Raw genomic sequence first — 57,671 nt, 5'->3', positions numbered from 1 at the left:
TTACTACCTGCTCGCTGGTTTTGCCAAAGCGGCGTTGACGTTTTGCAAACTCTGCGATCATCAAAGCCAGCTCTTCTGCTGTAAAATTCGGCCACAATGTGGGAGTGAAAAACAGCTCAGCATAAGCGGATTGCCATAATAAGAAATTAGAAATACGATACTCGCCGCCCGTACGCACTAGCATATCTACTGCTGGCGTGTCGGCTAATTGTACGTAGTTACCTAACAGCTCTTCGCTGACATCTTCAGCTTTTAATTCGCCATCTTGTACTTGCTGAGCCAGCTGTTTTGCTGCATTTGCAATATCCCATTGTCCACCGTAGCTAATCGCAATCACCAGCGTCATCGCATCAAACTCTGCCGTCTTTTCTTCTGCGTCAGCCATTAGCGTTTGTAGTGACTCACTAAGCTGGCTGCGATCACCAATGAAACGCAAGCGAATACGATACTTATTCATTCGCGGCATTTGCTCATGAATCGTCGATGTGAGTAGCTTCATCAACAATGCTACCTCACTAGGCGGTCTCTGCCAATTTTCGCTAGAAAACGCAAAAACGGTCAGCACTTTAATGCCTGTATTGACACAATAATCAACAAGGGGATCTAGTGCATTTTTACCCGCTACATGACCTTGGCCTTGGCCTAAATTATTGGCCTTACCGTAGCGATTGTTACCATCCATAATAATGGCAATGTGACGAGGAAGAATAGCGGACGCCAAAACGGCTGAAGTGGACATAGGCGAACTTGCTTATTGTTAAGGTAAAATAATAATAACGTGTGCAACGGCGAATAAAAAGTGCCATTTATATAATTCACTAACTTATCATAATTATATTGTGAATTTTTAATGCTCAGAATGCGATGAACAAAGTCTAATCAATCGCGTTTTTGGCATGTTCTAGATATGGCTGCATATAGTTGATTCAGTTTAAAAGAGAGACCAGCAACCGAGTTCAGATGTATATGCGATACTTCAATCGAGGTTAACGCTGCGACTCTTTTATAGAGGATTAACTATATCAGTCTACACAATAATAAACAGCCAATAGCTACAAAGTATTGGCTGCTCAATTACAGATAATCTACCGAACTGATTCTTGCTATAAATACCAAATATATCAGTATTAAACTTCCATCAAATCGCTTTCTTTCTTGCTCAAGCGAGCATCAATCGTTTCGATATATTTGTCAGTGATTTTCTGAATGTCATCACTAGCGCGGCGCTCATCGTCTTCTGAGATTTCCTTTTCTTTTGCCAAGTCTTTGATGTCATTCATCATGTCACGGCGAATATTACGGATAGAAACGCGGCTGCTCTCAGCTTCCCCACGTGCAAGCTTTTGCATATCGCGACGAGTATCTTCTGTCAATGCTGGCATCGGCACACGAATCACATCAGCAGACATTGGGTTTAGACCCAAATCTGCTTCACGAATGGCCTTATCTACTGCTTGCACCATCGTACGGTCAAACGGTTGAACCAGCAAGGTACGTGAGTCTTCGACGTTGACGCTTGCCACTTGGTTCAATGGGGTATCAGAACCGTAGTAGCTGACCATCACACCTGACAACATACCTGGATGCGCACGGCCAGTACGAACTTTACTGAAAGTGCTTTCAAGCGCTTCCAACGTTTTTTGCATGCGTGCTTCGCCGTCTTGCTTAATCTCTTTAATCATTGTGTATCCTTATTTATCGTTACCGACAAATTTTTTATTTGCTATTGGGATATTAATTATTTATTGCTAATCGTTAGCTATTTACTGACGTTAGTTTCCAGTATCGCATCAATTAATGAAAAACTCGTGTGCCTTCATTTTCACCCATAATGACATTTAACAATGCATTAGGCTTAGTCATGTCAAACACTTGCAGCGGTACGTTATGCTCACGGCACAATGCGATAGCCGTTAAATCCATGACGCCTAGCTTTTGCTCTAGTACCTCATCAAAAGTCAGACCATCATATTTGACTGCATCGTCATGTAGACTTGGGTCTTTGTCATAAACGCCGTCAACCTTAGTCGCTTTTAAAATCAAACCAGCTTCGATTTCGATACCGCGCAAACAAGCAGCGGTGTCAGTGGTAAAGAATGGGTTACCAGTACCTGCAACAAAGATACAAACTTCGCCGTTTTTGAGATAACGAATCGCATTACGACTACTATAGCTTTCGGTAACTTCACCAATCGGTAACGCTGACATCAAACGAGTTTTGATATTGCGACGCTCAAGCGCATCACGCATTGCCAGTCCGTTCATAACGGTCGCTAGCATGCCCATCTGATCACCAGTAACACGGCCAACCAGACCTTCTTTTTGTAATTGCGCACCGCGATATAAGTTACCACCGCCGACCACGATACCAACTTGGACACCAAGTCCACGCAAGTGAGCGATAGACAAGCTCATTTTATCAAGCACTTCGGTATCAATACCCATGTCTTTACTGCCAGCTAAGGCTTCACCGGAGAGTTTCAGCAAGATACGAGCGTAACGCGGGTTTTTGTCAGACATGAGGTCACCTTGTTATTATGAAATTATAAAGAAAATTATCGGTAAAATACAAATCGAGTTTGCCCACAACGCTACACTTACAGCTAAGCGTATTAAAAAGGCTAAATTGCGCTAATTGTAGCAAAAACTGCCCCTCATTGGGCAATTTTCACTCGCATATCTTATTGGATATCTAGCTTTGATAACTGGCGAATAGATCGTATTCGCTAGCATCGTCGATAGTCACGGTTAAGAACTGCCCTACTTTAACTTGAGCGTTGATGTCATCAACATAGACATGACCATCAATTTCAGGTGCATCAGCATAGCTACGGCAAATAGCAATATTTTCATCGCTATCAATTTCATCGACCAATACCGTTAAAGTCTTGCCGACTTTTTCTTGTAGCTTTTGCGCTGAAATATCTTGCTGTAGCGCCATTAAACGCTCATAGCGAGATTGTTTAACGTCTTCAGGCACATGATCAGGCAAATCATTAGCCACTGCGCCTTCTACTTCTGAATAAGTAAATGCACCCACGCGATCGAGGCGTGCTTCAACTAGCCAATCAAGCAAGCACTGAAAATCTTCTTCAGTCTCACCAGGGAAACCAACCACAAAGGTCGAGCGAATCACGATATCAGGACAAATCTCACGCCATGCTTTGATACGAGCCAAGGTGTTTTCGCTATGCGCAGGACGTTTCATCGCTTTTAGGATGCGATGGCTGGCATGCTGGAACGGAATGTCCAGATAAGGAAGCAGTTTCTTCTCACCCATCAACTCAACGACTTTGTCTACATGTGGATACGGATAGACATAATGCAAGCGAACCCAAATGCCCAAATCGTTCAATGCTTGGCATAAGTCATAAAACTTAGACTTGAGCGGCATGCCATTCCAAAAGCTGATCTTGTACTTTAGGTCAAGACCATATGCCGAGGTATCTTGCGAGATGATAAGCAATTCTTTCACGCCAGCTTTTTTGAGCGCCAGTGCTTCATTCATCACATTATCAATCGGACGTGAGTCCAAATCGCCGCGTAAGCTTGGGATAATGCAGAACGTACAGCGGTGGTTGCAGCCTTCTGAGATTTTTAGATATGCATAATGGCTTGGGGTCAGTTTGATACCCGCTTCATTAATCAAATCTATTTTTGGATCATAGTTGGCGTCCTGACTGCGATTTGGCTTAGGCACATGCTGCGCCACTGCCGTAATCACTTCGTCATAGGCATGCGCGCCCGTCACTGCTAGTACAGCTGGATGCATCTCACGGATTTTGTCCGCTTCTTTGCCCAAGCAACCAGTAACAATCACTTTACCGTTTTTGCTAATTGCCTCGCCGATCGCATCGAGCGACTCTTGTACCGCTGACTCAATAAAGCCGCAAGTGTTTACCACGACCAAGTCAGCACCGTCGTAATCACTGGCTACTTGATAGCCGTCACGGCTTAGCTCAGTGATAATACGCTCACTATCTACCAATGCTTTTGGACAACCTAGTGACACAAAACCAATCTTTGGCGCCGCACTAACTGGCATCGCAGCAGTCGCATTGGCAGTTGTTACATCGCTGCTTTGGGCTACACTACGGTTTTGGTTGTGATTGGCTTTATGATGGTAAGGCTGTTTAGTATCTGTTTGACTGGCATCTGCCTGACTCTGCTCTTGTACTATGGTAGGCGCGGCAGGATTGAAGATAGTGGCAGTGTCTTTTACGGCAGATAGAGGAGCTGTTGCTGTCGTATTCACTGACTCGGTAGAAGTTTTGGACATGGCTGACCTTGCTAGAGATAAATTGGCTGAGCGCATTGTACGTTTTTTTTGCAAAAATCACCAGTTTTGCCGCTCTATAGTCTTGATTTGTGGTTAAATATTATCTCAAGCATCTGACTTTTTTGGGCCCTACTGATGAACGCTGATTTTATAACCGCCAAAACAACCCCTGACCTCGCATTTATATCTCAGCATTTATTCACCGCTATTTTATGGGTCAACGATGAGCTATCAATCACACGGTTGAATGCTCAAGCCGAGCAGCTACTCGCCATTAGTAGCGGCAGACTAATCAATCAATCCATCTTGACACTGCTCGCACCCGATGAGTTGAAGACTAAAGATACTGCATTTATCGATAATGATAGTAGTGATATAAATGAAAATGAGCCTTCGAGCGAGCCAGCATACTCGTTGACCGAGCGCTTTGTGCAAGCGCAAAACTATCAACAACCTTTTATCGATCATGACCACATCATAAAAACACCGCTAAATGGTAATTTATCATTGTCAGTCGACTATAGCGTCACGCCAGTCATCTATGAACAGCAGCCTTATTTTATTATCGAGATGTGGGGTAAAGATCGTCAAAGTCGTATCTCTGAGGAGCAGCGCCAACAACAGCAGTATACAGTGGCCCGTCATATGCTACGCTCGGTGGCGCACGAAATAAAAAACCCTCTTGCTGGTATTCGCGGGGCAGCCCAGCTGTTGCAACGGCAATTCATTAAATTCAGCGACGCATCTACTACTAGCACCTCTAGCGCTGATAATGCTTTGACAACTACCAACGCTGACACGCAGCATGATTTGCAAAAAATGAATCAAAAGCTGCGTAACTATACGGACATTATTATTTCAGAGACTGATCGATTGACCCATCTTATTGGGCAGCTTCTGGGTTCCAATCAACTGCCAAACTGGCAAACGCTCAATATCCATGAGCCTCTGGAGCATGTCTTAACCTTAGTGACCAATCAGTATCCACAGGTAGTGTTACAGCGTGATTATGATTTATCATTGCCAGAGTTATGCGCTGATAAGGATCAGCTGATTCAAGTGTTTTTAAACCTCATTAATAATGCTTGTGAGTCGATGACTGAGTTCGAACAAACGCTACAACAGAATAAAATCTCAGAGTCTCAAGAATCACCACAAGCTACCATGCAAACTGAGAGTAATTCTGACTATCAACCGACATTGCATATTCAAACGCGGGTTGCCTTTCAGCATACGATCGTCGGGCAGCAGCACAAGCAAGTGATGCAAATTACCATTACCGATAATGGCTCAGGTATTGATCCAGCATTGATCGGTCAGATATTTTTCCCAATGGTCACTAGCCGTGCAGCCGGTACAGGTCTTGGATTATCCATCGTTCAAGATATTATCAGTCATCATCATGGTATGATTGATGTGAGCTCGACAAAAGAGCAAGAAGATAAGCAAACCCGATTTACGCTATATCTACCATTTACTCAACCCATCACTGAGACATAACCCAAATTATGAATTTATGAATTAAAGGCTGCTAAATTTCATAACGCTAACTCCCAATCCCCAACTTACCATCAATAATTGCTGATTAGGCCCAATACATGACTGAATATAGCGACGACCTCCAACCTAAAAGCGATGATCAATCACCACAATCACAAATAGTAACTGTGAATAATGCACCCAGCGACCACCCTGCCACATTGTGGTTAATCGATGACGATGCAGCCCTACGTATGGTGTTGGCCGACACGTTTGAAGATGCTGGATTGACCGTTATCAGTTTTACTCAAGCACAAGCAGCATGGACTCGCCTTAATGATGTGTTAAAGCAGCAAGAGTCAGCTGAGCAATTACCAGACGTCATATTGACCGATATTCGTATGCCAATGATGGATGGATTGTCTTTTAGCGACTGGGTCCATCAGCATTTCCCTAAAATGCCAATCGTAATTATGACGGCACACTCAGACCTGACCTCTGCTATCAATAGCTATCAGACTGGTGCTTTTGAATACCTGCCCAAGCCTTTTGACTTAGATGACGCGGTTGCAACGATTTATAAAGCCATCAATTATCAGCCCAATTTAGAGACAACGACTGTTTCCCTTTCAGATGAACCTAATACCAATATAACGTCTGATACTTTCACTGAAGACCTTATAAAACCTAAAGCAGCCTCTGTTAGTAAGACAACTAAAGAAAATAAGAACAAAGGTGCCGGCGTAACCAAAGATAATGGGAACCCTAGCGGCATCATTGGACAGTCACCAGCCATGCAAACGGTGTTTCGTGCTATTGGCAGACTGGCTCAATCCCCCATTTCCGTCTTAATCACTGGTGAGTCTGGAACAGGTAAAGAGTTGGTGGCCAGTGCTCTACATCAGCACTCCCCGCGTAAACAGCAACCATTTATTGCGCTTAATATGGCAGCCATACCGCATGACTTGATCGAGTCTGAGCTATTCGGTCACGAAAAAGGCGCGTTCACTGGTGCAACAACGATGCGCCAAGGCCGTTTTGAGCAGGCAGACGGCGGTACCCTATTCTTAGATGAAATCGGCGACATGCCTTTTAGCACTCAGACACGGCTGTTACGCGTATTGGCCAATGGTGAGTTTTATCGTGTTGGTGGTCAGCAGCCGATAAAGGTCGATGTACGTATCATTGCAGCTACTCACCAAAACTTAGAAGAGCTGGTAAAACAAAGTCGATTCCGCGAAGATTTGTTTTATCGCCTCAATGTCATTCGTTTACCCCTACCACCACTACGTACACGCCCTGAAGACATTCCTGCATTAGCCCTCTACTTTATGCAGTCTGCCGCAGAGCAAATGAGTACCACCCCGAAGCATCTACATCCTGCCGCATTACAAATTATGCAGACGTTCGACTGGCGTGGTAACGTACGTCAATTAGAAAACGTCTGCTTGTGGCTCACGGTTATGGCTACTGGTGATACGGTGATGGCGACAGATTTGCCACCAGAGCTACTTGAAAACATCTCACCTAATACGGTGCTTTATGAAGAGCATGGCTCATCGAAGGAAGACGCTCAAGAGAACTTGGTACAAAATGGCGATGTATTAAATAGTAGTGCGTTAAACAATCAGCAAAATGATCGCAGTAGCCCGTTGCCTAAAAACCAAAGTTGGCAGCAAGCCTTGGCTGATTGGGCTGAGCAGTCGCTAAGCACGGGGGAAACTGATATTTTGCAAACAGCAACCCCTGAGTTTGAGCGCGTGTTATTAACAGCAGCACTCAATCATAGCGGCGGCAAAAAGATAGAGGCAGCGAGCTTACTTGGTTGGGGACGCAATACTCTGACGCGCAAATTGCAGCAGTTGGATATCTCTGCCCCGAGAGTACCAACTAAAGAATAAAAAACGATAATAAATTATTATTAATATCAACTACTTAAAATTAATATCAAAAATAATTAAAAATAATTGCAAATAGGGGTTGCCAAACAATTAAAACTCTATATAATAGCCAACCACTGAGACGCACTACCGAATCAGTTAACTGTCTAGATAGCGTTTGAGTTTAATCGCTTTTGATGATAGAGTAACGAAAATGGGGCTGTGGCGGAATTGGTAGACGCACCAGATTTAGGTTCTGGCGCCGCAAGGTGTGAGAGTTCGAGTCTCTCCAGCCCCACCATTTTCGGATAGTACATCTTAGACCAAATATCAAAACCTGCTTTTTAGCAGGTTTTTTTGTGTCTGGAATTTGGTATTAAAACTATAAAGTATCTTGTTAAAAGTATTAATCTACTTTTCTAACCTTTATAAATCCTTTAACACTTCATCCATACGCTAATAGCGACACTCCACCCTCTGAATCAATGCTTTCATGCACCTACCATAGCCAGAACTAATTAATAGAAATGTTTTCCTCACTATTATTGAATAATGCACTACGTTGATTTTTACGAAGAGCTTCACGTTGAATTATATTTTTTGCATCGACTTTTTCTAAAGGTAATCTTGTTTCGCGAGAAAGATCGCCATCGGCTATTAAAGATAAATAACGAGAACAACAAACTCTTAAAAAAGAGGTAAAATTGCTAATATCATGATCAGCATCGAGAGATTCAAGGTATAGCTTAGTGATCAGTTGATTAACCGTCATTTGATCGCGAAATGACAACTCTTCTAATATATCCCAAAAAAACACTTCTAAACGAATTGAAGTGACAACGCCCTGAATTCGAAGCGATTTGGTTTTAGAGCTCCACAAGCTATCGTCAGCACTCATAAAAAGTTGGCACATATATATATCCTCTCTCGATACTGGGGTCTATTGAACGTTCAACAGACCCGAATTAATGCTTATAGCAAGGCAACAAACTGCTTTAGCATCGCTGGGTGGGCAGGCCATGCAGGTGCCGTTACCAGTTGCCCATCTGTAATAGCGCCATCCATAGGTAACGTGACATACTCAGCGCCAGCCATTTCTATTTCTGGCTGACACGCAGGATAAGCAGATACTTTTTTACCCTTTAATACGCCCGCAGCTGTCAGCATTTGTGGCCCATGGCAAACCGAGGCAATCGGTTTATCAGTATTTGCGAAATGCTGAATCATTGCAATGACCTTAGCATTCAAACGCAAGTATTCTGGCGCACGTCCACCTGGTAAATACAAAGCATCGTAATCTGCGACATTGATATCAGCAAAAGACGCATTAAGGACAAAGTTATGACCGCGTTTTTCGGTATAAGTTTGGTCACCTTCAAAGTCGTGTATTGAGGTAGCGATGCTATCACCTGCCACTTTATCTGGACAGACCGCATCAACCTCATGCCCCATCGCTAGTAGCGCTTGGAACGGCACCATGTTTTCATAGTCTTCAACAAAATCACCAGTTATAATCAGTACTTTAGCCATGATATTCTCACTGTATTGTAATAAAACATTGTAATGAAATACGGGAACCCAAATTAGTTTATAGCGACTTCGCTTAAAATGAGCCTGAATATCCATTCAAACATAAAAAACAATGACTAGGTAATATATGAATACTACAAACAATCACTTTTTAAAATAAAATAATAAATTCAGCTATTTTCTAATAACTTTAAATCTATCAATATCTTATCCATCTCCTGATACCGTCTCTCTACACGCTTCGCCAATGCTTTGTCGACCATATATTGATAGTGACTATATTCTGCTGGTAACATTGGAATGGGTTGTTGGCAATGCTGAATCGCCCACGCTTTCGATTTCTCATTGCTATTGGCGCTTACCTGAAACGGGCGTTTGCCTGTTAGTATCTCAACTATCATTACGCCAAACGCGTAGATATCACTCTGTATAGTTGCACTCTGTCCTTGCCAGCGCTCAGGTGCGAGATACGCTGGTGTACCGGCAGGATTTGGTTGGCTATTAGCCATCGTCATACATTGTGATAAAGCAAAATCAGTGAGTAACAATCTAGGAGTCAGACTATTACTCATGGTATCTGCGGGCCATTCATCGTCAGAACCTTCAATCAAAATATTACTGGGCTTAATATCATTATGTAGCCAACCAGCCTGATGCAAATTAGCTATCAAGTATGCGGATTGAGTGATGAAATGATGCTTTTGTGACGCTATTAGTGACAGGTGTTTTGAAGCGGTCAGCTGACTCGCCAAGCTACCATTAGAGTAATAAGGCATAACAACAATTATTAGCTTTTGAGGCTGCTCTAGTATTTGAACGTTTACACAATGATGAGCCAATAGTGGCGGTGCAATAGCATTATCTTTGATTTTCGATGAAGCATTTACAGCAGCTAAAATATCCGCTTCATGAGTTAAATCAGAAGCGATAGGATAAGCGCCATCACTCAACTGCCATTTAATCATCACGCTACCAAATTGTGGATGCTGGGCGCGCGTTAGACCTTGGAAGTAAGTATTGTCGATATGTTGCGTTTTGGCATCTTGCGTTTGTTCTGTGCTTTGCTGAGCAATACGTTGATGCACTATCTCACTAAAATCTTGTGCGTCCAGTTCTTGGTTAATAATAGGCAATAGCTGCATCGCCTGCGCTTGCAAGGCTTGCGTAATAGGCGGATTACTGGCACTATTTTCCATGGTATTGTTTCTCATAATATAGTGAGATTATTGCCTTCCCATTCGTATCATTTCCAAAGATAATAATAGCGCGAATAATGATTACAAGTACTATGATTACTAGGTACTAAGATTGTAGGCACTGAAATTTCAGCAGCGTTAACTGTATTTTTGGGTATGGTATTAAAGACAACCTTAATTGCTAGAGCCACTATGTCCCAACCAAATATCCCAACCATGCCATCTGACCAACCTACTTATACCCTACCTGCACCGTTGTTAGACTTACTCAGTCAATACTTACAAGAGCGAGTCACACCAACTATTGAAATTGATCCGAGCCAGCTTGCTTATCGCTGGGTTGGTGGACGCACTGGTCACCTGCAGCCTTTGTCGGTCAACCTGTTTTTGAGCTTAGATGACTTGCATGGTATCGATACGCAAAAGTTGAAACTGGTACAAAACACCCGTCAGTTTATTAAAGGTTACCCTGCCAACCATGTATTGATGTCAGGGACACGCGGTGCCGGTAAGTCATCATTGATTCGCGCTTTGCTACAAGCCCATTATAGTGAAGGCTTGCGTATTATTGAGGTTGCGCGCGATGATCTGCAAGTATTGGATAAGATTCGTGCTGCTATTAATGCCCTACCAGCAGATTGTCATTGCCGCTATATCGTATACTGTGATGACCTCGCTTTTAATGGTCAAGACGAAAGCTATCGTGCGCTAAAGAGCGTACTCGATGGCTCGCTAGACTCTGAGCAAGACAAACTACTGGTCTACGCCACCAGTAATCGTCGTCGCTTGCTACCGCAGATGATGAAAGACAATGTCGATATCTATAATGGGCAGACGGATGAAGTCAATCCCTATGAGGCCATTGATGAGACCGTGTCATTATCAGATCGGTTCGGTTTGTCCCTCACCTTCCATCCTATGGATCAGCAGACTTATCTGCATATTGTTCAGCACTATCTGAGTTTAGAGCAGCAAAAAATCTCAGCTGATGTGGATAGTGATGCTAAGGGGATTTTGGAAAGTCAATCTATGCCTGATAAGATCAGAAAGGATGCGCTACGCTGGGCCTCAGAACGTGGTGGTCGCTCAGGACGAGTTGCTTATCAATTTAGCCGTTTTTGGAGTGGTAAAACACAATTGGCTATCGAAGACAGTAAGTACTAGGTCATATTTAACGCTAAATCATATCTAAGCTTAACGATGTCTAATCACTGCGTGCAGAGCCTATATACTGCACGCGACTCTCTTCTTGACTGTTCTCTTGATTGCTTACCGATTCAACTGCACCATCAACCATATATTGGTCAAAATCTGCCGCCAGCCATAGATTACCTTTGTAGACGCTCTCAGCATCTAAACGAATATATGCCATATTTGGCGTTTCGCTATCTGGATTATCAAAGTTCTGATAGCGAGCGCTAAAGTGGGTCAAAATGATGTTTTTCAGGTTCATCTTTTGCGCGAATGTGCCCACCACATGCGCACTGCTATGCATTGGGTCATAGTCAGGGTTTCTGGCTTGAATAGCCATCATGACCTCATGCGTATAAGTGGCTTCATGCACCAATAAATCCGCATTGATAACGGCTTTGCTTAACAAATTTGGCGCATCATTGTCTCCTGCCACCACCACTCGCGTCCGCTGTATCTCATTGTCAACATAATCTACTGAGCGCAATTGTCTATTACCCTCAGTCGTGACATCTTCGCCTTGCTGTAACTTGCCCCACAATGCGCTTGCTGGAATACCATCTGCCACAAGCTTATCTGTATTAAGGATGCGGCGGCTAATAGTCTGGGTAATACCAAAGGCATGAGAAGCAACCCGATGCGATAGCCGCGTGATATCAATATCAAGCTGATGTTGGTCGCTTAAGCTAATACTGACCTTGTTCGTATCACCTTGCTCAGCCAACACCTCTTCAATCGCTATAAAATCGAGAGCAAAAGGTAAATACAATTCCGTGGTTAAGGTAATGGCTTCGAGCAGTGTCGCGATTGCTTTTGGGGCAATCAAAGTTAATGGTTCACGGCGCCCTGACATAGCAGCACTTGCTAATAGTCCTGGCAGACCGTAGCAATGGTCACCATGCACATGAGTGATGCAAATAGCAGCCAATTGATGCAATGAGAGCTTGGTATGTAGCAACTGCTGCTGCGTGCCTTCACCACAATCAATCAGCACCCATGGGCGCGATTTTTTACTCTGATTACTCTGTTGACGACTTCCTTGCTGTACGCCAGAGGTATGCGGATTTAAACACTCTATGGCCAATGCGGTCACATTACGCTGTTTGGTCGGTACACCTGCGGAGGTACCCAAAAAGGTTAGCTTTAGCATAGTGATGCCTTTTATTTATCAGGAGTACTGGCTCAGAAGTACGAGAGCATCTCTTCATCGTAAATCAATGACAGAAATAAGATAAACGAAGAATATGCCCTAGCTACGACAGTTGGCATATCATGGTTTTTTGACCTTCAACCATTTGTCCACCATTGCCAGTACACTCATTTACCATATTTGATTCGTAAGATTTCCAGCCACCATAAAAGCTCGCTGCACACAGAATTACCACTAGAATTTTCTGTGACCACGATTTGATAGAGACTTGCTGGCTATTAATCTGCTGTCTATTATTTTCTTGCATACTGATATTTTGCTTATTGAGTGATGTTTGAGTTGCTGACTGATTATCGTCTTTATCTAGGCTATCTTGTTTCAGATGGTCTTTATTCGAGGTATTTAGATCTGTCATAACATTATCCTAAAAAAGGCTTTGTTTATTCATAAACAAAGCCTTTGGTCTACATGGCTACTTAAGCGTTGAGAGATGATTATACCAGTATCCTCTAGAAATTCAGACGGCCGCCCTTTTTTTCTGCTCGCTTAAAGGCATCTCGCTCTTCGCAGCGTTTGAGCCAGTTCAAAAGATTGGTATATTTACTCTGATCTAAACCTGCACCAGCATTGGCACCTAAGACCGCAAGATGCATTTGAATATCAGCGGCGCTAAATTCACTACCTGCAAACCAATGGTTTTCATGTAGATGACGCTCCATCATATCTAGCATCTTCTCCAAACCGCTACTGATCATGTTCTTTTCAATCTGACCTTGGATTTTTTTGCTGATAGGTTTGATTAGCATTGGCGATTGAGACACTACTTTGGTGAATACCAAACGCATGACCAACAGTGGCATCAATGAAGCCTCTGCAAAGTGTAGCCAAAACGTGTAGGCTTCCCACGCTGCTTCGTTATTATCGTCAGGTTTGAACTGCTTTTCTTTATCATAGTGCTTAATCAAATACTCAATGATAAACCCTGACTCAATCAGCACACGATCGTCTGCTTCTAGTATCGGTGCATTACCAATCGGATGCACTTGCTTTAAGCTATCAGGGGCACGGTATGCCTTATTGCGCTCATAGCAAGTCAGTTTATAATCAACGCCGAGCTCTTCCAACAGCCAGATAATACGAAACGAGCGCGAGTTTGCTAAATGATGAAGATGTAACATAAACCGTCCTAGTTATATATTGTAGTAAATCAGCCATAATATCTCAGATATAGCGCCATATGTTCACTCAATCGCGGCACTACTGCTCTCGATAATAGCGTAATTTGTACTTCTTTAATACTGTGAGTTGGCAGACATACTAGAAAACTATGCCTACCGAATCGATACTATCTAAGACGGTGTACTCTTCAACATCAATCTAAATGCAATGCTTCAATCTTGCGCGTCATTTTATCTATTTTTTGCTGATACTTCTTGATCTGACGGAATCGATGCGCGATTAGCACGCCTTTGATACGGCGGTTTTTCAGACGACGGCGCGGTGGAAAACTGCCCACTTGTGGCTCATTGTAGCCATGTAAGCGGTCTTCACGTTTACGTGCCATATAGCCCAATGCGCTATCAGCAATCATAATCAGCAGTGCAATGAAAATCATGCTGTACATCAGCATGGAGCCACCATCATGTAGGCTGCGGTCTAAAATTGCGATTGAGAAGATAAACAAGAATATTGGCTCAAGGTAGCACAGAGTGCCAAATAGTGAGACAGGCAACTTCTGACTGGCCACCATCGTTAGTGACATCGCAGCGGTACTGATAATGCCTAATAACGGCAACAGATACCAAAGCTTGTGGTTGGTAATTGCTACTTCAAAACCACCATTCATATACAGCGCGACCAATACCACTGGCAACAACAATACAAGGTCTGAAATCAAACCAGTAATAGGCGGCACGGCCAACTTACGGCGTAGTAGATAATAAGGAGGATAACCCAAGCAAACAAACAAAGTCGCCCAAGAAATAGCACCATACTCAAAAATATCGTAAGCGATACCCAGACCTGCACATACAATGGCAGCCCACTGAAGTAAGCTCATGTCTTCGTTATAAAAGAACCTGCCGACAACGATCATAATCATCGGATATAGGAAGTAACCCAACGTGACCTCAAGCCCCAAACCATTGACTGGCGCCCACATAAATATCCAGATTTGCGCGCCCAAAATCGGTGTGGGTAATATGAATAAAAACCACTCTTTTGCGTTCTTTAGTGTTTTTAGATAATCAAAAATGTGCTGCCATTGCTTTAGTACGCTGACCAGCAGCACGAGACTAAAAAACATTGTCAGCACGCGCCACGAAGCGACTTGCGTACCTGATAATGGTTGCAGCAGTAGACCAAATAAGAACAGTAATGAGTATAAAAAATTTGCAGCGACAGCGGTGATTGTACCCTGCGAGGTTTGGTTAGTAGTCAGCATCACAACAGCCTTTAAAGATTGGGGCACATCCATGGCAATTTTTAAAAAAAACAAAAGCCTCAGACGAGAACGTCTGAGGCTTTTGCATATAAGGTCGTCGCGCAATCTAAGTTGAACGCTTTTGATGTATTAGGCTTACATCATGGTCGGCATTATGTCAAAGTCAGAATGAATAAGCAATGCCACTGCTCATCTAGTGTCTAAACTTTTAAATTGAGTAAATTTAATGCAGGTAAGTGCTTATTTTGCATCAAGTTGTTCGATTTTTTGCTGTATCTTATCCATCTTCTTTTGGTAACGACGAATCTTACGAAAACGATGGGCTTTTAGCACGCCATCGATACGCTGATTGATAAAATGACGACGCGGTGGAAAGCCGCCAATCTGAAGCTCTCTATAACCATGCAAGCGGTCATTACGCTGACGAACAAGGTAGCCTTTTACGCTATCAGCCATCATGACCAGTAGCGCAAGCGTAATCATGCCGTACATAAAGAGTGAACCACCTTCTTCAAGGCTTTGACTCAGAATAGTAATAGACAACACAAATAACAGCATTGGCTCGATATAACTTAACGCCCCAAACAGTGAAACAGGCAACTTGCTACTGGCAATCATCGTCAGCGACATCGCAAGCGCACTAAAAGCACCAAGCAGCGGCAGTAGATACCAGAACTTCATGTCTTGCACCGCAACATCAAAACCGCCCGTCATATATAGCACGACGAGCACGACTGGTGTCAACAGCGTCAAATCAAACAGTAACCCTGTAATGGGCGGTACAGAAAGGGTGCGCCGTAGCAGATAATACGGTGGATAACCCAAGCATACAAACAGTGTCACCCAAGATACTGATCCATACTGAACAATATCGTAGCCGATACCGAGTGCTGCAAATATCGCGGCAGCCCATTGCAAGATACTCATATATTCATGGTAAAAGAATCGACCAAGCACAATCATCACTAGCGGCAATAAAAAATAGCCCAATGTGACATCGAGACCAAACCCATTGACCGGTGCCCACATAAACAACCAAATCTGTCCACCTAGGATTGGCGCAGGCAGTATAAATATAAGCCATTCCTTGACTGTCTTTAGCGTCTTTATATAATCAAAAACACGTTGCCACTGCTTAGTCAAACTGACCAATATCACCAAACTGAGCAACATCATGAGCACACGCCATGATGCTACCTGCGTCCCTGTTAAGGGCAGCATAAACAGTCCAAACAAAAACATCATCGAGAATAAAAAGCTCGATGATACCGAAGCAACCGTTCCCTGAAAAGTTTGATTGGTCGTAAGCATAACAACAGCCTTAAAAAATAGAACCTTATTTACAGTATTGAAAAAATGAGAATGAAAAAACAAAAGCCTCCGACGATAACGTCAGAGGCTTTTTTCTAGAAAAATGCTAAGAGACTAGACTCAAAAGCTAATTACCAAGACTATTACTCGTCATCGTCTTATGCATAGTGAGTCTATTATAGATTGTCACTTGGTTTATGATCGTTTGCAATATCAATCGCATCATCGACGTCAGTAGTTGCAGTATTGTCAGTTGTCGCATCAATATCTATCTGCTCCTGACCTTCTACGTCAAACGTACCGTCTTCTCTCATGGCATCGATAAGTTCATCATCGCTCTCTTCATGCTCAACACGTGCCATGGCAACCAGTTTTTCATCTTTTGACAGACGAATCAATGTTACGCCTTGTGTATTACGACCAGAGCTAGCGACATGCTCAACTGGGGTACGAACCAACGTACCTTTATCAGAGATTAAAATGATATCGTCGGTAGAGTCAACCTTGGTCGCTCGTACTAGTGCGCCATTACGCTCGCTGGTCTTGATAGCGATCACACCGCCACCGCCACGATTTTGTGTATTGAACTCATCGATAAAGGTACGTTTACCAAAGCCATTTTCACAAGCAATCAAGATTTCACGTACATCATCTTCGATAACGACTAATGATTTGATAAATTCGTCAGTAGCCAGACGCATACCGCGGACGCCTTTAGCCGTACGGCCCATCGCACGCGCATCATTCTCATCAAAACGAATGGCTTTACCACTTGAAGCGAACAACATTACTTCTTGGCTACCATTAGTGATACGAGCGCTGACCAATTTGTCACCGTCTTCTAACCCAACCGCAATCAAACCGTTCGAGCGAATATTGGCAAACTGCTTCAGCTCTACCCGCTTCACTGTACCGTTGGCCGTGGCAAAGAATACAAAAGGCGGCTCTGCTTGGTTGCTATCTTCTACCGAATCGTCATCATTGCTTACTTCTGATACTTCACTTACTACTGATGTATCTTCTACGATTTTTGGAATTGGTAGTATGGTCGTAACGGTTTCGTCGCTATTTAGACCAATTAGATTAACCAATGGACGACCGCGAGCACCGCGACTGGCAATCGGCACTTCAAAACCACGTAAGCTAAAGACACGTCCACTATCAGTGAAACACAGTACCGTAGAATGCGTTGATGTCACGACTAAATGATCGATTACATCATCTTCTTTCATGGCCGTGGCAGACTTACCTTTACCGCCGCGTTTTTGTGCGACATAGTCATCAATCGGCTGAGTTTTGGCGTAGCCAGTACGCGATACCGTCATGACGACCGTTTGCTCAGGGATAAGGTCTTCGCGACTAAAGTCCATGCGTGAATCGATGATATCGGTACGGCGCTCATCACCAAAGTTATCACGAATCTCGATCATCTCATTAGAGATAATAGCCATCAGCTTATCAAAATCGCCAAGGATAGACTCTAAGTGTGCGATTTCACGCAGTAAGTCTTGGTATTCTTCGGTCAATTTATCTTGCTCAAGGCCAGTCAAACGATGCAGTTGCATGTCTAAAATCGCATTGACCTGTTCAAGTGACAAGCGATAGCGCTCTTCGCCTTCGATCAGACCAAACGGCGCTTTAGGATCTTCGCCATCGATAAACTCAGGACGTACCGATTGACTACCAGCAGCTGTGAGCATCGCAACGACACTACCTGAACCCCACGTGTTATTTAATAAGCTTTCACGTGCTAGACCACGGTTTGCAGAAGCTTTAATCGTCGCAATAATTTCGTCGATATTGGCTAGTGCGACCGTTAGACCTTCTAGCAAATGACCACGAACGCGGGCTTTGTTCAATTCATAAATCGTACGACGTGTCACCACTTCTTGACGATGACGGACAAATGCAGCGATAAGCTGACGCAAGGTCAATAGTTTTGGCTGACCATTATCCAGCGCCACCATATTGATACTAAAGCTAGACTCTAGCGGCGTTTGTAGAAATAGGTTATTAACGATAACTTCAGCAGTTTCTCCGCGACGCAAGTCAATGGCGATACGCATACCATCTTTATCAGACTCATCACGAATTTCGCTAATACCTTCGATTTTTTTATCACGAACAAGCTCTGCGATACGCTCGATCAGCTTGGCTTTGTTGGCCTGATAAGGTACTTCGGTAAATACAATACGCTCGCGATCACGGTTGACCCCAGAGTTACTCATCGGCTCGATGTGATAACGACCACGGATATGTAGACGACCTTTACCCGTGCGATAAGCATCTAAGATACCCGCACGACCATAGATAATGCCGCCTGTAGGGAAATCAGGACCTGAGATATGCGACATCAGCTCTTCGGCAGAGACTTGAGGATTTTCGGCATATGCCAAACACGCATTAATCACTTCGGTCAGGTTATGCGGTGCCATGTTGGTTGCCATACCTACCGCGATACCAGTGGCACCATTAACCAATAGGTTAGGAATACGCGCTGGCATCACACTTGGCATGCGCTCAGAGCCGTCGTAGTTGTCTTCCCAATCGACCGTATCTTTGTCCAAATCAGCGAGCATCTGGTGGGTCAGTTTGGTCATACGTACTTCGGTATAACGCATCGCTGCCGGAGGATCATCATCGATCGAGCCAAAGTTACCTTGACCATCAACCATTGGATAGCGCAAGCTAAAATCCTGCGCCATACGGACGATGGCATCATAGACGGCAATATCGCCATGTGGATGGTACTTACCGATAACATCACCGACCACACGTGCTGATTTTTTGTACGGTTTGTTATAATCGTTTGATAGCACGTGCATGGCATACATCACGCGGCGGTGTACAGGTTTGAACCCATCACGCACATCAGGCAGCGCACGCGAGACGATCACGCTCATCGCATAATCCAAATACGACTGCTTTAGTTCATCTACGATGCCAATAGGACTGACCGATTCGCTCATATACACTCCTTCACTCACATTTTTTTCTAACGTTGACACATCGCTTATGGCACCCGTAGATCATATAAAAATACTGCCACATAAATGGGCAGTCATGACCAAAATAGACACCATAAAAAAACACTGCTACACGTGCAAAACAATAGGAAAATAGCGATAGTTTTAATGTTTAATAAAAGAAGCTATTTTAGCACAAATTTGCTGATTTAGGGGGTTCTGAGTACCATTAAAATCAAGCTAGGCGGTTCATTCGCAGTGATATTTTGAATTATTGACACACACTAAAATAATTCTAATGACAGGTTTTTTTTGATTGGCTGATTTTGCCATTTTTACAGACGAACTTACCATCTGCTGAGCAATGAGACAGCCCGCCCATTTTACCTGAACAAGGCGTATTTCGAGCTTGTGCTTGGCTCATAGATGTAAAAGTAAATACTAGGGCGAGTAGCGCTGTGCTGATTGGTTTCATTGTTTATTCTCCGTATCTGATGGATATTAAATAGAAAAATACTATACTTATTAGCTATAGCTCGACAAGATTTATTTTGACTAACTGAGTGGATACTTATATTTCTATCTACAGTTCAACATGACATTTAATTTAACGCTAAAATCTTGAGCATAGGGCTCATACGTGGTTTGCATATAAGCTCTATTGGCAAACAACTAGGATGCTTAGAATATTTAGCCAATATAACAACACCTACAACTGTCTCTGACATAAACTAATTGTTTTTATGAGCACACTGTCTTCATAAGCAGACTGTATTTCAACATCATAATGTTTTCAAAATCATATTATTTTAATCAGCACATTATGATTTAAACCACTTTGATGCAGCTATTTTTTGAGTGATACTGGACAAAAAATTTCTAAACGCTACACTACCTCATCTTTTATAGCACTTACATAACGACCTAACAGGCTACTTTTATTATGGATATCATTCTTGCAATTGTTTGGATTTTAGCAATGGTGCTATACAGTTTTTCGAGCGATTATGTTGCTAGCTTTCCTAACCATAACAATCGCGCTGTCCCTTATGTCCGTTGGGGAGCACTTTTAGCCGCGATGGCTTTATCAGCATACTTGTCAAAAGCCTATCAAGAAAATCTACAAGGCAATGGTATGTGGGTGTTTGTTATTGTGGTATTTGTCGTTATTGTATTAGCGAAGGTCGTTTTTAAATGGGTAATTAACAGACGCCTGAAACGCTAGTTAATACTGAATAGTTTTATTAATTTGACCCTCTTACTTATTGAACTAAATACCTTATGCCAATTAGACATCAAGATAGCCAGCCTGACTCAAACCTTTCTATACCAGCAGAAAACGATCGAGCAGATCGTAGTTTCGATGCCATTGCCGATCATTTCGAAAAGAAAGTCTATGGTGGTTTAAAAGGCGAGATTCGATTGGCTGTGCTACGCCGTGATATTTTCGAATATAGCGCACAAATGAGTGAGGCGCTTGGGCGACCTTTACGCATCTTGGATGTGGGTGCAGGGCTTGCGCAAATTGCGATAGAACTTGCTGCTCAAGGTCATAACGTAGTCATAAATGACATCTCAGCAAATATGCTTGAGAAGGCAAAAGCGAGCGCAGAGAAAATCGATAAAAAGCTAGACATCACTTGGTATATTTGCCCTTATCAAGCGCTTGAAGAAAAACTGGCTCAGACAGAGACAGAGACAGAGACAGAAAAATTTGATTTGATTATGTCGCACGCGCTACTTGAATGGTTGGCAGAACCAGCGGCGGTTATGGACTTTTTTGATCAGCATTTAACAGATGATGGTGCGCTATCTTTGTGCTTTTATAATCCTGCAAGCTTTGATTATCGTAACCTTATCATGGGAAATTTTAATCTACTCGATAATACAAACTATAAGGCAGACAACAAGAAAAGTCTGACACCCAATCATCCCGTCGCTAAAGAAGAGGTTCAGTCTTGGTTAAAGGCGCATGACTATCAGACGGTGCGCAGCAGTGGCTTGCGGGTATTTCATGATTATGCACCACTCAAGCGTGGCGGGCATAACGACCCAGATGCAGTGATTAGAATGGAGTTACGCTACTCACAATTAGAGCCGTACAAATGGCTTGGGCGTTACTTACACATTTTGGCTAAACGGTAAATTAAGACGACAGCTCAATAATTGTAAAGACGGCTAAACTTCTTCATCCATTCTCGATGATCTATCATACTCTGACCAAGTAGTGGCATTGATGTCTTTTTCATCGAAGACTACGACATGCTCTAGTAAAGGCAAAATGCCAATATGAGAACCGATTGCATGATTATGATGGCTCGCAACCAAGGATAAGACAGTCTGTCCGTCGTCTAACTGCAGACGGTATAAATAGTTGGCACCGCGAAACACACGTCCGATAACCAAAGCTGTCTGCGTACTGTCATCATCATGAATGATGTCATCAGGGCGTACAAGTACTTTGATTGGTGTACCGTTTGGATAATCATATTCGCAGTACTGTGGTTGGCCAGATTCATCATAGACTTCCATGCGGCGATAGATATTCCCCAATGCCGTCTCAACATGACCTTCTTTGATAATGCCGTCTATCATCGCGCCTTCGCCTACGAATTCAGCGACAAAAGAACTGACAGGCTCATGATACAGCTCACTTGGTCGCGCCCACTGTACCAATCGTCCTTTATCCATTACCCCTACTTTATCCGCTAGTGCAAACGCTTCATTTTGATCATGAGTGACCAAAATCGCTGTGGTATTAGTACGTTTGAGGATATCACGGACATTCATTGCCAATGACTCACGCAGTACTACATCTAGATTAGAGAATGGTTCATCAAGTAATAGTAGTTTTGGTTTGGGGGCTAGTGCTCTTGCGAGAGCCACACGCTGCTGCTGACCACCAGAGAGCTCATTTGGGCGTTTATCTGCATGTTCAGTCAATTCAACTAAGCTTAGCATCTCAGCTACACGGGCTTTTTTGTCAGCAGCTGACCATTTATTGAGACCAAAGGCGATGTTCTTTGCCACGCTTAAATGACCAAAAAGAGCATAATCCTGAAACACCATGCCCATGCCACGCTTAGCTGGCGCAACTGCGAATGATTGGCGAGCTGTTTTTTCAGTTAAGCGTTGATTGTTTAGATAGATAGTGCCGCCACGACTTTGCTCCAGTCCCGCGATTGCTCGAAGTGCTGTGGTCTTCCCGCAGCCGCTATAACCTAAGAAGCAACCAATCTCGCCTTGTTCTAGCATCAATGATAGACCATTGACAACAATAGTATCGTCATAGCCTACGATGAGATTTTGCACACTAAAATAAGGATCCGTCGCGATATGTTTCTCAGTATTTTGTTGTGAGGTATTGCTCTGCTCTACAGTTTTATTCGGCTGAACTGGATTGATTCTATTTTGTGACATTGGTGATTTTGCTACAGGCGTATGGCTAGCCCGAGCCTTTTCTGACTTAGAATTTGTAGAGACGTTCATTGAATCAGTGTACATAGACGGTACCAGTTCGCTATTAGTAAGTAAAACCATCGATAAAACAGAGCAAATTATAATATAGCTGACACTACGAGTGTGCTGTTAAACTTATACCAAATTATTGCTATTAACTTTGTTGCTATTAGCTGTGTTTGTCGCTTTGACGCAGTAATATCCAAACAGGGAGCAAACCAACCAGTACGATTAGCAAACTCGGTAACGCTGCTCGCCCCCACATGCCTTCGCTCGTCATTTCAAACACTCGTACTGCAAGCGTATCCCAGCCTTGACGCCGTGTCATCAGCGTAATGGGCATCTCTTTCATCACTTCGACAAAGCCCATCAGTAATGCAGTCAATACGCCAGGGCTAAGTACAGGCAGCATCACATGACGCCAACGCTGATAAGGACTGTCGCTCAGTAATTTTGCAGCAGCTTCTTGATTGACTGTCAATCGCTGCAACTGTCTGTCAACTGGCTGAAAACTCACCGTCATAAAACGTGTCGATAGCGCCAGTAGCATAACAATGACGCTGCCAGAGAGCACTTGCTGTGAGGTGATACCAAAGGCAATCATTTGATTATCAAGCCACGCAATAGGTATAAATATCCCTACCGCCAATACAGTCCCCGGTACGACATAGCCCAAATTGGCTAAAGTGGTCATTAGCTTAGTCGATTTATCAGGATACTGCCGTTTGATCCACGCAATGATAATGGCCAAAAAGGCAATGAATAGCGTGGTCATACTAGCAATCATAAGGCTATTGGTGACAAAATCAATGTAACGCGCATCAAAATCTTGGCGAAAATTAAGTGCTGTCCAATAGATGAGCTGCAAGAAAGGAATTAAGAAGGCGACCAGAAAGATCAGCGTACACAGCAGCGTCATGGCTAGTTTGGCAGGTTTGCTAGCGTCAAAGCGGTGGCTGCTACCTTGGGTAAGTGAACTACCACGCTTCGCTTGCCAATACTGCTCAAACAATACCACAATAAAGATCACACCAATGAGCAAGGCTGCTAACTGAGCCGCTGTGGTCAAACTAAAAAAACCAAACCATGCTTTATAAATGGCGGTAGTAAAAGTATCAACATTAAATACAGATACTGCACCAAAATCCGCTAAGGTTTCCATACTGGCTAGCAACAAGCCACCTATAATCCAAGGCAGTGCCTGCGGTAATGCCAGTCGAAATAACACACGGCTACGACTCAAACCTAGCATCTGCCCCGCTTCTATCGCTCGCCTGCCTTGCGACAAAAATGCCTGACGCGCTAGCAAATATACATAAGGGTAAAACGCTAGCGATAATACCAAGCCTGCGCCCCATACATTCCTTATCGACGGTATGGCAGTACTAATACCGGAATCGCGTAAAGCTGTCTGTAACGGCCCACTAAAATCAACAATGCCGATAGTGACAAATGCCAATACATAAGCAGGGATGGCAAGTGGCAACATCAACGCCCACGAAAAGAAACGCTGACCCGGGAAACGATACATACTAGTGACCCAAGCCAGAGCAGTACCAATAGTGCCTGAAACGACAGTCACCATAAGCAATAAAATCGCCGTGTTTTTGAGCACTTGCGGCAGTACATAATCTGCCATGTGTGTCCAAATCTCTGCCACTGGCTGAGTCCACGACAGCAGCACGATTAAAATCGGTACTAGCATAAACAACGAAATCAGCCCTAAGACTGATTTCGAGATGATACGTTTACGAAGGGCGTGGTCTTGGCTGACAGTCTGCTGGTCATTAACACCATCATTGACAGTATCGTTTTGACTAACAGACGCATCTGGCGTTGTGATCATATTATCATTACCGTGTCATACGTATAGAGACCTTGTAAGCTTATACCAACCTTAAAATCGTCATTACCCAAATAACTCATCTGTAATAGCTAACCTTTGAACACATTCTGTAAAAGCTTTTGTTTAAAAGCCGTGCTTTGAGAACTATTGTCTAAAAGTTATGGTTTTGAGATTGGTATCAGTATTACTAGCGATCCCTTATTTATAACCCGCTTTATCCATCATTTGGATAGCTTGAGTTTGTAGTTCACCGAATTTCTGTACATTGATATCATCTTTTTTGAACTCGCCCCATGATCTAAGCATGTCTGACTCATCGATACCTACTTTTACTGGGAATTCTTTGTCAGAGCTGGCATAAAGACCTTGTGCCTCATCAGATGACAACCACTCTATCAGTTTAAGCGTACCATCTGGATTGTCCGAACCTGCAACCACGCCAGCGCCTGAGATGTTTACGTGCGTACCAGTAGTATCTTGGTTTGCCCAGAATATCTTCACAGGGAAGTTTGGTTTTTCGTCCAATAGACGACCATAGTAGTAGCTATTGGCAATACCTACTTCACACTGACCAGCAGCGATAGCTTCTAACATCGCAACGTCGTCACTGAACACATCAGTCGCTAGGTTATCAACCCACCCTTTAATAACTGCTTCGGTCTTCTCTTCGCCCAAATGCTCCATCATGCTAGCGACAAGCGATTGGTTATAGACCTTTTTAGAAGTACGTAAGCATAATTTGCCTTTCCATTTTGGATCGGCTAAATCTGCATAAGTAGATAGCTGGTCAGCAGTGACTTTGCTTGGGTCATAAAAGATAGTACGTGCACGTAGTGACAGACCTGTCCACTGACCTTTTGGATCACGGTATTTTGCAGGGACGTTAGCTTCTAATACAGTAGATGATACTGGTTGTAATAGGCCTTGCTCTGCAGCCTGCCATAAGTTACCAGCATCAACGGTCAATAGCATATCAGCTGGGGTATTCTGACCTTCCGCTTTTAGACGCGCCATCAAAGGCCCAGTTTGGTCTGTAACCAGTTCAACTTTTACACCTGTTTGCTCAGTATAGCGATCTAACAATGGTTTAATCAGCTGCTCATTACGTGATGAGTAGATAGTAATTGTCTGACCATCAGCAGTCGTAGCTTCGTCAGTTGCTGCTTGCTGCTCAGCACCTGTTTCTGTTGACTCTACTTCTACGCTCTCTTCTGTGGTTGAAGAATTACTACAACCTGCCAAACCCAACATCATGCCAAATACGGCTGCAGGTAGAATAAGCTTCGTAGAGGTTAGATTAGCGCTGATAGCGTTCAATGACATGGTTTTCCCCATAGTAATGCTGTAAAAAAAGTAAGACGGATGGTGAGACAAAACAACAGTGATTATAACGATGATTTGCTAAGCGTTATCAGTAATCAGGCCATAATATATCAAAGCAACATACTAATGGAAGTGAGATTAATTATCAATACATTTGTTTGACTGGTAAATATACCTGTGATGAGTCTTTAGCATTGATTTTTAAGAACTATTTTCACCAGTTCTTTCAATAATTTGGTCTAGCGACGCACTTTAGTATCCATCTAAAGCAACCATTGCCCTAAAATTGCATTGACCGCAGCTTCTGTTCGCAAGATACGAGAGCCTATATGTACAGGCGTGCAGCCTTGAGCTAACAACAGCTCTATCTCATAGTCAATCCAACCACCTTCAGCGCCTATACAGACTAGATTTGGTAGCTCTCGTGATGGTTGCTGTTGTAAAAATTCAGAAAAGGACTGCTGACTATAAGGATGCGCGACAATCGCTTGACTGCTTATTAGGCTTCCAAGTGAGTCTTCGACAAATGGCTTAAAACGTTTTTGTAGCGTAATACTAGGAACGATCGTATCGATGCTCTGCTGTAGACCTTCTAATACAAACTCGTCAACCCGCTCAAGCATTGGGCTTTGCCAATAGCTTTTTTGAGTACGGTAGCTATTGATAAGAATGATATCGCGTACACCAAGCGCCGTCATATCCATGATTAAACGCCGTAGCACTTTAGGACGCGGTAACGCCAGAATAACAGTTAAGTCTAATTTGGCTGGCGGCACAGTATTGAGCTGAACGTTACTTAACTGAATGCTGTCAGCGGTAATATCTTCGATAACAGCAGTACCAAGGTTGCCGCCGATTTGGCCAATTTTAAGCGTATCACCGACTTTCGCGCCCAGCACTTTAGTCACATGGCTGACTTGAGACAAGGAATCGATTTTTGCTGTGTCTGATGAGAAGTTTTCAGCGGGCAATAATATACAGTTCATAAGCTATCTTGGTTGGAAGACATCTCGATAGCGTCTTCAATCATCGTAAATTGGCGGGTCAATACCGCTTGCTGCTGTATCGTCATTTGCTCGCCAGCTTGCCCAGCCTGCGCGGCCAATGGCAAATTGCACAGCCAAGTCTCCAGCTGCGTATAAATGCTCACAGCGTCTTCATAGTTATAAGCTGTTTTCTTACGAGAGGATTTTTTATTCGCTTTTAACTGATCATCACTGACTATCTGTGCATCCGAACTACTTGAGCTATTTGACTCGATTGGACAATAAAAATCATTACTTGGCTGATATACAGCGCCTACGCTAGCCAATTTGTCTATTACGCTTTGGCAAGACTGAGTGTAACCCCCCATCAGTACAGGCGTTGCCACACTAGCAGGCTCCACTGGATTATGCCCACCAATATCTACCAGCGAGCCGCCCACAAATGCTACATTTGCCAATGTATACCAAGTCATCATCTCACCCATGCTATCTGCTAGATAGACTTGCGTGTCTGCATCAATGGCTTCCCCATCACTGCGCCGAGCCATATTTAACCCAGTTTTCTGAATGAGATCTGCTACTGCATCAAAACGCTCAGGATGCCTAGGGACAATAACAAGCAACGTATCTGCTAATGTGGCTTGAGACAGTAGTTGCTGCTGCAATGACAACGCTGCGGCCTCTTCGCCATCGTGAGTACTCGCAGCTACCCACACAGGACGATCTGCTATACCAAACTCTGCTCGCAGATCGGCTTTCTTATTATAAATACGGTTATCTTCTACCGCTTTGTCATCAGTTTTGGACGCATTGATTACCCACTTTAATGAGCCTGCCACACGAATTTGGGCGCTACTAGCCCCTAACTGCCGAAAGCATTTAGCAGAGTCACTGTCTTGCGCAATGATTAAGGAAAGATTTTTCATCATACTAGCGCTGACTGCACCAATCTTTTGATAACTCTGAAAAGAAGAAGCAGATAATCGACCATTGACCAGAATACTTGGAATACGATGCTGAGATAATTTGGTCAAGATATTTGCCCACAGCTCTGTTTCTACAAACAACGCAGCGATAGGCTGTACATGCGTCAAGAAAGTTTCGATAACAGCAGGGCTGTCGACTGGGACATAGCTATGACTCATCTGACCCTGAGCTATTTGTTCTGCAAAACGACTGGCACCACGAGCAAAACCTGTCTGAGTCGTATTGGTCAACCATATCTGATAGCCATTAGCCAATAACATATCTAGTAAAGGCGCGACCGTATTGGTCTCTCCTAATGAAACCGCGTGGCACCAAATCACCCCTTTATCGCTATCAGCATTTACCATTGGACGCGGTGGATACTGTTTACCAAAACGCTGATCGATTTCCTGCTGATAGTTGTCGTTTTTATGAGATCGACGCCAAACTTGCAGACGATATAGCGGCTTTAGTAGCCCAATAAGAGACTGATAATATAAAGGTGTCTCATATACCGCACGATTAGGCGATGATACAGGGCCAATTGGATTCGCAGAGTGGTCAGACGGGGTATTAGATGATGGCATGGAACAGCCCAGATTAGTTATGAATCAAACAATAAAAGGGTAAAGGTAAAGCGCGCCAATTCTACCTGAATTTAAGCTGTAACAATAAGCTTTTAAAAAGTTACTGAGTAAATAGTTATTAGATAATGATTGTTAGATAATGATTATTATCAATAAAGCGACTGCGATGATTGCGCCGATTAACAGCTGATAACGCTTGGTGCTGTGCTGCTCTTGCTTCTGTGTGGTCAGCAGCATATCTGCTTGCTGCCATTGCTTGACCAGATTGGCCGCTTCTGCATGACCATTATCCGCTGCTTGCTCTAACCAGTATTTACCGCTATCTATATCTTGAGACACCCCTACTCCTTGATAATACATTTTACTGAGTAGACGCTGAGCACGGCTGTCGTTTTTGCTGGCGGCTTGATTAACCCAATCTACGCCAGATTTTTTTTGATTGTCACTGTCCGCTGTCAAACCTTCACCTAACAATTCATACATGGCCAAACGTAACATAGCCGCTGTATTACCATCTTCAGCAGCCGCTTGTAGTAATAGCAACGCTTTGTTTTTTGCTGCGATATGATCATCTGAAAATATAACTTGGCGACGAGGTTTGTTCTGTTTAGCAATATGCTGCTCGAACTGATCTAATACTTTGCGTGCTTGCTGATATTGCACATCACCAGTTGGTTGTGGCACCGCTATCTCATCTAATTCTACCAGCAGTTGCGTAAACATCTCTGGCGTTGATGTGTTTTTTACAGGTGACGTAGGCTTAGCCGTTGGTTGCGCTACTTTAGTCAGCTCAGGCTTTATCGAGCTCTCAGACTCAGGAGGTACTACGTTTGCTTGCAACTCAGTTACCGTATCAGGCATAGCAGACTGAATTGCGCGACTCTCACTATCAGTTACAAATATATTGGCTTGGTGATACTCAGCTCCTATCGATACTTCCTCTGGCTTGTTAAGGGAAGCATTTAATTGGCTAGTACCAACATGCGTATTTAAATCTGCGCTCGGAACGATGCTTTCAGTGACTTGATGAGTGGTTGCTTTGTGCGCTGTTACTTTGTGCGCTGTTAATTCGGACACTGAATGAACATCGTTATTTAGAGTATTCGGTAGTCTAAGGCTAACCGCTTGATATAACCCACTCTCTACTTGTCCACCTTGTACTGCATCAAACTGCCGATCAATATGACCAAACAGACGTAGCCCTATTGGCTCTAGTGCAAAAAATAAGTGCTCTTTAACCACGCTATCATTATCATAACCGACTGCCATATGCTGATAAAAATCATCGGTGATCAATGTTAGCTCAGGGTAACGTTTACGCAGCTCAAACTGACCATACCAATGTGGCTTGCTTTGCCACTGCCGCGCCAATACACGACCGGCATAAAACGCCAAAAATACCATGAAATTACGATAGCGCTCATCGATCAGCAGCGTCGTCTCATCCCATATACCGCTCTTAATCATATCTCGGCGCACTTGGGACAATAGCGTATCTATACGCTGTAGACTCTCAAGCGACTCGTCTAGTGCACAAGTGCGCAGCTCAGTTTCGTAGGCGATACCGCCTGCAATAGAACGCCCAGCCAAGAAGTCTTGCCAGTAGCCTTCTGCAATATAGTCCAGTGGTGTTAAAGGTGATGCAGACATAGACGGATGTGACCTCTTTGCAGATAGATAAACCAAAAAAGCATAAGGTATAAAAGTGCTACTACTAAAATAATAGAACGGTACTGGTAGATTACCTTACCCTAAAAATCCGAGTGCTACAATAAAGGACTGAACAAGCGCACGACATTATCAAACAAGCGTTTTGATCCGTGACGCTGTTGCCACTCATCACTATCCAAGATTCGGCAGTTTTCTAAATAGACTTCCTGACAGTCCGCTACTTGGGCAACCATTTCTGGCGTATAAATCGCCAAACTGACTTCCATATTTAGATAAAAGCTGCGCATATCAATATTGACGGTGCCAAATAGACAGTAGTCATCATCGATAACCACTGTTTTTGCGTGTAGCAAACCACCTCTAAACAATGCAATCGTTACCCCAGCATCCAACAACTCTTGATAATAAGCCTGAGAAGCGTGCTGTACCAGAAATGAATCCACCTTTTCAGGAACAATAATCGTCACATCAACGCCGCGCTTAGCCGCTATCGTCAGCGCACCCGATAGGGACTCATCAGGGACAAAATAAGGTGTGGTAATGCGAATGCGCTTATTGGCACGATGAATCACAGAAACTAACGTATTGTAAATCACATGAGCCGTTAGCTGCGGTGCTGAAGGTATTAGCTGCGCCAAGACTTTGTCCACGACAGGCATCTTTGGTACGACAATCGAGGTGGCGCCTATATCTGGCTGCTCATGATCATCAATCGTATCCGCCAATACCTTCACGCGGCTATTTAGATCATTGATGGTCGGATGCATCACATATAACTTACGGGTATAGTTATTAACCCGCTGATGCAGCTCAGCAAGATTGTCATTACTTTCAGCACCAATATCGGTAACAATTACCTTGGCCATCGCTGTATTGATACTAATTGAGTGCTGGCTAGTCGTTCGTAGCGCCACATCAATCCATTGACCAACGTTTTTATTTTGCTTAAAAAACCTTGGATCAACCAGATTGAAGCTGCCGATATAGCCAATATGTTCATCGATAACCACCATTTTACGATGATTGCGCAAATCAGAGCGTTTAAATAATGTCTTAAATAACCCCACTGGCAATGACTGATGGACATAAACCCCTGCTTTTTCTAATTTGCGATGCACGCTACTATTAATAAAGCTAAAGCTGCCCACACTATCAGCCAATATATGACACTCTACGCCGCGCTGAGCTGCTACAGACAGCGCCTCTATGACTTCTAGCACCTGTCCTTTTGGATAGACAATATAAAATTCCATGAGGACAATACGCTGGGCGGCATGGATATCTTCAATCAAACGCTGAAAAATCGAAGCAGGATCCGTCAACAGCTGCATTTGATGATTGGGAAATACACCAAACCCGGTCCAACGCGTTCCTATTTGGCTAACACCGCGGTAGTTGGCTGGTAATAAGTCCTTCCCTTTATCAAAAATCAGATGCTCACGCTTTGCCATATCGTTCATCAAGATGCTGGCTTGATCCACGCGTTCACGATAGCGCCGTCCAATCATCGGCTCACCGAGCAGGATATAAGCCACAAAACCGAATACTGGTAACGTGTAAAGCACCGCAACCCAAGCAATAGACACGCCAATATTGCGCTGCACAGAAACCACGCGCAGCGTCATTACTATCATAAGTACAATATGCAGCACCAGACCTAGACCCGCTAAGTCTCCCCAGGTCCAGCTGGTAAAAGTATCTTTAATAGCAAAAGTGTTTATATTGGCCTCCATCAACCGTGTTCAACGAATAAAGCATCCATAGTATAGTAGCTTTTCACCTCTAAACAACAAATAATGATAATAAGTGTATTTTTAGAAATACTATATAATACATAGCTTTGAGTGCTGTTTCTGATAGATTACAAGTCCGATTTATAATTATTTTCTAAAAATATTAAAATAATATTTGACACCCAACTGTAAATCTATATAATACACTCCCACAGCAACGGAGCTTAGTGACAAACTTAAGAGCTCAGTTGATGTTGAATAAATTGCCTAGCAATTGTTCGAAGGGTGATTAGCTCAGTTGGTAGAGCGTCTGCCTTACACGCAGAATGTCGGCGGTTCGAATCCGTCATCACCCACCACTTCTTAGCAAGTGGCTAAACAAGCTAAGAGACCTAAGCAGCGGTAGTTCAGTTGGTTAGAATACCGGCCTGTCACGCCGGGGGTCGCGGGTTCGAGTCCCGTCCGCTGCGCCATATTTAAAACGAATTTAAACTATTAAGTTTAAGCAAGTTTCGCCTCAAGCATTAGATTGTTTGAGGTTTTTTTGTGTCTGCATATTTTGCTTAGACATTGTTTATATAGCTACTGCACTACCTAACACTTCTTAACTCGCATACAAATATTCCAGTGCTATGGACGTTGACTTATTCGGCTTACGCTAGCGATTAACGCTACCATCACTACACCCATGATAATTAAAATACCAGATATCATATGCGCCGCTTCATAGTTGAGCGCTTCTACCTGCTCATATATCGCAATCGATACCACTTTGGTCTCGCCTGAGATGCTGCCGCCTATCATCAGTACAACCCCGAACTCCCCAATGGTATGAGCAAAGCTTACCAAACTGCCCAAAATAATACCCACCCGCGCTTGCGGTAAGGCCACTTTCATAAACCGTCGTATACGACTGGGCTCTAAAAGATGAGCAACTTCCGTGACACTTTGCGGAATACGCAGAAACTGTGCGTAAACAGGCTGTATATAAAAAGGTAATGAGTAAATAATGGAGCCAATGACCAGACCTTCAAAGGTAAAAATCAGCGGGCTAATATTATGTTCGCTCAACCATTTACCGATACCCACACTAGGACTGAGCAGTAACAATAGATAAAAACCAATCACGGTAGGTGGTAGCACCAGAGGCATCGCAATGATGCCCATGAGCAGTACCTTAAGACGTCCTATTACTTTTATACGGCTCGGCTTAGCCAACCAGTAAGCGATAGGCGTTGCAAATAGCAATAGACATAAGGTAGTCACGCAAGCGAGCTTGATGCTCACCCAAAATGGACTGAGCATATCTGACATAAGAGACTGGTCGATCATATAATGTCACTGCTCGTTCTATGATGAGAGGGTTTAGTCTAACGTATTACTGGACGGCCAGATAGCCTGCTTGTAAGAAGTGCTGCTGCCCTGCTTTTGAGCGCAGGTAGTCGGTGAAGTCTGCTGCTTGGTCAGTGTTATTAACGATTATCCCATCTTGTAAGATAGCTGGATAAGACGTTGGCAGCAAAGTAATAAATTGCTCAGGCTTGGCTTTAATCGCAACAAGCTGAGACTGTGCCACAAACCCATAGTCCACACTACCCGTATGCGCATATTGAAATGCCTGACCGATATTCTCTGACTGTATCAAACTTTTTTGAGCATTTAACTTACTATACATGTCTTGTGATTGCAGATAGGCTTTTGCAGAGGCACCATAAGGAGCAAGGTCAGGGTTCGCAATAGCTACCTTGCTGTCCTGAGTAAAGTCAGCACTGGTAAACACATTACCCAACGATGTTGGCGTAAAATCGTTTAAAGGTTTGGTGACACTATAGAGTGCTAATTGACCTCTGGTATACGTAAAAGGCTTGGTTAGTTTACGTTCTTCGTTAGTAACACTAGCTGAATTTTCATCAGCCAATTTAGCAGGAAAATCTTGATTGGCAGACAAGAATATATCATACGGTGCCCCTGCTTTGATTTGCGCATATAACTTACCAGAAGAGGCATAAGTAACTTCAATATCTGAGATACCTGAAATATTTTGGGCAGATGAGCTATTATCAGCCTGATAGCTATCAATGATATGAGGGAGTACATCAGATAAGTTAGCAGCCGCAGCAATACGCAATGTATGAGATTGCTCAGTAGTATCAGTAAGCGTCGTATTAGCGTCTTTGTCTTGCGTACAAGCACTTAGTGACAATAGCAGACAAGCAGATACACAGACAGTAACTAATGACTTAACCATTATTGCTAAGCCATTTAGACGAGTCGTCCTCGTAGTATTCTTGCTTCCACACAGGAATATCCGCTTTGATGGTATCTAATATCCAGCGACAAGCATCAAATGCTGGATAACGATGCGCTGACACTACCCCAACCCATACAGCCACGTCGCCAATTTCTAATGCACCGATACGATGTATCGCAATAGCATGGGTAATTTCAAAACGCTTTTTGGCTTCTTCTATAATGGCGCGACCTTGATTGATGGCCAAATCCTCATAACCATAATAGGTAAGACGATCAACGCTCGTAGCGTTATTATGGTTGCGCACTCGCCCTTCAAAACAAACAAACGCGCCGCAGCTGTCATTATCTAACGTACTTTTTAGCCTATCTTCGTCTATAGCAATGTCTAGTAGCGCAAAACCATCACGCTCAGCGATAAGGTAAGCCTCATCAGCACTACGTTTGATGTTCATTGAATGATCGTGGACGTTATCAGTCATTTTTCTTCTCTATTTATTATTTTTTATTTATAGCCACTGAATAGCCACTGACAAAATGGACACTAGTAAACGCTTATCTAACCACCAGCGACTGGCGTGATGAAAACCACGCTATCACCATCATTTATCTGGTCAGTCCATTTAGCAAAGTAGTCATTTACTGCAACGCGTAACTCCGACTGCGGACGGCTAAAGCGATGCTTTTGACTAAGTTGTTCGTATAGTTCAGTCAATGACGCATCCTGCTGTACGCTTACTGTCTCTTGTTGACAATTGGCCTCGTCAGCCAAACTGGCAAAATACATGACGTTAATATTCATCGTTGATTCGATATTAGTTGTCATATCGATAGCACTCATAAACCTCTCCATCTTATGCAAGCTTCCTTGCTTGACACTTAGCACATTGTTATTGATTAATTAATTGATGACGCACTCTGCAATTTTGTTATTTTAAGCATGACTGTAGTCTGATTTACCACCTGTCTTTTTGACCAGATGAATATCATCTATAACGATGTCATGCGATAGTGCTTTAGTCATATCATAGATAGTTAAGCAGGCAACACTAACCGCTGTTAACGCTTCCATCTCCACCCCTGTCTTATGCGTAACCTTGACCACCGCCCTGACCGTGATGCTGCTGAGCGCGTCGTTATATTCAAAGCTTAAGCCTATCTTGTCTAGCGGTAGCGGGTGACAAAGCGGTATAAGATCATGAGTGCGTTTGGCCGCCATGATACCAGCGATGTGTGCCGTTTGCGTGATGCTGCCTTTTTTGGTCATCCCATCAGCCGCTTTAATCTGCGCATAAATCTCACTGGGAAAGCGTACTTGTCCAGTGGCATTGGCTTCTCGCGTCGTTGCTGTCTTACCACTGACATCGACCATGGTAATATCACCATCACTATCCAAGTGAGATAAAGTAGATTGCTGATTTATCTGAACGCTGTCATTCATTTATATAACCTTTCTTATGTGATATTTTTATTATTTTGATAGAGCAGCACATGCCCGCTTAAAATCTTCAGGCGTATTAAAGTTGGTCAAATTCTGCCACTCTTTGCTAAATGGTACGGCTTGCACCAATGGCTGAATAAACTGCATCACTCTACGCTGTCCGTTATCTATATAGGCCTTCAAATCAGGCTCGATGCTTAACTGATACAGCCCTAACAATGGATATAGGTGACTGTCATCTTTTAAGCAAATTACTTTTTTATCGGCAGCAAGGCTTATTTCACATTGTAATTTCTGCCACAAGTCAGTTGCTGGTATTAAGCTATCACAGCTGATAACCAGTAACCACGATGCTTGTACATTTTTTGATATGCCTGAATCATTCAAATCGCTCAATGTTTGGAAGGCTGATTCGATAGCGACCAATGCGCCACCAGTTGTGATCTGCCCATCATGCTCATTAGAGTCAACATCAGCACCATAATCAGCAATATGAATAATAGGCGAATTGGTTTTTTCTAAATGGACATCTAAACCAGTTTGAAAGCCGCGACCATTATCTGCAACCAATATAGGAATCTGTAACTTGCTCGCATGACGAACATGATAGTCTAGCAGCTGCTCACCTGACGGTAGTGTCAGCATCGCCTTAGCCGTTCTCATACGTCTAGATGCCCCGCCTGCCAAGATGACCACACCTGCCAATCTGTCCAAATTAGTTGAGCGCTCTGTCATTGTGCCATTACCTATCAGTTTTGATTGTATATCACTCATAGCTCAATTATTTATAACTCAATCATGGCTAGGATTTTGTGCCAAAAAATGCGGCACAAAATTGCACGGACGAGTACGACTGTCAAACTGATCCTTTAAGATATTTTCCCAACCAGTACGGCAAGCACCAGAAGAACCTGGTAGACAGAATATACCCGTACCATTGGCCATGCCAGCAACTGCTCGCGATTGTACGGTAGACATACCGATTTCATCTTTTGAGATTAGACGGAACATTTCACCAAAACCATCAATTGATTTATCAAACAGCACACTCACAGCTTCTGGCATGCTATCTCTGATGAAGAACCCTGTACCGCCAGTTGTAATAACCGCATGAACGTCTGGACTAGCAATCCAACCACTGATGACTGCGCGAATCTGGTAAATATCGTCGGTGATTAATTGACGATCTGCTAAATGATGACCTGCTTCGGTCAAGCTATCTACTAAGTACTGACCTGACGTATCTTCTGCCAGCGTACGGCTATCAGAAACGGTCAATACAGCAATATTAAGCGGTGTAAATTGTGCAGCAGGCTTACTCATAAATAATCCTTTATAGATGTCATTTTATAATTGTATTAAAAAGCAGTTGTATCAAAAAAAGTTATGTAGAAAAACGATTGCACTGGCAGACAATCTCTATCAGCGTCATGATTGTAGACTCAAAGGTTTTTATCCGCCGATTATCGATAGATTGTGCATGATGCCACTGTTAGAGTCATGCAAATGATGATGCTCAGGCTTGATTGGCATAAAGCTATGTAAAGTGTTTACCAGTCCTTGGATATCGTCTTGCTGTAAGTATGGACGGATATCATAGTTGCCCTGATCAAACAGACACAAATGCACCTTGCCTTGGCTGCTTACGCGCAAGCGGTTACAGGTATCACAGAAGTGCGCCGCATATGGGGCAATCATACCGATACGACCGACATACTCAGGGTGGCTATACTCTACTGCTGGACCATCGGCACTACCGCGCTCGTGCGGCTGCCAGCCATTTTCTAACAAGTAATCAGTGATAATATCAGACTGGGCATGCTGAGCAAAAAACAAATCGCTATTATCACTGGTCTGCATAAATTCGATAAAGCGATAAGTCACTTGTCTATCTTTGACATAGTCGATCGCCGTGACTAAGTTCTCAAAAGCAGTCTCCGCCATCAAGACACTATTTATTTTCAGTTTGATATCAGTCGTTTCTAACAATATATCCATGTCAGCCAATATCTGTGGCAAGGTATCAAAGCCTGTCATTTTATGAAAAGTAGCGGCATCAAAACTGTCCATACTGATATTGAGCTGATCAAGTCCAGCAGCTTGCCAGTTGGCTATATGTTTACCCAATTTATAACCGTTGCTAGTCATCGCGACCGTCTCGATACCGTCAGTTTGCTTAATCGTTTCGATAATTTCGACAACATCACGACGAATAGAGGGCTCACCACCTGTAATTCTAACTTTTTTGGTACCTACTTGAGCAAAGCCGCGCACCAAAGTTGCAATTTCAGAGATACTCAGCTCATCATCAGGCCGCTTACCTTGATAGCCATTTGGCAGGCAATACTCACAGCGAAAATTACAAAAGTCAGTAATGGATAGACGCAAGTAAGTCAGACGCCGTGCAAGCCCATCGGTTAGCGGTTGGTGATAGTCACTCATCTGCTCAGTGGGCACGACCAAGGAAGGCTCTATGTAGCCATCAGATAATGCCGGTGCCAAGCTCGGTGAATACAGTTGCGGGCTGTCTATTTTGTGTTTGTCATCTATGTTGTCATCAATCATATGTTACTGCCATCAGTACTGCTTACTATAAGCACTACTTTGTTATTCGTATTTAGCATACCAGTGTAAGGTTACTCTCTGATTTTGTGCGACCACCTTACAATAAATTGGCAAACGATGAATTAGCGATGTAGCCAAGGAAACGGTTGTACAACGACGTCATTACCAGCTGCTACGTTCCCACTATCTTTATCCAACACAATGAAGCAATTAGCGCGGCTCAGCTGTTTGATTCTATGTGACTGCTGTCTTGAAAAGCACTCAACTTGATAATGACCTGTCTCATCTCGTGACAATACGCCACGCTGAAAGTCTTTGCGGCCGGGAGATTTTCTGATGTCACTTATGAGTTTGGCTTTGATCGTTAGCGGCATCGGCTGCTCTGACACGCTAGCACCTGACATTTGCCACAATGCAGGTATCACAAACTGTAACGTACCCACAACCGTAGAGAGCGGATTGCCCGGTAGGCCAAAATACAATACCGGCTTATCGAGATTTTTATTCAATTCACCAAATACAAAAGGCTTACCAGGCTTCATCGCCACTTTATAATGGTTAATCTGACCTAATGTTTCGATCACAGTGGTCAAAAAATCATAGTCACCAACAGAGACACCTGCAGTCGATATCAGTACATCACAGTCCTGCATAGCCTCATTAACTGCGATAGTTGTCTGCTCTAGGTTATCAGGGATAATGCCATAATCACGAATAATGATAGGCAGATCTGATAGCAAGCTTTTGAGCGTTGGGGTATTAGAATTATATATTTGGGCTAGACTTTGTAGCTCATTGCCAATAGCCACGAGCTCATCACCTGTTGCCAACACGCCTACAACGAGCGGTTGGAACACGTTCACTTGGCTAATACCAAGGTTAGCCAGTAAGCTAATATCTGCAGGATTAAGGCGTTTACCGATCTTTAAAACGGATTCGCCAGACTCAATCTCTTCGCCTTGTGAGCGGATGTTGTTGTCAACTTTGGCGGTTTGTGTGAGCGTGATGTTATAAGGTCGAGATTTATCAACGGTCGCTTTGATATCTGCAAAGTTTGTATTCTCTTGCATAATGACCGTATCACAGCAATCTGGCACGACTGCACCCGTAAAAATACGTACCCCTTGCCCTGCCGCTGTCTCACCAGTATAAGCACTGCCAGCTTGCGACTCACCAACGATTTCGATAGTACTGCTTTCTGATAACTCACTACCTTTAGCAATCGCATAGCCATCCATAGCAGATAGATTTTGTCGCGGCACATCAAAAGGCGAAGCAATATCTTGAGCCAGTATATGGTTTAAGCTATCCAGCAACTCTAGAGTGTAGACGGCTCTTTTTTGTAGCGGAAAGTCAGTAATATGATAATTATCTATCCGATGCTGTATCGCAGCTTGTAATTCTTCCATGGTAATCATAAGGTCACGCTCTTTCTGTCGTTCTAATTATTCGTAATCGAAACTGTTATTTAAAATGGTCATTGAAAACTGTCACTAAAAACTATGAGTAAAAGTCATCGTTAAAAAACACATTATCTAGAGTCTATCATTCAAAGTATCAACTTTCTTGTATTAACCTTGTCCTGATAAGTTTTGAATAAAGCCAGATTACACTGGTCTTAATATTTGATATTTATTGCATTGTCCATTGTGTTAAAGATGTCAGCAAAATCAGACATAGATTGAGACAAAAAAAGCACCTTGGCAAGGTGCTTTTTGTAGAACAAAGTAAATTATCATTTGATGACTAGTGGCTAATTAATAATGGCTAAATACGATTAAAAAGAGCCGCTTTTATACAATGTATAAATACCCTCAGCCTACCTCACCATCCAGCCAATGAAGACGCACTGTTTTGAGTAATAAATCCATCTGGCGTTTGACCATTATCTGCTTGCCAACGCTGGAATGCCATACGAGTATTGGTACCCACGATACCATCAGCGCCTTTGGTATCATAACCCATACTAGTCAAGCGACGTTGTAGGTTAGTCACTTGTGTGGTCGATAATGGACGCTCATAACGAGGCCAAGATTTTTGCAAACCGCTTTGTCCATTAATCGTTTTGCCTAGCAGACTGACACCCAACGCATAACTTGATGAGTTGTTATAGACTTTGATCACATCAAAGTTTGGGCTCAGCAATAATACTGGACCGTCTTTACCAGCAGGTAACCATAGCTCCATCTGAGTATTGGCATCTAAGTAAACGTCCGCTATCGTATCGACGCCCATCGCCGCCCATCTAGCCGCAGGTTGTTTACTACCAACCACTGAGTAATCAAACGAGGCTGGCACCGTTGCTTCATAAAAAGGCGCTAAGCCACGAACCCAACCTGAGTTGCTAAGATAGTTGGCAGTCGAGGCTAGTGCATCACCAGTGGCCCAAGGATTTCGATGCCCATTGCCATCTCCATCAACCCCTTGTTTGAGCCAAGTCTCAGGAATAAACTGGGTTTGTCCCATGCCGCCTGCCCAAGAACCGTCCAACTGTGACCATGATACGTCACCGCGTTGTAGCAAGGTCGCTAACGATAGCAACTGCGTTTCAGCGAATTCTTGACGACGACCATCATAAGCAAGGCTGGCAAGCGAACTTGGCAAATCGCTATTACCGGTCACAGCACCGTACGATGACTCCATGCCCCATATCGCAGCGATAATTTCTGCATTAACCCCATACTGAGACTCTAGCTGAGACAAATAAGCACGCTGCTCAGCAAATTTGCGCTTTCCTACACTGACGCGTCCACTTGATACCGCAGAATCTACGTATTCCCATGGCATCTTAGAAAACTCGGGCTGACCTGAATCTAATGAGATGACTTGCTGATTTAGGTAAGCAGAGTCAAGCAATCGACCAATCACTTGGGCATCATAGCCTGACGATATGGCACGCATAGAAAAGTCTGATTTCCAATCAGAAAAGCTACTATAGCTAGGCTTGGGCGCAGGCTGCGGTTTTACGACTGGTGCAGGTGTTGGTTTGACCTGAACGGTTTGGGTTTGAGTAATCTCAACGCCGCCTTGACGAACAGGCTTACTTTGCATTGCCTGCTGGCTTGTACACCCGACCATCACTAATGCTGGCATAAGGGTGAGGTATTGCTTTTTTAATCTCATAAAAAATCTCAAACATGAATAAATAAAATGGCTCACAGTGGCCAAGCTATCCGTAGCTATTATTTAAGTCTAACGCCCAAGTACGCTACGTGGGTCAATAGGATTACCATTTAAGCGAACTTGAAACTCTAAGCCTACCTCATTGGTCTGACCACTACTGCCCATACTAGCAATACGTTGGCCACGCTGTACTGTATCACCCTCTTGCACCAACAACTGGCTATTGTGAGCGTAGGCTGTAATGTAGTTATCACTATGACGAATCATAATTAGATTGCCATACTCTGGCAGACCGTTGCCTGAGTAAAGCACAGTTCCTGATTGGCTGGCAAGTACTGGATCACCAACTTTGCCTGCAAACCACATTCCCATATTGCCCGCAGCAGGGTCAATATTACGAGTTACTGGGTTGCGCGTAGGGTAATCATAACCAGAGGTCGAGTTGGCAGTGGCTTCATAGGCTGGTATTTGAGATTGGGTCACAGGTGGCGTATAAGTTGGTTGCGTTTGAACTGGGGCACTATAGCTATTGTTACTTGCAGTGGTGGCCGCATTGCCTTGCCATAGTTTGAGCCATTGGCCACTATAGATGGTGTATTTACTATCTAAATTGTTCATCGCCCCGATTTGGCGATAGTTCAGACGATAGCGCGCTGCAATCTGGCTGACCGTATCGCCGCGTTGTACACGGTGATAGTTAGGGACGCCTTGCGCGTTAGTAATAATCTTAGGACCTGCTTGGTTTGCTGATTGATAGGTAGGCTTCGTTGCACAGCCAACGACAGATAGAGTAGCGACTGCCATAGTACCAATCAACGCGGCTTTAACAAGGTGCGATCCAGCTATGATTTTTTTCATACAAGGTTCCTATTCTTTGTGTTGCTCATTCATTGTTTAATCATTCAAAAGCGCTTGATATCATACAAGAGTCTTCTGATATTCTCATAACACGTCAGTGTTTAATAAGCCGGTATGGATTATATCTTATAGAATTTATAGCGTGAGTGTTGATAATCTATCCAGCGCTGCCGTTGGCGTATGATGCAGGCGTACTGGTGATAAACTGACATACCCTGCCGATACAGCCTGATAATCTGTCATCATATGATTCGCTTGTACCGCATCGATTGACGTCTCTAATGGTCGCTCATTTTTACCTTTTCGTAGAGACAACCAGTATGCATCTCGACCGCGTGGGTCTATCATATGGCGTACTGGCTGAGCAGCCTGCTTATGGCCTAGCGAGGTTATTTTTCGACCCTGGATATCATCAGCATACTGCACTTCAGGAATATTAACGTTTAATACATGATAGGGCAAACTTTTGAGCATCTCTAAAATCGAAGTCTCAGTAAGCAGTTTGACGATTTCATGTACGGCCACCTGATAATCACTGGCTGATTCTTGCCCGCCGCTTTTAACACCTCCGCCTACCAAAGACGTTGCTATAGCAGGAATACCAGATAGTTGCGCAGTCAATGCAGCACCGAACGTACCAGAGAACATCACATCTTGTCCCAAGTTAGCCCCTGAGTTAATGCCTGTAATCACGCAGTCAAAGTCACTACCACGATACAACTCATGGATTGCTAGATAAACACAATCAGCTGGTGAACCATTTACCGCTACAAATCCAGAAGGCAGCTGATGCGTATGCAGTGGTCTTGAAACACTTAACGCACTGGCATAACCGCTTTGTTCATCGTTCGGGGCGACGACAACCACTTCTCCAATAGTCGATAATGCCTGAGATAGTGCCAATAATCCTGGCGCGTACACACCGTCATCGTTACTAATTAAAAATCTCATTTCTGCTCAGTATATGGTTAATATTTTATTGCCGATTTTTCTACAGCTCTATTTGATAATTCTGCTATCGTGCCATATCTGTTCAAGATAGCCATCAAAGAACGATGCCCATATCTAAAATGAAAACATGATACCCTAATTCTCCAACGACATGACGCCTCAGTCTAGCGAAAAAGAATCATTTTGTTAGCATGGGCGATTATAACTGAATAATATAAAGACACGAACCCTGTCTTTAGCAAAGTATCGTGTTCTTCTTATGCTGATAATTATACGATGAAAGTAGCGTAACAAGATCTGTATCAAACGAATAACAACCAGTAGATTCAGCATCGCGTTACAATACGCAACACCCCACAACAATACAAACTGATGTACTGATACTGAAGTAACGTCATTAGGGTATGCTACTGATATGTTGCTAAAAAATGGTTTTGGCTCACAAGATATCTACACATAAATCAATATTTTATGTGACTTTTGTTTTTTTACCGATTAACATATGACCATTAAATAAAGATGAGCGAGTGTAATACTGAATGAATAAACAATCGATATTATCTATAGCTTCTGTGATAGCAAATACTGCCTCAAAAATTGGGATTGCAGGACTGATAACGTCTGTTGCTATGCTGTCTCAAGCTTCTAATGCTGCGAATAACTCTGGCACTACCATTCCGCTAGACATGTCTGGCATCAACATTACTAAGCACGAAATTGCGGTGATGCAGGTACTATCAGAGATATGCCCACCAATGCTAAATGGTAAGCAAAAACAGCGGTTCTATAAGTCGTACACTGTACAGCTGCATGAGCTAATGCCTTCTCTAGAAGATCCAAAAGCGGCTATTCAATACCTATCTACACAGCAAGACTACCGCCAGATACTACAAGGTATTCGTAGTTGGACGATGGGATTCTCAAAGCAAGAAAACAAAGCACTATGTGAAGATTTGGCAAACGCGGATTATTAGACAACTAGCTAGTTTAATTCAATAACTAGCGTCCTCTGCTTAATGTGTTAATAATATTGGTATCAATGATAATAAAATAAAAGCTATGTACTCTTTATAACATCAATTAAGCAAAGTTTATCAACTGATTGTCTAGATATCTGTAGCATCAAAGCTTGCTGTCACTTTACTTGTTATTCACAAGCAGTGCAGCAGGCTTTTTTGTGAGCGTTAAATTTTTATTACAGAGACTGGTCAGATGATAGACACAACAAATATATGATAGGCCTTCATTTTTCTTTTCAAATTTGCCTTATTTTTGCATTTATCGATTCCCCATCGGTAGTCATTTTGCTAAGATAAGGCGTTAATTTTATGTCTATTGTGTAGGCGTTACTATTTTCATCGATACATTATTTTAAACACTGCATTTAAGACATGCTGCTTAAAATAATGTATGGAAATAGGTACAAAACATAAGCGATAGATACATTTGGTTCCATGATGCGGTGTAATGATATATGACAGTAAAGCGTGTAAAAAATCAGCTGATACAGCTGGTAGTTGGTGTAAGTATCTCGATGAGTGCAGTAGTGGCAAACGCAGCCATTCAACCACCTGGAATGGACAATACTGCCTATGTGTTGATGGACTATAACACTGGCGAAATTTTGGCTCAAAAGAACGCCAATGAGGCGCTGCCGCCAGCATCTCTGACTAAGATGATGACTAGTTATATCATTGAGCAACGCTTAGCATCAGGCGACCTGAAAGAAGATGAACAGGTATTGATGAGTCCAAACGCATGGTGCCGTGGTAGCAGCAGCCAATCTTGTATGTATGTGCCTGTGAACAAAACTGCCAGCGTCATCGATATGCTACGCGGTATTATTATTCAATCAGGTAATGATGCATCAAAAGCCATGGCTGAACATATTGCTGGTAGCGAAGCCTCGTTTGCAATCTTGATGAACGAACAAGCGCAAAAAATTGGCATGGAGAACTCTAACTTTGTCAATGCTACTGGTATGCCTGATGAAGGTCATTTAGCATCTGCTTTGGATTTATCTAAACTTGCTCGCGCTATTATTAAAAACAGCGGCGACTACTATAGTATCTACGCAGAAAAAGAGTTCACTTATAATGGTATTACTCAAGGTAACCGTAATGCTCTGCTGATTACTGACCCAACCGTTGATGGCCTAAAAACGGGCCACACTGATGCGGCAGGCTACTGCTTGGTTGCATCAAGCAACCGTGAAGGCATGCGTCTTATCTCTGTCATTATGGGTACTAAGAGCCAACAAGCTCGCGCCGATCAGTCACGCGAGCTACTTAACTGGGGTTTCGGTCACTTTACAACGGTTACCAAGGCGCCTGCTGGACAGTTCGTTAGTAAGCTTCCAGTATGGTTTGGAGAAGCTGACGAGGTAGAACTGGCAACTGGCGACAACTTGCAAATTCTAACCAGCAAAACACAGAAAAACAAAATCACCACAGTGGTGGATATTCCTGAGAGCTTAGAAGCACCGATTAAAAAAGGTCAGGAAGTTGGTAAAATGATGGCTGTAATCGATGGTAAAGCGGTAGCCTCAGTTCCTATCATCGCAACCAATGATATCGAACAGTCAGGCTTTATGAGCCGTACGTGGGAACATATCGTACGCTGGGTAAAGAATCTTCTCTAAGAGAAACCTCTAAAAAGCAATTCTAGCTAAAAACTGTTTAAAAAAAGACGCCTTAAAATGGGCGTCTTTTTTGTTTTTATGCCTACTGTAATTTAGAAGTGCTTCGGTATTGAAAGGTAGTAAATCTATAAAATGCTACCTAGTAAAATAAAACCAACTAGGAACACGGATCTAATAGAACAGTACTACGTCCAAACCAACCATTGTTTTAATAAGTCGCTTAACGCTTTGTCCTTATAAGTAGCAATATGACAATAGTCAATGCCAGCTGCCTTTAAACCATACTCAAAACTGTCTACATGGCGCGCCCGATGCTGCGGATACCAATATACCAATAACGCACGATGCTCGCTCTTACTACCCTCATCGCTTTCATACTGACGAATACGTTTGGCTAGTATCTCAGCTTTTTCTGGGAAAACATCTTCAGCAAACATGACCATGTCAACTTTCTGCTTACGCATCTCCTCTATGACGAGTTGATTACCTTGACGACAAATAATCGTAGCACCTAGATACTCCAATTCATCTAATAAGGAGCCTGTCTCATGATAGTAATAATAAATAATCGTTAGGCCAGACAATAAGCGCTGCTGTTTTGATTGCTGTTGGTTGGGCATCGCTATGGTCAGCGTAAACTGTGTACCTACGCCAAGCACACTATCCACATCAATAGTAGCACCCATAAGCTGAGCCATTTGTCTAACGATTGGCAAGCCAACCCCTGAGCCTTCATACTGGCGAGTTTGCGACGAATCCACCTGAAAGAACGGATTAAATATATCGTCTAGGTGCTCATTATCGATACCAATACCCGTATCTTTTACGCTAATTTGCCAGCGATTACTCTTATTAAAATGTGTCAGTTGCGACGTAATCGTAATTTTTCCGACAGGCGTGAACTTAATCGCATTATTGAGCAGTATCGATAGTATCTGATGTATTTTTTCTGAATCACCGTATAGGCTATAGTCTATATGATGAATATTACTGATCAGCTCTAGCCCTTTTTGCGTAGCCATATTTTCAAACTTAGCTAACAGGTCAGCGATTAACTGTAATGGATTAAACTCATTTTTATGAATTCTTATCTGACCTTTTTGGATCTGGTTCAACTGTATAATATGATCTAAAGACAATACCAATTTATCACTGCCACTACTGATAATCTCTACTGCGTCTTTTTGCTCTCTGCTGAGAGTCTCATAATCTAACAGTTGTAAACCGCCTACAATTGCATTCAATGACGTTTTTAACTCGTGAGAAATCATGCTTTGAAAATTATGCAACTGCACATCAAGTGACACATCTTTATTGTGCAATTGCTGTTCAAAGGCTGCAAGGGTTTCATAACCTTGCTGCGCTTCTTGTAAACGGTTGAATAACACAATTAATGCTTTTTTGATTTGGGTCAGTTCTTGGAAGTTAAATTGTTGCGGAATGACCGGTAGTTGCTCTAGATTTGCGTTGTCTATGACAATGTCACAAACATCGGTTAACACTTCAATATCTTTAACTGGCCAATTAAGCTTTCTAAAAATGTATAAGGCAAACATAACAATCATTACCACTGTTGTTAGCCATAACCACAGGATATTTTGGAACCAATGTAAACGTAGCAACTCTACGTCCATCGTAATATTAATATAACCAATCAATGTGCTATTTTCGGTAGCTGTATCAGTCGCCTCATCTGGCGCTGACGATTCGCTCATAATATTTGATAAAGTCAGTGCTAACTGTTGATTGGAATCGGACTTATTGGACGCCACAATACTGGCATCAAGGTCTTTACTAATCACTGGATAGTTGAAACTGACCGTATGCGCAAATAAAGCATTTTTCCAATCAGCAAGCGACTGATCTATATCTTCAATTGGCTCAGAGGTGGAATAGAAAACAATACTCTGAATAGTCGGCTCATTTTCTAATAAAATATTGACTTGCTCAGCCACAACATCTGCCCCATCTGCAGTCGATGCGCTAGTCGTTAGTAAAGATGCCAATTGTTGAATATGCTGTTCTTTTTCTTGATAGTAATGTACTAAGCCATAAATAAAAGGCAATAAAAAACCTGCCAGCACTGCCAATACGACAGCTTGTATGACAGAACGCCAGATAAGTACGGGAATGGTTTGAGACGAACGGTTGTTCATATCACTCTACTGAGTCGCGTGCAGCTTTCATTTATAGTACAGGTATTTTAAAGATGTGATAAGTAAAACATTTGAGTATTTTTTGAAACTAAGATAGCTATTTATAAGCCCAAACTATAGCGTATTAATAGAAAAATGTCATCGCGCTATCGAACGCGATGACATTAATCATAAAGCTAAAGATATAACGTTTAAAATATGAGGATTAACGAGGCTTTTTATCTTTGGTAGTAAATTTCTGTGATCTATTACGCTCACGCTGACGCAATTGTTGAGCTTTTGCCTTGGTTGGCGTATCGCTCTTATTGGCGTATGGGTTGTCATTTTGCTTCAAGATAACGTTGAGCGGTGTGCCCTCTAACTTAAATACTTGACGGAACTGATTCTCTAGATAACGCTGATAGCTCTTAGGAAGCGCACTGGTTTGGTTACCATGAATAACAATAACGGGTGGATTGTGACCACCAATATGCGCATAACGCAACTTGATACGACGACCAGCAACGGTTGGTGGCGGATTGGCCGTCACAGCATCTTGCAAAATCTGGGTCAAACGGTTGGTTGATACTTCAAACATCGAAGATTTATACGCACGTAAGATAGACGGATATAAGTTACCGACGCCTGTACCATGCAATGCTGAAATCAAATGTATTTTTACATAAGGAATAAAGCTAAAACGGCGATCCATCTCAAGCTTGATATAGTCTCTTTGGTCTTGCGTTAGGCCATCCCACTTATTGATCGCAACGACTAACGCTCGTCCAGCGTCAAGCGCATAGCCAATCATATGCAAATCTTGGTCCACGATACCTTCATGAGCATCAATAACAATCACGGTTACGTTAGAATCTTCAATCGCTTGCAAGGTCTTGATGACAGAGAACTTTTCTACTTTTTCATCGATTTTACCGCGGCGACGTACACCAGCGGTGTCAATCAAGACATAGTCTCTGCCTTCACGCTGATAAGGAATATAAATACTGTCACGCGTCGTGCCTGGCATATCGAATACCACTACTCGATCTTCGCCAAGCAGGCGGTTCACGAGCGTTGATTTACCAACGTTTGGACGACCGATAATAGCAAGCTTTAAGCCTCTTGGCTCTACTATGTTTTCTTGCTCAGGCATATCAGCCGTTAGCACTTCAAGCAAGTTACCCACACCGCGACCATGACTGGCTGCCATCGGATACGGCTCGCCCAAGCCTAATGCATAAAACTCGGCAGGCGCTGCATCATGTACGCCGTCGACTTTATTGGCGACAACATAGACAGGCTTGCCTAACGTATGCAAAAACTTACCAATTTCAGCATCAGCGCCAATCATACCGGCACGAGCGTCAACGACGAATACGATGATATCTGCTTCATGGATTGCTGTATGCGACTGCTCAGACATATAGTCATCAATATTACCGCTACCGTCATCAGCTTCACCGATACCACCCGTATCTACAACAATAAAGGATTTATCTTCATAAGTTGCATCACCGTACTGACGGTCACGAGTCAATCCTGAAAGGTCAGCGACCAATGCCTGCCGACTTTTTGTGAACTGATTAAATAAGGTGGATTTACCGACGTTTGGACGACCAATTAAGGCGACCACAGGCTTGATACTCATGGGTTACTCTCAGTGAAAGGCACAATGACGGGCAGTACAGTTATTCTTATAACCAGTGACATAACAATAGTAATAGTAATAGATATGCTGCAATTGACCGTGAATTAAAATGAATGATAGAACAATAGCAAAAATAATAGATGGCTATTTTACGATTAAAAATAGTATATAGGATGGCTTCATTATACATAAATAAGTAGCGTATATGGATAGCACATCGGTCGCATAGAGTACGCGAAAGCCTGTGTTTAAACAAGCAATTTACACAACGCACTAAACGCTGACTAAGCAGCGTTTGTGTTTCATAAATAATAATCGAGAATAGGCTCAAAGGCTATAGTAAAATATTAAACTTCGTTAATCACCGATAAGCACCTATCCGTATAGCTATTAGCGTACTAACTGCCAGATAGCAACTTGTCCTGACGTACTTTGAGTCATTAAACGGCTACCTTGAACTTGCAAGTTGGTCAATGCACCTTTTGTCTCAACACGACTAACGATGCTACCCGTAGCAGGATCAAACAAATGCACTACGCCATCAAAATCACCAATGGCAATATAGTTGCCAATCATCACAGGATTGGTGAGATCACGATAAGCCAATTCGTCACTTTCCCAGAGTGTCTCGCCACTGTTGCGGTCATAAGCAACTACTTTGCCATCTAAACTGGTAGCGATAACTTGCTGAGTGTTTACCGCCAGTGATTTGAGACTTGCAATTTCATTGACGAACATTACCTGACGCGAGGCTAAATCAATACCTAATAGCTGACCACTATAGCTGATCGCAAACAACTGATTTTTATCTACGATAGGTTTGCCATCGACATCGCTCATGCGTTCAACTTCACTACTACCAGCACCTACGCCAACACGTCTTGACCATAGCGGAAGACCGTTATCAACAGTAATTGCATGCAAACGACCATCAGCTGTCGCCAAAAGTGCCGTCTCATTGTCTAATAAAGTTGGCGCAGCGCTACCGCGAACGCTGATAGCAGGTACTTGAGTGGCGAACTGCCATACCAATTGTCCAGTTTGCAGCGACAGACCATGTAAGAAACCATCATTCGCTGATAATACCACACGATTATTAGTAATCAGTGCTGGTGTCAACACCGAGCCTGACAACTGCTGCTGCCAACGCTTTGCACCAGTCGTGCTATCAAACGCCATGACCTTGCCACCACGAGTACTAACAATAGCTGTCTGACTCAATGCATCTACTGCAACACCGCCGGTGATTTGGTCGTCAACATTGATTGACCATACACGCTCGCCTGCACTATTAAACCCTGACAGCTCACCACCGCGTGATGCAGTAACGATTTGACCATTAGCATAGCCAACTTGCAAATCTAGCGGATCCTTTTTGCTGGCTTTTTTGTTGCCAACATCGGTACTAAATACGGGTTGTAGTACGCTAATCGGCTGAGCGATTTGTACCAATTTTACCGGATCATTAACGACCGGCTTAATACCGCGATTACATCCAATCACTGCCGTGCTCATTACTGCCAGTACGGCCACATGCATGACTGTCTTTTTGATAGTCTTGGTGTTTAACATTTTGCTAGAGCGAATAGATTGAGTCATTGTATGTTCTCACTACAGATAAATTATTATTAATTAGTAAATTGGCCAACCGCAAATTAGTAATCATTAGGTTATATTAAAAAAGAGCTTTGGCTGATTACCAACTCTCAATACTATCCTACTGACTTAATATCTAGCCTACTGACTTACTGCTCTACTTCGACAGCGACTTCATTCGAGGTATCCATCACTAGCGATGGCTCAGGAGCAGATGGCTCTTGAATAAGACTGGTTTGATCAGCAATCGGCTCAGCCGTGATACCTAAGCTTTCCATCTTTAATGCCAATACTGCACGCGTTTCTTGACGGCTACGTAATAGCTCCCACGCATTGCTATAAGATTTAATCGCTGAGTCTTTATTGTCTTGCGCTAAGTAAATATCACCCAGTAGCTCCTGCTGACTTGCTTCAAACGAGCTTGGCATGTCATTGTTTGCTTCTGACAGTGCAGTATCTGTATCACCTGCGGCCAATAACGTTTTTGCATAGCGTAAACGAGTAATCGCTTCTAGACCGGCATCACCCAAATCGATGGCCAATGCTTTTTTGAATGTCTCAGTCGCTGCTGCAAAGTCATCATTGTCTACTTGTTGACGTGCTTTTATCATTAGCGCTTGCCATGCATAAACTGACTCACCGTGCGTACTGACTAAAGTATCAATATCTTTGTCTAGTTGGCCACGACTTTGGGTAAGTGCTTCTTGAGCCTCTGCTTCTAAATCTGGGTTTTGCGAAGCCAGTTTGACCTCTTCGTTTAGCTGCTGAATATCAGCATATTGATCGGCGGCGACGGTATCTACTCGCGCATGATTGTTTTGCCAGTATGTCCAACCAAAGTAGGCGGCCAGTGCTAACAAAATCGCAGTGACGATATAACTACCATATTGCTTTAGCGCTTGCATGGAGTTATCTGCATTCGGCGAATTAGGTGTCAGAGCCATATATATTTACCTGATAAAATTTACATTAAATTGCTAGTGCGACAAACAAAGCGGATTAGTCAAAGTCAATTAGCGACGAGAAAAGTTATCTTTATTTGATAACCAATCTTGGGCGACCGTCTTTTGCTCACCTGTCTGCATGTCTTTAATACTAATCGTATTATCATCCAGCTCTTGCTGGGCGATGATGACTGTCAATGCCGCGCCTGACTTGTCTGCCTTCTTCATTTGCGCTTTTAGACTCGTGGCACTGGCCATCTTTACTCGTACATCTGGACGACTGTGACGTAAGTTCTGTGCATAGCTTATACCAGCACTATACACCTCAGGATGGGCCACCACGAATACATCACAAGCAGGTACGTCAGCAATCGGCGCAACCGCTTCTATGAGTAGCAATAAACGCTCAAGCCCCATTGCAAAACCAACACCAGGCTCAGATTTGACTGGTTTACTGCCATCTGTACCGATTGATTTTAATTGCCCTACTAGCCCATCATAACGACCACCAGCACAAACGGTAGCTTGGCTTCCAAGCTTATCTGTTACCCATTCAAATACTGTTTTATTATAATAATCAAGGCCACGTACTAAGTGCGGATTGATTTCAAAATCGATATTAAGCGCAGTCAGATAGGCTTTGACCTGCTCAAAATGCGCCACACTCTCTTCACCCAAGAAGTCAGCAAGCTTTGGCGCATCTGCCAATACTGCTTGCGTGCTCGCCTCTTTGCTGTCCAAGATACGTAAAGGGTTAGTCGTTAGGCGGCGTTTGCTATCTTCGTCTAGCTGGTCTTTTTTATCAGTTAAATAGGCAACCAATGCTTCGCGATAAGCATAGCGCTCATCCAGCTCACCCAAACTGTTTAGTTGCAAACGCATCTCATTATTGAGACCTAACTCTTGCCACATCAGATGAGTCATCGCAATCAGCTCAGCATCAGCATCTGGTAGTGCACTACCGAAGCTCTCGACACCTAACTGATGAAACTGGCGATAGCGGCCTTTTTGCGGACGCTCGTAGCGGAACATCGGACCGATGTACCAAAGCTTGGGCGTGTCACCGCGTAGCAAGTTGTGCTCGATAACTGCGCGTACTGCTCCAGCTGTGCCTTCAGGACGCAACGCTAATGGCGTTGGTGGCTCAGATTTATCAGTAAAGCTGTACATTTCCTTTTCGACGATGTCAGTCGCGCCGCCAATAGCACGGGCAAATAAATCCGTTTGTTCAACGATAGGCAATCGAATATGCTCGTAACCGTACCTACCAAGTACATCAGCCAATATCGCTTCTAAATGCAGCCACTTTGCTGATTGGTCAGGCAAAATATCATTAAAACCTTTGATAGCTTTGATCATGGTACGGTCGTATCCTTAAATATTTAACAGGTATTCTATTATTGTTTTCTATATATTCAAATAAGCGCTATATCTGATTGATACTGTGACGGTATAGCCTAACGTATCAATCTATTCTATGGCTTATTTTACGCGAATGATTTCATTTTCACGTTTTTTTGCCAACTCTTCTGCATGGGCGCGAACCATACCTTCTATTTCATCGACCAGATTGCCTGTATCGATAAGGTGGCTTTTTTCACCCATACGATAGACCAGTGATCTAGGGGCAGCACCAACGATGCCGATATCGGCCTCTTTTGCTTCTCCTGGACCATTGACCTTACAGCCGATCACGGATAGATTCATTGGTTCACGAATATCTTCTAGGCGCGACTCTAACGCTGTCATTACTTTAATCACGTCAAACTCTTGACGCGAGCAACTTGGGCAAGCGATAAAGTTTACGCCGTTCGAGCGAATATTAAGCGATTTTAGAATATCAAAACCAATCTTAATCTCTTCTTCAGGCTCGGCGGCCAATGAGATACGAATGGTATCGCCAATACCATCTAGCAATAATCCACCTAGCGCGATAGCAGATTTAACAGCGCCCGTACGGTAGACACCCGCTTCCGTCACGCCCAAATGTAATGGATTATCAATTTGCGCTGATATTAAACGATAAGCATCCAGTGTCAAAAACACGTTACTGGCTTTGACAGATACTTTGTACTGGTCAAAATTAAGACGCTCTAAAATGTCAATATGGCGCATTGCTGATTCTAGCATTGCCTCGCCAGTTGGCTCAGTATACTTACGCTGTATGTCTTTTTCTAAAGAGCCAGCGTTGACGCCAATACGAATCGGAATATTATGATACTTGGCACAAGCGACTACTTCACGTACTTTGGCATCGCTACCAATGTTACCCGGATTGATACGTAAGCAGTCAGCGCCCGCTTCAGCAACGGCCAAAGCGATTTTATGATCAAAATGCACGTCAGCGATCAAAGGCACGCTTACCAGTTTGCGAATTTCACCAAAGGCTTTGACCGTATCCATCGTTGGCGTTGATACGCGCATCAAATCTGCACCTGCTTCGACACAACGCTCGATTTGAGCGACCGTTGCTGCTACATCACAGGTGTCAGTGTTGGTCATGCTCTGTACGCTAATTGGTGCATCACCACCAACCGCGACATCACCGACATAGATTTTTTTGGTCAGACGACGATTAATAGGCGATGGCATTGACATACATAAATCCTTGAATCAAAAATAGAAAAGCCCTAGGCTTTTGTACATATAATATAAACTAGCTGAATCGGCAAACACATATGCGCTTTATTCAAATTTGGCGCTTATGCAACTGACTATGGTGCCAATTCGAAAGTAGCTTGCTTATCTGTTGCATACGTCTCTAACGCAACTGCTTGTTGATTGAGCATCAAGCTAACATTGTCGATATTATCAATTTGCACATTAAACGGTGGCATGCCTGACAAGTCATAGTTACCTGCAGACTGAGAACCGTTTATTAAGCTGTTTCCAGAAGCATCCGTGATGCTAACCACAGCGTCGCTTGTTAATACAAGGTTTAAGGTAGCAGTCGTTGCAGCATCACCCAGATTCAATGCAGAGCCAGAAGCACCAACGCCACTTGCATCACTATTGATGGCGGCACCTTGCGCTTGCTCTATCGCTGACATGTCTTCAACAGCTGATACAGGCTCTTGTGTGTTTTCTTTGCTAGCGTTACTCACCATACGGAATAGGAACACCGCCAAGATAATCAATCCGATAACGCCTATGATCAATAGCGGGTTAAAGCGGATGCGGTTGTGAGTATCACGCTGCAAAGTCCCCATTGGGCGCAGCGGCGTATCGATATTGCTGGCTGATTTGGCCTTCAACTCATTAGGATAGGCAGCATCGAAGCTACTAGCTATTTTTGCTGAATCTAAGCCCAAATATTTGGCATAGTTAATCGCAAAACCACGAGCAAACGCAGCCTGTGGTAGCTCAGCGAAGTTTTCGCTTTCTAGCGCTTCTAGATGACGCTTTAGAATGAACAGCTCAGCCGCCGCTGCTTCTAAAGTTACTTGCTTGTTTTTACGGGCTTGCTGCAACACGGCACCAAATGATCCCTGAGCGTTAGATTGAGTGTTAGATGATGGGGTGATCATTTCCATGGTGCCTCTGGATTGTTAAGCCAAGTCTTAAGTTGTTTTGCTTCATCACTTAGCGGATAAGCGGATAAAAGCTGCTGTGCCAATTGCTGGCGCGTTGTTATATTATTTTGTGCTGCTGCAAGCTTGATACCTTGTAAGAGCAAGCGCGGGCTAACACCCTGCCCCTGCACCAATATCAGCGTCTCATCATACAGTCTCTGTGCCTGCGGTACACGCTGTTGGTCGAGCAATAAATCTACCAATTCGATATGAGCAATGATGCTATTACGATTGCCATCGAGTGCCCGTAAAAATGCTTTTGAAGCGGCACTATCATCACCCAACTGTAGATAAGTACGACCTAGGTTTTCTAGCGCGCCAATACGGCCTTCATAGCCTAGCGTCGCCCCTGCAATCTCAAACTGTTCTGCTGCTTCACGATAGCGCTTTGTCTGTGACAGATACACGCCATAATTATTATGTGCTTGTACAAAATCTTTATCTAGCGCGATTGCTTTTTTGAAGTACTCATCAGCTTTGGCTAGATTGATACGGCTGCCTTCTTGCTGCAACAAAACGCCCATCATATCATAGGCTGGCGCATAACGGCTATCGGCAGCAAAGGCTTTTTCAAGCTGCTGCTGCGCGGTATCAAGCTCATTTTTTCGGATGTATTGCGCGGCAAGTGAGGTACGTACACGGGCGATTTCCTGCTGGTCTAAATTTCGATCGTTGCTAGCGCGCGTAGATGTTTGATAAGGAGAGTTACCTAGCAAATCATTAGTCGGGGTGGTCTGACAGCCACTTAATACAAGGACGCCAAATACTGCCGACAGCACTGCACGCTTTGGCAAAGCGGTTTGGGCAGCATTGATACTCGACTGCTTATAAAATTTAGAAAATGATTTTTGATATTTGAACTGACAAGAATTTTTAGAAGTCATCATAGCCGCCATCATAAAACTGGGATTCAATGCGTTCGATCTTCGAGACCTCAGTTTAATAGATTTAACCCCTATAAGTACAATTTAGTTGTTATTAATTGCCACGTTCTGCAATCTTGACAGTCATTGCTACATTTTCTTACCATTGCGACAGACAAAAGACAGCTAAAACGCTATACCAGTCAGATATAACGTTTATCCTCTCAAAGACTACTAAACGCTTTCACGATCTTTAATGCTCTGCTGCCACGCGGCTGAGCGTCTGGTACGATCGGCAACTTGTCCAACCAACTGACCACAAGCGGCATCGATATCATCACCACGTGTTTGACGAATGGTACAAACAAAACCTGCTTCGCTCAGTATATTGCTAAACGCATGAATACGGTTGTTGCTTGATTTGTCATAGGGTGCATGCGGGAATGGGTTGAACGGAATAAGGTTAATCTTACTTGGTAACCCTTCTAATAACGCAACCAACTGATGGGCATGCTCATTGCTATCATTGACCTCATCAAGCATCACATACTCAATCGTAACGTGCTTCTTATGACGTGGATTGACGTCATAGACATAGTTTTTTGCCGCTGCAATCAGCTCTTCTAACGGATATTTTTTGTTAATTGGTACCAACTCGTTACGCAGCTCATCATTTGGCGCATGCAGTGAAATGGCCAATGCCACATCGATGTCTTGTGCTAGCTGATACATTTTCGGGACGACACCAGAAGTTGATAACGTGACGCGGCGCTTTGACAATCCATAAGCATGATCGCTTAGCATCAGCTCCATTGAGCCTACTACAGGCTTGTAGTTCAATAGCGGCTCACCCATGCCCATCATCACCACATTGGTGACGTTATTTTCCCATAGGCTATGGTCGACGTTTTCTAAACTTTCATTTTCATCTGTCATATATGACGCATTAGCGACCCATAACTGACCGATAATCTCAGCCGCACTCAAGTCACGCTCGAACCCTTGCTTACCTGTACTACAGAAGCTACAGTCTAGTGCACAGCCTACTTGCGAAGACACGCATAATGTCTTACGGCCATTTAACTTGC

At 43.3% G+C, this 57,671-nt stretch carries 49 protein-coding genes and 3 tRNA genes (2 of these 52 only partly in view); 10 read left to right on the top strand and 42 right to left on the bottom strand.

All coding sequences use genetic code 11. The annotated features are described in order from the left end of the window. The 4 genes from uppS to rimO form a co-directional block, all read right to left on the bottom strand. Positions 1-739, bottom strand: the 5' portion of a protein-coding gene (uppS, locus tag I3249_RS01565; protein WP_238068204.1) for a polyprenyl diphosphate synthase. Its footprint begins 20 nt before the window's first position; the window shows 739 of its 759 coding nt (coding positions 1-739); the start codon lies at positions 737-739; its stop codon lies off the left edge, out of view. A gap of 388 nt (positions 740-1,127) precedes the next feature. Beyond that, positions 1,128-1,682 (bottom strand): ribosome recycling factor, encoded by a 555-nt coding sequence (frr, locus tag I3249_RS01560; protein WP_057759123.1) that lies wholly within the window; start codon positions 1,680-1,682, stop codon positions 1,128-1,130. Between the two features lie 112 nt (positions 1,683-1,794). Next, on the bottom strand, positions 1,795-2,520 hold the full coding sequence (pyrH, locus tag I3249_RS01555; protein ID WP_057759121.1) for a UMP kinase: 726 nt from the start codon (positions 2,518-2,520) through the stop codon (positions 1,795-1,797). Positions 2,521-2,692: 172 nt separating this feature from the next. Beyond that, entirely contained in the window at positions 2,693-4,279 is a 1,587-nt protein-coding gene (gene rimO / locus I3249_RS01550; RefSeq protein ID WP_238068202.1) for a 30S ribosomal protein S12 methylthiotransferase RimO, read from the bottom strand. Between the two features lie 135 nt (positions 4,280-4,414). Here rimO and I3249_RS01545 point away from each other — a divergent pair, with 135 nt between their 5' ends. The 3 genes from I3249_RS01545 to I3249_RS01535 all read left to right on the top strand — a co-directional run bounded on the left by I3249_RS01545 (position 4,415) and on the right by I3249_RS01535 (position 7,939). Next, positions 4,415-5,779 (top strand): ATP-binding protein, encoded by a 1,365-nt coding sequence (locus I3249_RS01545; RefSeq protein WP_238068200.1) that lies wholly within the window; start codon positions 4,415-4,417, stop codon positions 5,777-5,779. 98 nt (positions 5,780-5,877) lie between these two features. After that, positions 5,878-7,659 (top strand): sigma 54-interacting transcriptional regulator, encoded by a 1,782-nt coding sequence (locus I3249_RS01540; protein WP_238068198.1) that lies wholly within the window; start codon positions 5,878-5,880, stop codon positions 7,657-7,659. 195 nt (positions 7,660-7,854) lie between these two features. Then, positions 7,855-7,939 (top strand) — tRNA-Leu (locus I3249_RS01535). 213 nt (positions 7,940-8,152) lie between these two features. Here I3249_RS01535 and I3249_RS01530 read toward each other — a convergent pair. The 3 genes from I3249_RS01530 to I3249_RS01520 all read right to left on the bottom strand — a co-directional run bounded on the left by I3249_RS01530 (position 8,153) and on the right by I3249_RS01520 (position 10,364). Continuing rightward, entirely contained in the window at positions 8,153-8,551 is a 399-nt protein-coding gene (locus I3249_RS01530; protein ID WP_238068196.1) for a ribbon-helix-helix domain-containing protein, read from the bottom strand. Between the two features lie 59 nt (positions 8,552-8,610). Next, complete coding sequence (locus tag I3249_RS01525) at positions 8,611-9,171, bottom strand: DJ-1/PfpI family protein (RefSeq protein WP_346268572.1); 561 nt, start codon at positions 9,169-9,171, stop codon at positions 8,611-8,613. A gap of 167 nt (positions 9,172-9,338) precedes the next feature. After that, positions 9,339-10,364: a protein kinase gene (locus tag I3249_RS01520; protein WP_238068192.1), complete on the bottom strand. Its 1,026-nt coding sequence runs from the start codon at positions 10,362-10,364 to the stop codon at positions 9,339-9,341. A 216-nt stretch (positions 10,365-10,580) separates the two neighbouring features. On the opposite strand from I3249_RS01520, the gene I3249_RS01515 reads away from it, so the two are divergent. Continuing rightward, complete coding sequence (locus I3249_RS01515; RefSeq protein ID WP_238068248.1) at positions 10,581-11,528, top strand: ATP-binding protein; 948 nt, start codon at positions 10,581-10,583, stop codon at positions 11,526-11,528. 40 nt (positions 11,529-11,568) lie between these two features. On the opposite strand, the gene I3249_RS01510 is transcribed toward I3249_RS01515, so the two are convergent. The 7 genes from I3249_RS01510 to I3249_RS01480 form a co-directional block, all read right to left on the bottom strand. Continuing rightward, positions 11,569-12,705, bottom strand: coding sequence for a ribonuclease Z (locus tag I3249_RS01510; protein WP_238068190.1), 1,137 nt, complete (start codon positions 12,703-12,705; stop codon positions 11,569-11,571). Positions 12,706-12,808: 103 nt separating this feature from the next. Beyond that, positions 12,809-13,120, bottom strand: a complete 312-nt coding sequence (locus I3249_RS01505) for a hypothetical protein (RefSeq protein ID WP_238068188.1) — start codon at positions 13,118-13,120, stop codon at positions 12,809-12,811. A 94-nt stretch (positions 13,121-13,214) separates the two neighbouring features. Next, on the bottom strand, positions 13,215-13,883 hold the full coding sequence (locus tag I3249_RS01500; protein WP_102094352.1) for a glutathione S-transferase: 669 nt from the start codon (positions 13,881-13,883) through the stop codon (positions 13,215-13,217). 194 nt (positions 13,884-14,077) lie between these two features. Beyond that, positions 14,078-15,148 (bottom strand): EamA family transporter RarD, encoded by a 1,071-nt coding sequence (gene rarD / locus I3249_RS01495; RefSeq protein WP_101206186.1) that lies wholly within the window; start codon positions 15,146-15,148, stop codon positions 14,078-14,080. 240 nt (positions 15,149-15,388) lie between these two features. After that, the gene (gene rarD, locus I3249_RS01490; RefSeq protein ID WP_238068186.1) at positions 15,389-16,459 is read right to left on the bottom strand and encodes an EamA family transporter RarD; all 1,071 of its coding nucleotides are present in this window, start codon (positions 16,457-16,459) and stop codon (positions 15,389-15,391) included. A 176-nt stretch (positions 16,460-16,635) separates the two neighbouring features. Next, positions 16,636-19,428 carry a DNA gyrase subunit A gene (gene gyrA, locus I3249_RS01485; protein ID WP_238068184.1) on the bottom strand — a complete coding sequence of 931 codons (2,793 nt, stop codon included), beginning with the start codon at positions 19,426-19,428 and terminating at the stop codon, positions 16,636-16,638. A gap of 292 nt (positions 19,429-19,720) precedes the next feature. Continuing rightward, positions 19,721-19,900 (bottom strand): hypothetical protein, encoded by a 180-nt coding sequence (locus tag I3249_RS01480; protein WP_238068182.1) that lies wholly within the window; start codon positions 19,898-19,900, stop codon positions 19,721-19,723. A 468-nt stretch (positions 19,901-20,368) separates the two neighbouring features. Here I3249_RS01480 and I3249_RS01475 point away from each other — a divergent pair, with 468 nt between their 5' ends. After that, positions 20,369-20,650, top strand: coding sequence for a hypothetical protein (locus I3249_RS01475; protein ID WP_165598548.1), 282 nt, complete (start codon positions 20,369-20,371; stop codon positions 20,648-20,650). 56 nt (positions 20,651-20,706) lie between these two features. After that, positions 20,707-21,570 (top strand): methyltransferase domain-containing protein, encoded by an 864-nt coding sequence (locus I3249_RS01470; protein WP_238068180.1) that lies wholly within the window; start codon positions 20,707-20,709, stop codon positions 21,568-21,570. 33 nt (positions 21,571-21,603) lie between these two features. Here I3249_RS01470 and I3249_RS01465 read toward each other — a convergent pair whose 3' ends face one another. The 7 genes from I3249_RS01465 to I3249_RS01435 form a co-directional block, all read right to left on the bottom strand. Next, entirely contained in the window at positions 21,604-22,929 is a 1,326-nt protein-coding gene (locus I3249_RS01465; protein ID WP_238068178.1) for an ABC transporter ATP-binding protein, read from the bottom strand. Between the two features lie 124 nt (positions 22,930-23,053). Next, positions 23,054-24,730, bottom strand: coding sequence for an iron ABC transporter permease (locus I3249_RS01460; protein ID WP_238068177.1), 1,677 nt, complete (start codon positions 24,728-24,730; stop codon positions 23,054-23,056). Positions 24,731-24,928: 198 nt separating this feature from the next. Further along, positions 24,929-26,053: an extracellular solute-binding protein gene (locus tag I3249_RS01455; RefSeq protein ID WP_191114888.1), complete on the bottom strand. Its 1,125-nt coding sequence runs from the start codon at positions 26,051-26,053 to the stop codon at positions 24,929-24,931. A 263-nt stretch (positions 26,054-26,316) separates the two neighbouring features. Further along, positions 26,317-27,039 carry a 16S rRNA (uracil(1498)-N(3))-methyltransferase gene (locus I3249_RS01450; RefSeq protein WP_238068175.1) on the bottom strand — a complete coding sequence of 241 codons (723 nt, stop codon included), beginning with the start codon at positions 27,037-27,039 and terminating at the stop codon, positions 26,317-26,319. Next, positions 27,036-28,592: a 3-deoxy-D-manno-octulosonic acid transferase gene (locus tag I3249_RS01445; RefSeq protein ID WP_238068173.1), complete on the bottom strand. Its 1,557-nt coding sequence runs from the start codon at positions 28,590-28,592 to the stop codon at positions 27,036-27,038. Before I3249_RS01445 ends, I3249_RS01450 begins: the two co-directional genes overlap by 4 nt. Before the next feature lie 132 nt (positions 28,593-28,724). Beyond that, the gene (locus I3249_RS01440; protein WP_238068171.1) at positions 28,725-30,242 is read right to left on the bottom strand and encodes a tetratricopeptide repeat protein; all 1,518 of its coding nucleotides are present in this window, start codon (positions 30,240-30,242) and stop codon (positions 28,725-28,727) included. A 116-nt stretch (positions 30,243-30,358) separates the two neighbouring features. Continuing rightward, positions 30,359-31,996, bottom strand: coding sequence for a cardiolipin synthase (locus I3249_RS01435; protein WP_238068169.1), 1,638 nt, complete (start codon positions 31,994-31,996; stop codon positions 30,359-30,361). A gap of 283 nt (positions 31,997-32,279) precedes the next feature. Between I3249_RS01435 and I3249_RS01430 the strand changes: the two genes are divergently transcribed. Together I3249_RS01430 and I3249_RS01425 are read left to right on the top strand one after the other, a co-directional pair. Beyond that, positions 32,280-32,355: transfer RNA gene (locus I3249_RS01430), tRNA-Val, on the top strand. Positions 32,356-32,392: 37 nt separating this feature from the next. Continuing rightward, a tRNA-Asp gene (locus tag I3249_RS01425) sits at positions 32,393-32,469 on the top strand. A 157-nt stretch (positions 32,470-32,626) separates the two neighbouring features. Here I3249_RS01425 and modB read toward each other — a convergent pair. The 12 genes from modB to surE all read right to left on the bottom strand — a co-directional run bounded on the left by modB (position 32,627) and on the right by surE (position 43,184). Next, complete coding sequence (modB, locus tag I3249_RS01420; protein ID WP_238068167.1) at positions 32,627-33,328, bottom strand: molybdate ABC transporter permease subunit; 702 nt, start codon at positions 33,326-33,328, stop codon at positions 32,627-32,629. Positions 33,329-33,374: 46 nt separating this feature from the next. Beyond that, positions 33,375-34,244 carry a molybdate ABC transporter substrate-binding protein gene (modA, locus tag I3249_RS01415; protein WP_238068165.1) on the bottom strand — a complete coding sequence of 290 codons (870 nt, stop codon included), beginning with the start codon at positions 34,242-34,244 and terminating at the stop codon, positions 33,375-33,377. Next, positions 34,237-34,728 (bottom strand): molybdenum cofactor biosynthesis protein MoaE, encoded by a 492-nt coding sequence (locus I3249_RS01410; RefSeq protein ID WP_238068164.1) that lies wholly within the window; start codon positions 34,726-34,728, stop codon positions 34,237-34,239. The genes modA and I3249_RS01410 overlap by 8 nt, the downstream gene beginning before the upstream one ends. 77 nt (positions 34,729-34,805) lie before the next feature. Further along, complete coding sequence (locus tag I3249_RS01405; RefSeq protein ID WP_238068162.1) at positions 34,806-35,087, bottom strand: MoaD/ThiS family protein; 282 nt, start codon at positions 35,085-35,087, stop codon at positions 34,806-34,808. A 93-nt stretch (positions 35,088-35,180) separates the two neighbouring features. Beyond that, the gene (gene moaC, locus I3249_RS01400; protein WP_238068161.1) at positions 35,181-35,687 is read right to left on the bottom strand and encodes a cyclic pyranopterin monophosphate synthase MoaC; all 507 of its coding nucleotides are present in this window, start codon (positions 35,685-35,687) and stop codon (positions 35,181-35,183) included. Between the two features lie 30 nt (positions 35,688-35,717). Next, complete coding sequence (locus I3249_RS01395; RefSeq protein WP_238068160.1) at positions 35,718-36,422, bottom strand: NTP transferase domain-containing protein; 705 nt, start codon at positions 36,420-36,422, stop codon at positions 35,718-35,720. Between the two features lie 57 nt (positions 36,423-36,479). Then, positions 36,480-37,010: a molybdenum cofactor biosynthesis protein B gene (moaB, locus tag I3249_RS01390; protein WP_102078147.1), complete on the bottom strand. Its 531-nt coding sequence runs from the start codon at positions 37,008-37,010 to the stop codon at positions 36,480-36,482. A 129-nt stretch (positions 37,011-37,139) separates the two neighbouring features. Continuing rightward, positions 37,140-38,252 (bottom strand): GTP 3',8-cyclase MoaA, encoded by a 1,113-nt coding sequence (moaA, locus tag I3249_RS01385; RefSeq protein ID WP_238068159.1) that lies wholly within the window; start codon positions 38,250-38,252, stop codon positions 37,140-37,142. Between the two features lie 122 nt (positions 38,253-38,374). Beyond that, entirely contained in the window at positions 38,375-39,670 is a 1,296-nt protein-coding gene (glp, locus tag I3249_RS01380; protein WP_238068158.1) for a gephyrin-like molybdotransferase Glp, read from the bottom strand. Between the two features lie 406 nt (positions 39,671-40,076). Next, positions 40,077-41,375 carry a lytic murein transglycosylase gene (locus tag I3249_RS01375; RefSeq protein ID WP_101206205.1) on the bottom strand — a complete coding sequence of 433 codons (1,299 nt, stop codon included), beginning with the start codon at positions 41,373-41,375 and terminating at the stop codon, positions 40,077-40,079. A 69-nt stretch (positions 41,376-41,444) separates the two neighbouring features. Beyond that, positions 41,445-42,233 (bottom strand): M23 family metallopeptidase, encoded by a 789-nt coding sequence (locus I3249_RS01370; RefSeq protein WP_238068157.1) that lies wholly within the window; start codon positions 42,231-42,233, stop codon positions 41,445-41,447. Positions 42,234-42,368: 135 nt separating this feature from the next. After that, positions 42,369-43,184 carry a 5'/3'-nucleotidase SurE gene (gene surE, locus I3249_RS01365; protein WP_238068156.1) on the bottom strand — a complete coding sequence of 272 codons (816 nt, stop codon included), beginning with the start codon at positions 43,182-43,184 and terminating at the stop codon, positions 42,369-42,371. Positions 43,185-43,723: 539 nt separating this feature from the next. Between surE and I3249_RS01360 the strand changes: the two genes are divergently transcribed. Further along, the gene (locus I3249_RS01360; RefSeq protein WP_201579372.1) at positions 43,724-44,158 is read left to right on the top strand and encodes a hypothetical protein; all 435 of its coding nucleotides are present in this window, start codon (positions 43,724-43,726) and stop codon (positions 44,156-44,158) included. A gap of 500 nt (positions 44,159-44,658) precedes the next feature. Continuing rightward, a complete protein-coding gene (locus tag I3249_RS01355; RefSeq protein ID WP_238068154.1) occupies positions 44,659-45,825 on the top strand; it encodes a D-alanyl-D-alanine carboxypeptidase family protein in 1,167 nt (388 codons plus the stop codon). 185 nt (positions 45,826-46,010) lie between these two features. On the opposite strand, the gene I3249_RS01350 is transcribed toward I3249_RS01355, so the two are convergent. From I3249_RS01350 to rlmN, 9 genes are all read right to left on the bottom strand, one after another. Continuing rightward, the gene (locus I3249_RS01350) at positions 46,011-47,981 is read right to left on the bottom strand and encodes a HAMP domain-containing sensor histidine kinase (protein ID WP_238068152.1); all 1,971 of its coding nucleotides are present in this window, start codon (positions 47,979-47,981) and stop codon (positions 46,011-46,013) included. Positions 47,982-48,186: 205 nt separating this feature from the next. Further along, positions 48,187-49,608 carry a ribosome biogenesis GTPase Der gene (der, locus tag I3249_RS01345; RefSeq protein ID WP_057759046.1) on the bottom strand — a complete coding sequence of 474 codons (1,422 nt, stop codon included), beginning with the start codon at positions 49,606-49,608 and terminating at the stop codon, positions 48,187-48,189. A gap of 390 nt (positions 49,609-49,998) precedes the next feature. Beyond that, positions 49,999-51,207, bottom strand: coding sequence for an outer membrane protein assembly factor BamB (gene bamB / locus I3249_RS01340; RefSeq protein ID WP_238068150.1), 1,209 nt, complete (start codon positions 51,205-51,207; stop codon positions 49,999-50,001). 146 nt (positions 51,208-51,353) lie between these two features. Then, positions 51,354-52,148 (bottom strand): tetratricopeptide repeat protein, encoded by a 795-nt coding sequence (locus I3249_RS01335; RefSeq protein WP_238068149.1) that lies wholly within the window; start codon positions 52,146-52,148, stop codon positions 51,354-51,356. Between the two features lie 69 nt (positions 52,149-52,217). Then, entirely contained in the window at positions 52,218-53,507 is a 1,290-nt protein-coding gene (gene hisS / locus I3249_RS01330; RefSeq protein ID WP_238068148.1) for a histidine--tRNA ligase, read from the bottom strand. 123 nt (positions 53,508-53,630) lie between these two features. Further along, positions 53,631-54,746, bottom strand: coding sequence for a flavodoxin-dependent (E)-4-hydroxy-3-methylbut-2-enyl-diphosphate synthase (gene ispG, locus I3249_RS01325; RefSeq protein WP_101206213.1), 1,116 nt, complete (start codon positions 54,744-54,746; stop codon positions 53,631-53,633). Positions 54,747-54,862: 116 nt separating this feature from the next. Continuing rightward, a complete protein-coding gene (locus I3249_RS01320; RefSeq protein WP_238068146.1) occupies positions 54,863-55,681 on the bottom strand; it encodes a RodZ domain-containing protein in 819 nt (272 codons plus the stop codon). Further along, positions 55,672-56,604: a type IV pilus biogenesis/stability protein PilW gene (gene pilW, locus I3249_RS01315; protein ID WP_238068144.1), complete on the bottom strand. Its 933-nt coding sequence runs from the start codon at positions 56,602-56,604 to the stop codon at positions 55,672-55,674. Before pilW ends, I3249_RS01320 begins: the two co-directional genes overlap by 10 nt. Positions 56,605-56,817: 213 nt before the next feature. Then, positions 56,818-57,671, bottom strand: the 3' portion of a protein-coding gene (rlmN, locus tag I3249_RS01310; protein WP_238068142.1) for a 23S rRNA (adenine(2503)-C(2))-methyltransferase RlmN. 376 nt of this gene lie beyond the right edge of the window; only the last 854 of its 1,230 coding nucleotides appear in the window; its start codon lies beyond the right edge, outside the window — the gene reads right to left on this strand; its stop codon occupies positions 56,818-56,820.

Source organism: Psychrobacter sp. Ps1 (assembly GCF_022129425.1).
Lineage (GTDB): Bacteria > Pseudomonadota > Gammaproteobacteria > Pseudomonadales > Moraxellaceae > Psychrobacter.
The sequence above is the reverse complement of the archived record's forward strand: the minus strand, read 5'-3'. Positions and strand labels throughout refer to the sequence as shown.

Coding starts and splice junctions, on each gene's coding strand:
- frr (WP_057759123.1), bottom strand. CDS start 1,682: ATGATTAAAGAGATTAAGCAAGACGGCGAAGCACGCATGCAAAAAACG.
- pyrH (WP_057759121.1), bottom strand. CDS start 2,520: ATGTCTGACAAAAACCCGCGTTACGCTCGTATCTTGCTGAAACTCTCC.
- rimO (WP_238068202.1), bottom strand. CDS start 4,279: ATGTCCAAAACTTCTACCGAGTCAGTGAATACGACAGCAACAGCTCCT.
- I3249_RS01545 (WP_238068200.1), top strand. CDS start 4,415: ATGAACGCTGATTTTATAACCGCCAAAACAACCCCTGACCTCGCATTT.
- I3249_RS01540 (WP_238068198.1), top strand. CDS start 5,878: ATGACTGAATATAGCGACGACCTCCAACCTAAAAGCGATGATCAATCA.
- I3249_RS01530 (WP_238068196.1), bottom strand. CDS start 8,551: ATGTGCCAACTTTTTATGAGTGCTGACGATAGCTTGTGGAGCTCTAAA.
- I3249_RS01520 (WP_238068192.1), bottom strand. CDS start 10,364: ATGGAAAATAGTGCCAGTAATCCGCCTATTACGCAAGCCTTGCAAGCG.
- I3249_RS01515 (WP_238068248.1), top strand. CDS start 10,581: ATGCCATCTGACCAACCTACTTATACCCTACCTGCACCGTTGTTAGAC.
- I3249_RS01510 (WP_238068190.1), bottom strand. CDS start 12,705: ATGCTAAAGCTAACCTTTTTGGGTACCTCCGCAGGTGTACCGACCAAA.
- I3249_RS01505 (WP_238068188.1), bottom strand. CDS start 13,120: ATGACAGATCTAAATACCTCGAATAAAGACCATCTGAAACAAGATAGC.
- I3249_RS01500 (WP_102094352.1), bottom strand. CDS start 13,883: ATGTTACATCTTCATCATTTAGCAAACTCGCGCTCGTTTCGTATTATC.
- rarD (WP_101206186.1), bottom strand. CDS start 15,148: ATGCTGACTACTAACCAAACCTCGCAGGGTACAATCACCGCTGTCGCT.
- rarD (WP_238068186.1), bottom strand. CDS start 16,459: ATGCTTACGACCAATCAAACTTTTCAGGGAACGGTTGCTTCGGTATCA.
- gyrA (WP_238068184.1), bottom strand. CDS start 19,428: ATGAGCGAATCGGTCAGTCCTATTGGCATCGTAGATGAACTAAAGCAG.
- I3249_RS01480 (WP_238068182.1), bottom strand. CDS start 19,900: ATGAAACCAATCAGCACAGCGCTACTCGCCCTAGTATTTACTTTTACA.
- I3249_RS01475 (WP_165598548.1), top strand. CDS start 20,369: ATGGATATCATTCTTGCAATTGTTTGGATTTTAGCAATGGTGCTATAC.
- I3249_RS01470 (WP_238068180.1), top strand. CDS start 20,707: ATGCCAATTAGACATCAAGATAGCCAGCCTGACTCAAACCTTTCTATA.
- I3249_RS01465 (WP_238068178.1), bottom strand. CDS start 22,929: ATGTACACTGATTCAATGAACGTCTCTACAAATTCTAAGTCAGAAAAG.
- I3249_RS01460 (WP_238068177.1), bottom strand. CDS start 24,730: ATGATCACAACGCCAGATGCGTCTGTTAGTCAAAACGATACTGTCAAT.
- I3249_RS01455 (WP_191114888.1), bottom strand. CDS start 26,053: ATGTCATTGAACGCTATCAGCGCTAATCTAACCTCTACGAAGCTTATT.
- I3249_RS01450 (WP_238068175.1), bottom strand. CDS start 27,039: ATGAACTGTATATTATTGCCCGCTGAAAACTTCTCATCAGACACAGCA.
- I3249_RS01445 (WP_238068173.1), bottom strand. CDS start 28,592: ATGCCATCATCTAATACCCCGTCTGACCACTCTGCGAATCCAATTGGC.
- I3249_RS01440 (WP_238068171.1), bottom strand. CDS start 30,242: ATGTCTGCATCACCTTTAACACCACTGGACTATATTGCAGAAGGCTAC.
- I3249_RS01435 (WP_238068169.1), bottom strand. CDS start 31,996: ATGGAGGCCAATATAAACACTTTTGCTATTAAAGATACTTTTACCAGC.
- modB (WP_238068167.1), bottom strand. CDS start 33,328: ATGATCGACCAGTCTCTTATGTCAGATATGCTCAGTCCATTTTGGGTG.
- modA (WP_238068165.1), bottom strand. CDS start 34,244: ATGGTTAAGTCATTAGTTACTGTCTGTGTATCTGCTTGTCTGCTATTG.
- I3249_RS01410 (WP_238068164.1), bottom strand. CDS start 34,728: ATGACTGATAACGTCCACGATCATTCAATGAACATCAAACGTAGTGCT.
- I3249_RS01405 (WP_238068162.1), bottom strand. CDS start 35,087: ATGAGTGCTATCGATATGACAACTAATATCGAATCAACGATGAATATT.
- moaC (WP_238068161.1), bottom strand. CDS start 35,687: ATGAATGACAGCGTTCAGATAAATCAGCAATCTACTTTATCTCACTTG.
- I3249_RS01395 (WP_238068160.1), bottom strand. CDS start 36,422: ATGACAGAGCGCTCAACTAATTTGGACAGATTGGCAGGTGTGGTCATC.
- moaB (WP_102078147.1), bottom strand. CDS start 37,010: ATGAGTAAGCCTGCTGCACAATTTACACCGCTTAATATTGCTGTATTG.
- moaA (WP_238068159.1), bottom strand. CDS start 38,252: ATGATTGATGACAACATAGATGACAAACACAAAATAGACAGCCCGCAA.
- glp (WP_238068158.1), bottom strand. CDS start 39,670: ATGATTACCATGGAAGAATTACAAGCTGCGATACAGCATCGGATAGAT.
- I3249_RS01375 (WP_101206205.1), bottom strand. CDS start 41,375: ATGAGATTAAAAAAGCAATACCTCACCCTTATGCCAGCATTAGTGATG.
- I3249_RS01370 (WP_238068157.1), bottom strand. CDS start 42,233: ATGAAAAAAATCATAGCTGGATCGCACCTTGTTAAAGCCGCGTTGATT.
- surE (WP_238068156.1), bottom strand. CDS start 43,184: ATGAGATTTTTAATTAGTAACGATGACGGTGTGTACGCGCCAGGATTA.
- I3249_RS01360 (WP_201579372.1), top strand. CDS start 43,724: ATGAATAAACAATCGATATTATCTATAGCTTCTGTGATAGCAAATACT.
- I3249_RS01355 (WP_238068154.1), top strand. CDS start 44,659: ATGACAGTAAAGCGTGTAAAAAATCAGCTGATACAGCTGGTAGTTGGT.
- I3249_RS01350 (WP_238068152.1), bottom strand. CDS start 47,981: ATGAACAACCGTTCGTCTCAAACCATTCCCGTACTTATCTGGCGTTCT.
- der (WP_057759046.1), bottom strand. CDS start 49,608: ATGAGTATCAAGCCTGTGGTCGCCTTAATTGGTCGTCCAAACGTCGGT.
- bamB (WP_238068150.1), bottom strand. CDS start 51,207: ATGACTCAATCTATTCGCTCTAGCAAAATGTTAAACACCAAGACTATC.
- I3249_RS01335 (WP_238068149.1), bottom strand. CDS start 52,148: ATGGCTCTGACACCTAATTCGCCGAATGCAGATAACTCCATGCAAGCG.
- hisS (WP_238068148.1), bottom strand. CDS start 53,507: ATGATCAAAGCTATCAAAGGTTTTAATGATATTTTGCCTGACCAATCA.
- ispG (WP_101206213.1), bottom strand. CDS start 54,746: ATGTCAATGCCATCGCCTATTAATCGTCGTCTGACCAAAAAAATCTAT.
- I3249_RS01320 (WP_238068146.1), bottom strand. CDS start 55,681: ATGGAAATGATCACCCCATCATCTAACACTCAATCTAACGCTCAGGGA.
- pilW (WP_238068144.1), bottom strand. CDS start 56,604: ATGACTTCTAAAAATTCTTGTCAGTTCAAATATCAAAAATCATTTTCT.